The 57671-nt window shown below is 53.0% G+C and carries 56 protein-coding genes and 1 other annotated feature (1 of these 57 only partly in view); of the genes, 10 read left to right on the forward strand and 46 right to left on the reverse strand.

What is annotated here, in order from left to right; all coding sequences use genetic code 11:
* Positions 1–28 precede the first annotated feature (28 nt).
* The 9 genes from NST23_RS17380 to NST23_RS17420 all read right to left on the reverse strand — a co-directional run bounded on the left by NST23_RS17380 (position 29) and on the right by NST23_RS17420 (position 12390).
* Entirely contained in the window at positions 29–2404 is a 2376-nt protein-coding gene (locus NST23_RS17380; protein ID WP_340964159.1) for a sugar phosphate nucleotidyltransferase, read from the reverse strand.
* A gap of 49 nt (positions 2405–2453) precedes the next feature.
* A complete protein-coding gene (locus NST23_RS17385) occupies positions 2454–5306 on the reverse strand; it encodes a 1,4-alpha-glucan branching protein domain-containing protein (RefSeq protein WP_340964161.1) in 2853 nt (950 codons plus the stop codon).
* A gap of 14 nt (positions 5307–5320) precedes the next feature.
* A complete protein-coding gene (locus tag NST23_RS17390) occupies positions 5321–5965 on the reverse strand; it encodes a DUF4912 domain-containing protein (protein ID WP_122965037.1) in 645 nt (214 codons plus the stop codon).
* 426 nt (positions 5966–6391) lie between these two features.
* A complete protein-coding gene (locus NST23_RS17395) occupies positions 6392–7168 on the reverse strand; it encodes a DUF4247 domain-containing protein (RefSeq protein ID WP_122965035.1) in 777 nt (258 codons plus the stop codon).
* 12 nt (positions 7169–7180) lie between these two features.
* Complete coding sequence (locus tag NST23_RS17400) at positions 7181–7687, reverse strand: DUF4178 domain-containing protein (protein WP_217021508.1); 507 nt, start codon at positions 7685–7687, stop codon at positions 7181–7183.
* A gap of 26 nt (positions 7688–7713) precedes the next feature.
* The gene (locus NST23_RS17405) at positions 7714–8118 is read right to left on the reverse strand and encodes a DUF350 domain-containing protein (RefSeq protein ID WP_063230428.1); all 405 of its coding nucleotides are present in this window, start codon (positions 8116–8118) and stop codon (positions 7714–7716) included.
* A 119-nt stretch (positions 8119–8237) separates the two neighbouring features.
* Positions 8238–8903, reverse strand: coding sequence for a PspA/IM30 family protein (locus NST23_RS17410; RefSeq protein WP_122965034.1), 666 nt, complete (start codon positions 8901–8903; stop codon positions 8238–8240).
* A gap of 112 nt (positions 8904–9015) precedes the next feature.
* Positions 9016–11196 (reverse strand): DNA topoisomerase III, encoded by a 2181-nt coding sequence (locus NST23_RS17415; protein ID WP_122965033.1) that lies wholly within the window; start codon positions 11194–11196, stop codon positions 9016–9018.
* A gap of 39 nt (positions 11197–11235) precedes the next feature.
* Positions 11236–12390 carry a DUF2515 domain-containing protein gene (locus NST23_RS17420; protein WP_340964163.1) on the reverse strand — a complete coding sequence of 385 codons (1155 nt, stop codon included), beginning with the start codon at positions 12388–12390 and terminating at the stop codon, positions 11236–11238.
* A gap of 47 nt (positions 12391–12437) precedes the next feature.
* Here NST23_RS17420 and shc point away from each other — a divergent pair, with 47 nt between their 5' ends.
* Entirely contained in the window at positions 12438–14339 is a 1902-nt protein-coding gene (gene shc / locus NST23_RS17425) for a squalene--hopene cyclase (protein ID WP_340964165.1), read from the forward strand.
* A gap of 9 nt (positions 14340–14348) precedes the next feature.
* On the opposite strand, the gene NST23_RS17430 is transcribed toward shc, so the two are convergent.
* The gene (locus NST23_RS17430; RefSeq protein ID WP_122965031.1) at positions 14349–14555 is read right to left on the reverse strand and encodes a hypothetical protein; all 207 of its coding nucleotides are present in this window, start codon (positions 14553–14555) and stop codon (positions 14349–14351) included.
* Between the two features lie 167 nt (positions 14556–14722).
* Here NST23_RS17430 and NST23_RS17435 point away from each other — a divergent pair, with 167 nt between their 5' ends.
* Genes NST23_RS17435 through NST23_RS17460 form a run of 6 tightly spaced genes read left to right on the forward strand, consistent with a single transcriptional unit; the run spans position 14723 to position 16657 of the window.
* Positions 14723–14974 (forward strand): spore germination protein, encoded by a 252-nt coding sequence (locus NST23_RS17435; protein ID WP_063230422.1) that lies wholly within the window; start codon positions 14723–14725, stop codon positions 14972–14974.
* A complete protein-coding gene (locus NST23_RS17440) occupies positions 14971–15195 on the forward strand; it encodes a spore germination protein GerPB (protein ID WP_063230421.1) in 225 nt (74 codons plus the stop codon). Before NST23_RS17435 ends, NST23_RS17440 begins: the two co-directional genes overlap by 4 nt.
* A gap of 34 nt (positions 15196–15229) precedes the next feature.
* Positions 15230–15844 (forward strand): spore germination protein GerPC, encoded by a 615-nt coding sequence (locus NST23_RS17445; protein WP_122965030.1) that lies wholly within the window; start codon positions 15230–15232, stop codon positions 15842–15844.
* 1 nt (position 15845) lies between these two features.
* Entirely contained in the window at positions 15846–16031 is a 186-nt protein-coding gene (locus NST23_RS17450) for a spore gernimation protein (RefSeq protein ID WP_122965029.1), read from the forward strand.
* Positions 16032–16045: 14 nt separating this feature from the next.
* Positions 16046–16438: a spore germination protein GerPE gene (locus NST23_RS17455; RefSeq protein WP_122965028.1), complete on the forward strand. Its 393-nt coding sequence runs from the start codon at positions 16046–16048 to the stop codon at positions 16436–16438.
* Positions 16439–16441: 3 nt separating this feature from the next.
* Positions 16442–16657 (forward strand): spore germination protein, encoded by a 216-nt coding sequence (locus NST23_RS17460; RefSeq protein WP_063230417.1) that lies wholly within the window; start codon positions 16442–16444, stop codon positions 16655–16657.
* Positions 16658–16765: 108 nt separating this feature from the next.
* Here NST23_RS17460 and NST23_RS17465 read toward each other — a convergent pair whose 3' ends face one another.
* Positions 16766–17371 (reverse strand): Hsp20/alpha crystallin family protein, encoded by a 606-nt coding sequence (locus NST23_RS17465; protein ID WP_122965027.1) that lies wholly within the window; start codon positions 17369–17371, stop codon positions 16766–16768.
* A gap of 85 nt (positions 17372–17456) precedes the next feature.
* Positions 17457–18800 (reverse strand): LCP family glycopolymer transferase, encoded by a 1344-nt coding sequence (locus tag NST23_RS17470; RefSeq protein WP_340964168.1) that lies wholly within the window; start codon positions 18798–18800, stop codon positions 17457–17459.
* Positions 18801–19029: 229 nt separating this feature from the next.
* Here NST23_RS17470 and NST23_RS17475 point away from each other — a divergent pair, with 229 nt between their 5' ends.
* Together NST23_RS17475 and NST23_RS17480 are read left to right on the forward strand one after the other, a co-directional pair.
* The gene (locus NST23_RS17475; protein ID WP_173597045.1) at positions 19030–19953 is read left to right on the forward strand and encodes an NAD(P)/FAD-dependent oxidoreductase; all 924 of its coding nucleotides are present in this window, start codon (positions 19030–19032) and stop codon (positions 19951–19953) included.
* A 21-nt stretch (positions 19954–19974) separates the two neighbouring features.
* A complete protein-coding gene (locus tag NST23_RS17480; RefSeq protein WP_173597044.1) occupies positions 19975–20457 on the forward strand; it encodes an NUDIX domain-containing protein in 483 nt (160 codons plus the stop codon).
* A 97-nt stretch (positions 20458–20554) separates the two neighbouring features.
* Here NST23_RS17480 and NST23_RS17485 read toward each other — a convergent pair whose 3' ends face one another.
* The 34 genes from NST23_RS17485 to NST23_RS17650 all read right to left on the reverse strand — a co-directional run bounded on the left by NST23_RS17485 (position 20555) and on the right by NST23_RS17650 (position 57195).
* Positions 20555–21943 (reverse strand): MFS transporter, encoded by a 1389-nt coding sequence (locus tag NST23_RS17485; RefSeq protein ID WP_173599283.1) that lies wholly within the window; start codon positions 21941–21943, stop codon positions 20555–20557.
* A 15-nt stretch (positions 21944–21958) separates the two neighbouring features.
* Positions 21959–23098 (reverse strand): mandelate racemase/muconate lactonizing enzyme family protein, encoded by a 1140-nt coding sequence (locus tag NST23_RS17490; protein WP_217021536.1) that lies wholly within the window; start codon positions 23096–23098, stop codon positions 21959–21961.
* Positions 23085–23846, reverse strand: a complete 762-nt coding sequence (locus tag NST23_RS17495; RefSeq protein ID WP_174769208.1) for a TraR/DksA C4-type zinc finger protein — start codon at positions 23844–23846, stop codon at positions 23085–23087. Before NST23_RS17495 ends, NST23_RS17490 begins: the two co-directional genes overlap by 14 nt.
* 121 nt (positions 23847–23967) lie before the next feature.
* Complete coding sequence (gene ileS / locus NST23_RS17500; protein ID WP_217021543.1) at positions 23968–26754, reverse strand: isoleucine--tRNA ligase; 2787 nt, start codon at positions 26752–26754, stop codon at positions 23968–23970.
* 48 nt (positions 26755–26802) lie between these two features.
* Positions 26803–27071, reverse strand: a binding site (T-box leader).
* 71 nt (positions 27072–27142) lie between these two features.
* Complete coding sequence (locus NST23_RS17505) at positions 27143–27628, reverse strand: DivIVA domain-containing protein (protein WP_122965019.1); 486 nt, start codon at positions 27626–27628, stop codon at positions 27143–27145.
* 99 nt (positions 27629–27727) lie between these two features.
* The gene (locus NST23_RS17510; RefSeq protein ID WP_173599286.1) at positions 27728–28501 is read right to left on the reverse strand and encodes a YlmH family RNA-binding protein; all 774 of its coding nucleotides are present in this window, start codon (positions 28499–28501) and stop codon (positions 27728–27730) included.
* A 16-nt stretch (positions 28502–28517) separates the two neighbouring features.
* Positions 28518–28781: a YggT family protein gene (locus tag NST23_RS17515; RefSeq protein ID WP_217021544.1), complete on the reverse strand. Its 264-nt coding sequence runs from the start codon at positions 28779–28781 to the stop codon at positions 28518–28520.
* A 31-nt stretch (positions 28782–28812) separates the two neighbouring features.
* A complete protein-coding gene (locus tag NST23_RS17520; RefSeq protein ID WP_063230405.1) occupies positions 28813–29238 on the reverse strand; it encodes a cell division protein SepF in 426 nt (141 codons plus the stop codon).
* Between the two features lie 47 nt (positions 29239–29285).
* Positions 29286–29951, reverse strand: coding sequence for a YggS family pyridoxal phosphate-dependent enzyme (locus tag NST23_RS17525; RefSeq protein ID WP_173597069.1), 666 nt, complete (start codon positions 29949–29951; stop codon positions 29286–29288).
* A gap of 42 nt (positions 29952–29993) precedes the next feature.
* Positions 29994–30833, reverse strand: coding sequence for a peptidoglycan editing factor PgeF (pgeF, locus tag NST23_RS17530; protein ID WP_122965015.1), 840 nt, complete (start codon positions 30831–30833; stop codon positions 29994–29996).
* A 75-nt stretch (positions 30834–30908) separates the two neighbouring features.
* Positions 30909–31193 carry a YlmC/YmxH family sporulation protein gene (locus NST23_RS17535; RefSeq protein WP_063230403.1) on the reverse strand — a complete coding sequence of 95 codons (285 nt, stop codon included), beginning with the start codon at positions 31191–31193 and terminating at the stop codon, positions 30909–30911.
* Between the two features lie 152 nt (positions 31194–31345).
* Positions 31346–32125 (reverse strand): RNA polymerase sporulation sigma factor SigG, encoded by a 780-nt coding sequence (sigG, locus tag NST23_RS17540; RefSeq protein WP_005832957.1) that lies wholly within the window; start codon positions 32123–32125, stop codon positions 31346–31348.
* A gap of 147 nt (positions 32126–32272) precedes the next feature.
* Positions 32273–32995 (reverse strand): RNA polymerase sporulation sigma factor SigE, encoded by a 723-nt coding sequence (gene sigE, locus NST23_RS17545; protein ID WP_063230402.1) that lies wholly within the window; start codon positions 32993–32995, stop codon positions 32273–32275.
* A 2-nt stretch (positions 32996–32997) separates the two neighbouring features.
* Positions 32998–33960, reverse strand: a complete 963-nt coding sequence (gene spoIIGA / locus NST23_RS17550; RefSeq protein ID WP_122965014.1) for a sigma-E processing peptidase SpoIIGA — start codon at positions 33958–33960, stop codon at positions 32998–33000.
* Between the two features lie 283 nt (positions 33961–34243).
* On the reverse strand, positions 34244–35392 hold the full coding sequence (ftsZ, locus tag NST23_RS17555; protein ID WP_122965013.1) for a cell division protein FtsZ: 1149 nt from the start codon (positions 35390–35392) through the stop codon (positions 34244–34246).
* A 147-nt stretch (positions 35393–35539) separates the two neighbouring features.
* Entirely contained in the window at positions 35540–36793 is a 1254-nt protein-coding gene (gene ftsA / locus NST23_RS17560) for a cell division protein FtsA (RefSeq protein ID WP_122965012.1), read from the reverse strand.
* A 140-nt stretch (positions 36794–36933) separates the two neighbouring features.
* Positions 36934–37281, reverse strand: a complete 348-nt coding sequence (locus tag NST23_RS17565) for a small basic family protein (protein WP_005832967.1) — start codon at positions 37279–37281, stop codon at positions 36934–36936.
* 2 nt (positions 37282–37283) lie between these two features.
* The gene (locus NST23_RS17570; RefSeq protein WP_122965011.1) at positions 37284–38030 is read right to left on the reverse strand and encodes a DUF881 domain-containing protein; all 747 of its coding nucleotides are present in this window, start codon (positions 38028–38030) and stop codon (positions 37284–37286) included.
* Positions 38031–38054: 24 nt separating this feature from the next.
* Positions 38055–38765: a DUF881 domain-containing protein gene (locus NST23_RS17575; protein WP_063230397.1), complete on the reverse strand. Its 711-nt coding sequence runs from the start codon at positions 38763–38765 to the stop codon at positions 38055–38057.
* A gap of 21 nt (positions 38766–38786) precedes the next feature.
* Entirely contained in the window at positions 38787–39581 is a 795-nt protein-coding gene (locus NST23_RS17580) for a cell division protein FtsQ/DivIB (protein ID WP_122965010.1), read from the reverse strand.
* Between the two features lie 143 nt (positions 39582–39724).
* Positions 39725–40981: a UDP-N-acetylglucosamine 1-carboxyvinyltransferase gene (murA, locus tag NST23_RS17585; RefSeq protein WP_122965009.1), complete on the reverse strand. Its 1257-nt coding sequence runs from the start codon at positions 40979–40981 to the stop codon at positions 39725–39727.
* A gap of 15 nt (positions 40982–40996) precedes the next feature.
* On the reverse strand, positions 40997–41902 hold the full coding sequence (murB, locus tag NST23_RS17590; protein ID WP_287102984.1) for a UDP-N-acetylmuramate dehydrogenase: 906 nt from the start codon (positions 41900–41902) through the stop codon (positions 40997–40999).
* A gap of 105 nt (positions 41903–42007) precedes the next feature.
* Entirely contained in the window at positions 42008–43111 is a 1104-nt protein-coding gene (gene murG / locus NST23_RS17595) for an undecaprenyldiphospho-muramoylpentapeptide beta-N-acetylglucosaminyltransferase (RefSeq protein WP_340964172.1), read from the reverse strand.
* 75 nt (positions 43112–43186) lie between these two features.
* A complete protein-coding gene (gene spoVE, locus NST23_RS17600) occupies positions 43187–44284 on the reverse strand; it encodes a stage V sporulation protein E (protein WP_122965006.1) in 1098 nt (365 codons plus the stop codon).
* A 66-nt stretch (positions 44285–44350) separates the two neighbouring features.
* Positions 44351–45715: a UDP-N-acetylmuramoyl-L-alanine--D-glutamate ligase gene (gene murD, locus NST23_RS17605; RefSeq protein WP_122965005.1), complete on the reverse strand. Its 1365-nt coding sequence runs from the start codon at positions 45713–45715 to the stop codon at positions 44351–44353.
* Positions 45712–46683 carry a phospho-N-acetylmuramoyl-pentapeptide-transferase gene (gene mraY / locus NST23_RS17610; protein ID WP_122965004.1) on the reverse strand — a complete coding sequence of 324 codons (972 nt, stop codon included), beginning with the start codon at positions 46681–46683 and terminating at the stop codon, positions 45712–45714. The genes murD and mraY overlap by 4 nt, the downstream gene beginning before the upstream one ends.
* A 44-nt stretch (positions 46684–46727) precedes the next feature.
* A complete protein-coding gene (locus NST23_RS17615) occupies positions 46728–48206 on the reverse strand; it encodes a UDP-N-acetylmuramoyl-L-alanyl-D-glutamate--2,6-diaminopimelate ligase (protein ID WP_173597037.1) in 1479 nt (492 codons plus the stop codon).
* Positions 48207–48353: 147 nt separating this feature from the next.
* On the reverse strand, positions 48354–50282 hold the full coding sequence (locus NST23_RS17620; RefSeq protein WP_122965002.1) for a stage V sporulation protein D: 1929 nt from the start codon (positions 50280–50282) through the stop codon (positions 48354–48356).
* 64 nt (positions 50283–50346) lie between these two features.
* Entirely contained in the window at positions 50347–52803 is a 2457-nt protein-coding gene (locus tag NST23_RS17625) for a penicillin-binding protein (RefSeq protein ID WP_173597036.1), read from the reverse strand.
* 76 nt (positions 52804–52879) lie between these two features.
* Complete coding sequence (gene ftsL, locus NST23_RS17630; RefSeq protein WP_122965000.1) at positions 52880–53290, reverse strand: cell division protein FtsL; 411 nt, start codon at positions 53288–53290, stop codon at positions 52880–52882.
* A 39-nt stretch (positions 53291–53329) separates the two neighbouring features.
* Positions 53330–54274 carry a 16S rRNA (cytosine(1402)-N(4))-methyltransferase RsmH gene (gene rsmH, locus NST23_RS17635; RefSeq protein WP_122964999.1) on the reverse strand — a complete coding sequence of 315 codons (945 nt, stop codon included), beginning with the start codon at positions 54272–54274 and terminating at the stop codon, positions 53330–53332.
* A 17-nt stretch (positions 54275–54291) separates the two neighbouring features.
* On the reverse strand, positions 54292–54723 hold the full coding sequence (gene mraZ, locus NST23_RS17640; RefSeq protein WP_063230384.1) for a division/cell wall cluster transcriptional repressor MraZ: 432 nt from the start codon (positions 54721–54723) through the stop codon (positions 54292–54294).
* A 151-nt stretch (positions 54724–54874) separates the two neighbouring features.
* Complete coding sequence (locus NST23_RS17645) at positions 54875–56134, reverse strand: adenosylhomocysteinase (protein WP_122964998.1); 1260 nt, start codon at positions 56132–56134, stop codon at positions 54875–54877.
* Between the two features lie 134 nt (positions 56135–56268).
* Positions 56269–57195: a LysR family transcriptional regulator gene (locus NST23_RS17650; protein WP_173597035.1), complete on the reverse strand. Its 927-nt coding sequence runs from the start codon at positions 57193–57195 to the stop codon at positions 56269–56271.
* A gap of 126 nt (positions 57196–57321) precedes the next feature.
* Between NST23_RS17650 and NST23_RS17655 the strand changes: the two genes are divergently transcribed.
* Positions 57322–57671, forward strand: the beginning of a protein-coding gene (locus NST23_RS17655; RefSeq protein ID WP_122964996.1) for an APC family permease. Its footprint extends 919 nt past the window's final position; the window shows 350 of its 1269 coding nt (coding positions 1–350); its start codon is at positions 57322–57324; the stop codon falls past the right edge of the window.

Consider the following 57671-nt stretch of genomic DNA (forward strand, 5'->3'; position numbering starts at 1 on the left):
GTACTCAGGCTGTCGATTCCCTTTATCCTCACTGATACTCCGCAATTCGTCTCGCATAGGACGAGGCGAGTGTTGCCGCTGTCTCTGCTGTCGCTCCCTGCGAAATGACTTTGACATGCGAATCCTCGGAGTCGGGCAAAATCAGTACCCAGCCATTCGTGTCATACACTTTGATTCCGTCCACAAGCTCCAGCAGCTTGCCTTTGTTCTCTTCCAGCACTTTTCGCATCACTTTGCCTTTCGCACCCCACGGGCAAAACACCGTTTTCCGCTCCATGTGGCACGCAGGCAACAGCTCAAGCAGCAGGCTAAGCGGCTTTTCCTCCTGGGCGAGATAGGACAGGATGCTCATGAGACTATACACGGCATCGAACAAAGGATGGAAGTGATCCTCCGCCGCCACTTCCATCATGGAGCGCGGCGTCACCTTCGTTCGGATGACCTCGATCTGCAAAAGCTGCGCCAGATGTTCCAGCTCCATCGGGGCACTGACAGGAAGACCGATGCGTTGATGTCGGCCGCTGCATGCCAAAAGCTGCAACGCCAGAAGCTGTTCAGCGGAGAGCTTCGCGCCTTCCTCTGTGAACAGAGCCAGCGCTTCGCCGTTCTTATCCAGCCGAATCCCCAGATCGGCTTTCTTTTTGCTGATGCCATCCTGAATCGCGCCATACGTCACCGTCACTCCCAGCTCGTGGAACAGCGGGGCGAGGAACGTGGGGAAAAAGCGGGTTTCGCTGTCGATCAGCAAGTGAAAACGCTGGCGCTGGATCGCCGTCATATCCAGCTGCTGGGCCATAGTCAGCAAGTACGCCTCCTGGACTTGATGCTCGACATGCAGCTCGCCCAAATGATGCAAGTTGCGCACGTACGTCTCCTGCCAGTAGGCATTTTCAATTTTCCGCTCCATATCACGGGTGATCGGCAATCCTGTCTGGTCGATGAACTGGATGACGATCTCTTTTTCGTCTAAGGCTTCGTTCATGAACACGTGGATGCCGCCGACGCAACCGAGGGAGCGCACACCATAGCGAATGAGCGGGGAGTTGCCGACGCCAAAATCCACCGTATCAATGCCGGAGGAGCACAAGCTCGTCATGATGCTGTGCTTGAGCAGCTGCGCAAAAGGATGCGAGCACGCGGAAAGGGCAATTTTGCTGCCGGACTTTTGCAAATAGGCGTACGCCGCAGCCAGCCGGGTGACAAACTCCGGCGTGATGTCCACGTTGGCGAGCCCTTTGATCCCGTTGTTTCCGAACAAGTTTTTCGTCTGTTTCATGCCGTAAATGAGCGAGGTCGTGACCGTTGCGCTTTCCCCCACTTCTCTGTCCGGCCAAATTTTGACGCCTGCCTTCACGACTGATTTCGCTCCGATCTGGCAATTGTCTCCGATGACGGCTCCCTCGCCTGCTTGCACGCAATCGGCGAGTCTGACATTTTTGCAAAGCGTGGTTCCGGTAATTTCCGTCTTTTTCCCGATCACGCTATTTTCCCAGAAGATCGCGCGGGAAAGCTTGCTGCCGGAAGAAACGACCGTGTTGCTGCCCAGGACCGTATAAGGCCCCACAGCTACTCCCGCTTGCAAGTGTACATTTTCACTTATATAAACCGGCCCTTCCAGACGTACCGAAGAGTCGACGCGAACGTGATTTTCCAGGTAGATGCGCGGGGCGATTTCCTGGGCTTTGATTTCCAGATTCACACGGCCATCCAGCAGATCAAACTGTGCCTGGCGGTATACTTCAAGCGAGCCGATATCCGACCAGTAGCCGCTCGCCTCATAGCCGTACAGCGGTTTTTGTTCCTGGAGGAAAAAGGGGAAAATTTCTTTGCTGAAGTCGACTTCTTTGTCTTCTTCTATATAAGAAAGCACTTCCGGTTCGCAGACGTACATCCCTGTGTTGACGGTATCGCTGAACACTTCTGCCCAGCTTGGTTTTTCCAGAAAACGATTGATCCGGCCCTGTTCATCCGTCATGACCACGCCAAATTCCAGCGGCGTCTCCACCCGGGTCAAGATGAGCGTAGCCAACGCTTCTTTTTGCTCATGAAAACGGATCGCTGCTGACAGATCCATATCGGTCAACGTATCTCCGCTGATGACGATGAACCGTTCGTCGAGAAAATCGGCGCAGTTTTTCACACTGCCCGCTGTTCCGAGCGGCGTCGTTTCTTCAAAGTACACGAGAGAAACACCGTAGCGCGAACCATCACCAAACGTATCGCGGATGACATCAGGCAAGTATTGGAGCGTGACGGCAATCTCTGTAATTCCGTGCTTCTTCAACAGATCGATCGTGTACTCCATGCAAGGCCGGTTCAAGAGTGGCACCATTGGTTTTGGAATTTGGGACGTTAACGGACGTAGACGCGTACCTTTACCACCAGCCATAATTACTGCCTTCATCTTTTTTCCTTCCTCCTTCATCATCGTTGCGATCATGCGCTGTCAGTGTCTATTTCTCCGATAAGGCCAGGTAAGCAACGCCGAGCAATCGGTATTCCTCCATCGTCTGGATCGCCAAAGACGTCCAGTTGTAATGTTGCAAAACGTCATGTTGCGCCGTCTGCGCCATCTGCCGCCGCTTTTTCGGATCTTGCAGCAGCCAGCGCAGCTGATCGGTGAGCGATTCCGGATTTCCGGCGTACATCGTCGCTCCGTTCTCCCCATGTCTGACGATTTCACGCAGTCCGCCCGTGTCCGCTGCCAAAATCGGCACGCCCAAAGCCATCGCTTCCAGGGCCACAATGCCAAATGGCTCATACAAACTGGGAAAGACCGCGATATCAGCAAGCAAAAACAACTGATCTCGACGTGCATCATCGACAAAGCCCAGGAACTTCACGCGCTCAGCAATCCCCATCTCTTCCGCCCGCTGTTGCCACTGCCCCTGCATCGGCCCTTTGCCCGCGATGAGCAGCGTCACATGACCAAAGTCGTAGCGCAACCTGGCCATCGCTTCCAGCAAAAGGTGAACCCCTTTTTCCTGGACCAGACGCCCGACAAAAAACAGGATCGGCCCGTCGCCAATCGACAGCTCTTCGCGCAATCGATTTTGATCGAATGCTGGCGGCTGCGCCAAATCGACGCCGTTGTGAATCACCCGCAGTTTGGCTCGCGGAATGTCGAACAAACGCTGCACTTCATTCGCCATGTAGTGGCTGCAAACAATGACTCGATCCGAAGCGTGCGCAAGAGTGCGCTCGCTATTGTGAATCCGCTCTTGCAAAGGCGTATGAATCCCTTGATGCCGCCCGTGCTCCAAAGCATGGATCGTACTGACCAGCGGCAGCGAATAGCGTTCCTTGATTTCCATGGCGGCCCAGCCGACCAGCCAGTCATGAGCGTGAATCACGTCCGGTCTGACGCCGTTTTTCCACAGCTGTTCCGTCGCGTCTGACATCGCCAGATTGAGTTGGAACACCCATGACAGGAAATCTTCCTGCTCTGCCGGAATGTACGTAGGCAAACGGTGTACATGGACACCATCCATGACTTCCTCCGCCACGCTCCAATCCGATGCCCGGGTCAGGACGTGCACGGCAACACCTTGGCGAACCAGATGACGGGCGAGATCGTAGACGGCACGACCCAGTCCGCCTACCACGTTCGGCGGAAATTCCCAGGCGAGCATCAGGACAACTCCCGCAGGTTCCGCGCCTTTGCTGGCCGCTACCAGTTGATGCGATACGTTCACTCTATGCGCCTCTTTTGGCAAATAGTACGTCTCATCTATGTGGGGAAAGATCGGGAAGGCAGTCTCCAGCTGTGTCAATCTCTCTGTATCCATTCGGTCTTCGCGCACCATCGCAAGCAGCTCCCGCATGTTGACGAGGTGATCATGGGTGCGACGCACAGCGTATTCGACAACGGTTTGACCATCCATGATAAACGCCCAGTCGCTGCTTTGCGCAAGCATCAGCTCTCGGCCCGCCTGTTTCAAGGCGCGGCTCGCAAGCTGGTCACGCTCTTGCTCCTGGCCCTTATGCTCGTAAAAAGCCGTCACGACCTCGATCAAATCGCGCTCCGCCTGATGCAGATGCCGATACAGCCAGCCGTTTTTTTCATTCAGCCAGACTTCTCCGTAGCCGTTGCGTCCCCAGGTCGACATCGGCAAATGCCCCAGGTCTTGTTCCTGATATTCGTCCAAGTATTCGGACGGGGTGATCAGCTTCACAATCTGGGAATCGCATGCCGTCTTGCGCAGCAAGTAGTCGAGAAATTGCGGACCCTCGTACCACCAGTGTCCAAACAGTTCAGCATCATACGTTGCGACAACGAGCGGCTTGCGGTCCATCCAGGCAACTGCCTCTTCGATTTGCCGTTCGCGGTGATAGAGGAAATGCCCCGCGTGAGAGGCTGCCTTTTCCCGTGCCCAGTCAGGTTCGTACAGCTGCTTTTCCACGTCTCGTCCGGTAATCCGGTGGTATTTCAACCCGGTATGTATACGGATTCCGGCGGGATGAATGTACGGCTCGATATAGTCCATGTCCCGGTCAAACCCGATATCCCGATAATATTCCCGGTAATCATAATCGCCCGGATAGCCGTCAAAAGTGCTCCACACCTGCTGGGATGCGACATCGTCTCTGGCGAAAGCCACCACCCCGTGCATCGTGCCGAGCGGAGCAAGCAAGCCTCTGCGCGGCTGTGGTGTCGCGTGTTCGATCGTATGGGAATCGACAAAAAAGTATTGCAGCCCCACCTCTCGGAGCAACCGATCTACCCCTGGCGTATAGCCGCATTCCGGCAGCCAAATTCCTCGCGGTCGCCTGCCCAAAATGCGTTCGTGCGTATCCATGCCCGTACGCAGCTGTGCCAAAATCGCTTCCTCTGTCTCCACATATGGCAGAAAAGCGTGTGTCGCCGCGCATGTGATCAGCTCCAGGCAGCCGCTGTCTGCCAGACGTTTAAAGCCTTCGATCAGCCGATAATCGAGCTTGCTGCAAAATAAAGCGATAGTACGAAACTTTTCCAGGTACATCTTGGCGATACGCTGTTCAGCCGGGTTGTTTGCCGTATGTTTTACTTCTTTGCCTGCAAGCTCTACTATTTTGGCGAGATAGGCGCGAAACCGTGTCGCGATCAGCTCGTCATCCAGCATGGACAGCAAAGTCGGGGACAGCACCATTGTCATGCGAAAGTCGATTTTGTCCGAGAGGAGCTTGTCGAAGACCATGAGCAACGGGATGTAGCATTCCAGCATCGCTTCGTACATCCAGCGCTCTTCCAGGCGATCGTCCCGGTCCCCGTGTCGTACATAAGGCATATGAGCGTGCAACACAAGGGAGAGATAACCGTTGTGCACAGTTGACACCTCACTTATTTGGATGTTTTGGAGTAGAGTGAATACGAGGAAAAGTTTTCGAACCACGCAGGCGCAGAGCGATCAGACGCTGGCTCCACCAATGGTTCGCCCCAGGCAGCTTTTGTATTTCGAGGAGTCACGACCACATCCGAGCGCAGTATCGGACAAAAGCGGCCATGCTCAAATAGACCGAAGTCGATTAAGTACGTGCGCCCTGGCAGCACATCGTTCACATACCAGGAATGCGCGTCCTCGCAGACGTAAATATCCCGGACAGAATGGGCATTTTGACCATCAAACAGCCGCTCTGTCACGTCGTACAAGCGCAGCCCTTTTTGAATCTGCCGGAAGTCTGCCTGTAGATACGATGCCACCATCCTCATCCTCGGCCATGTAATTTCCCAGTACACAAACAGCACGGTCGGACTTTGCGCCATCACCTTGACGATATCGCGTCCGTAAAAAGCTGGCAGTTGCCAATTTTCTTCTCGTCGGGATGCCAGCGATGACATCTGTCGATTCTCTGCCGATACACTCTCCACCTTCGCTCTGTCTTTTTGCAAACGATATTTCACCTGGCCTATGGTTAAGCCGCATTCTTGGGCAATTTGTGCGATGGATTTGGATTGTGCACGCAATTCAAGAATTTTTTCCAGCATCGTGATGCGCTCCTTTCCGCCAAGTTTCCCTTCCGCTATCCACTTGTCTGTCGTCTTTGTATATGTACAATGTCATCATAGCGAATGCCGCTAACAAAGACTGTCGAATGATGCATGCACATCCCTTCTTCTTTTGTCGATAAACAATCATATTTTCGTCATTGCCAAACAAAAGTCGAGAAAGCCGCTTTGGTAATCGCTTTCATCAGTCGAATGTTGCTCCGCTTTTCTCCCGCTGTTTTTCGCGTACTTTACATCTTACAAATGACAAAGGGCTTCCATACTTTGCTTTATGAAAAATTCATTACAAAACGGAACCGGGCGTGACCGTTTTGTCGATCGCAAACAGCGCGTCTCCCGCAAACTTCGCTGTCCGCTGAGCCAAACATAAAAAAACCCGCCATCTCAGCGGGTTTTGGGTGACGATTATCTGCGTTTGGTAATGCGCCCCGAGCTTCCTGCTTTTGTTCGCGGCGGTGATTTGCTTTTCGGCTTGGAAAAAATCGAGGAGCTCTTCGAGGAAACAGACGAGCCGTCGGAGGAGCGGGTAATTTTGCCTTTGCTTCCGCTAGAGGATGAGTCCTGCTTTTTAAACAGGTTGCCATCCTGACCGACTGAACTGTCACTTTTCTTTTTGCTGTCGCTGCGCTTGAAGATGCTGCCCGTTCCTTCTTTGGTAATCGGCGGGGCAACCTTTTTCTCCGCCTCGCTCGGGACGTGATAGCTGCCGGAGGGCTTGTAAATCTCTTTGCTTGAGTAGCCCCGGTAGCTGCCTTTGTAGCTTTTCTTGTGTCCATCGAACAAATCGTCGAGAACACTCGCCAAAATGTATCCTTGCAAAAAGGATGAATCGTAGTTTTCCCGAACGTACTCCTTCGTATCGACCTCAATCAGCGTATCGGACGGCTTCGCCTGATCTTGCTGCACATGATACAGCTCATCCGGATAGACGAGAAACATGTGTTGGTCGTCTTCTTTGGAAATCTCGTCCGGCTGCTTTTGGTCAGCAAGCTCCTGCGCTACTTCGGGCACCGTCTTGTTTTCGGCGCGATAAATGCGCGATGTCTGCCCTTTGTCCTTCGTGGAGACGGATTCAAGCGGGTAGCTCTCGCCAATTCCGGGGCTTCCGCAGCCAGCCAGCAAAAGCAGGAGCACCGCCGGAATCAGCAGGAGCTTGATCGATTTCATCCAACGGTTCGGCATGCTCACTCCTCCTTACGTTCCGCGAAGTACCTGGACATCCGCAGGTAAAACCGACTCTCCCTCGTACAGCATGAATCTGCCGTCCTGCCATTCGATCCGCAAAAGCTCGCGGCCGTCGGATTGGAACTGCCAGATGTACTGATCACCGGAAGCATGGAACGGAGCTTTTCCGACGACGAGCACTCTGCCGTTGTACTGTTCTTCCAGATGATAGGTCACATCGTCCATTTCGATTGTCGTAGGCACCTCATCTACGGAATCCAGTCTGCCGTCGATGACCGTGTACAGCTGGTAAACCGTTTTTTCGCGCTCTTCGATGTATAAATAGCGGATGGTCGTTCCATCCTGCAAAGTCAGCATCGTCGCATTGCGGCTCGCATTGGTCGACTTTCCCGTTACCTGGTAGGTGACGAGCGAAACTTCCACCACGTCGCCAGGCCCTACCGTCAAAATGCTCTTTTCCGGGGCAGGCGGTTCATGCTTGGCAAATATATTTTGAATGCGCTTGAACAAACTCATCTGGTCCTACTCCTTCCTTGCCCGGTTTAGACCAGTGCGCCCAGAATCAAGGCGCCGACCAGGTGGAATGACCCCGCCACCATGGCGTGTGCGACTTTTCCTTGCTGGGTTCCACGCTCCAGATCAAGTCCGGCAAAGCTTTTCAACAAAATTTCCGCGATTTTCTGCAACAAGAGCAAAATAATAAATGAGACCACAGATGCCAACAGGGCGTTCCACAATTCATTCGAGTTCATGATCGATTGCGATAAAATATAACCTTGCGCAAACAGCTTCATGACAAACCGGGTCGTCACGGCCACGTTCCCGTTTTTGATTTCAGCCATATCCTTGTACTTCGTAAAAAGCGTGTCAATCCACATCAATACAAACAGCAAAATACCGCCTGCTCCGGTCCACACGAGCATTCCGAGCAATTGTGTCCACGACACGTCTATCCCCCCGCAGCAACTAAGATAGTAGAAAGTGCGGCTTCGCCAGCTTTTTTCGTGGCGAAGCCTGTGCTTTCTCATTCAACCTTTCAAGGAAAAAGGGGCCCCGCCGAAGCGGTTTACCCCTCGTATTTTTTCATGAGCGCTGCCAGTTCGTCTTCCACCTGCTGGTCTTTGGAGAGTTTCGCGATTTCGTCGTCGAGCGAGCTTTGTTTTTTGTACAGCTCGCCGCTTGCTTCCGCTTCCGCCTCCATCTGCAACGCTTTTTCTTCCATCCGTTTCAGCCCTGCCATCGCAGAGTTGCTGTCGAATCCAGCCATCGTCTGGTTGATCGTTTTTTGCGCTTTGGCAGCATTGACGCGAGCCACGAGTGTTTCGCGCTTGTTTTTCAGATCGGTAATCTGTTTCTTCATTTCAGCCAGCTTGTCGCGCAGCCCGTCCGCAGCCAGCTTGTTTTTCTCGTAAGCCTCTTTGTACTCAGCCATTTTTTGCTCGGCGGCTTTCTTTTCTTCGAGAGCGCGGCGGGCCAGATCGATGTTTTTCGCCTGAGCGGCCACGTGCGCTTGCTCTTCGCGCTTTTTCACCAGCGCTTCCTGCTCTTCGTACAGCACCTTGAACTTTTTCTCCAGAGCGATTTGGGCAGCAACCGCTTTTTCCGCTTCACTCAAATCCTCTTGCATATCGCGCAAATATTGATCGGTCATTTTAATTGGATCTTCCGCTTTTTCAATCAAGGCATAAAGATTGGACATAGTCAGATCGCGAAGTCTTTTAAAAATGGACATGTGATTTCCTCCCTCAATACGTGCTGGGTAATTCGGCCCACATTTGCCGAACCCTCTATACATGTATCTACGTTACTTACGCAAGCAAGTTTCAAAATGATGTCTTTTTCTTCTATGCATTTTTTTCCGCCAAGGCTGGCATGCTGACTTTCGCCTTTTTGTCCGCTTCATCCCACTGCAAGTATGCGTCGAAGCGCTCTTTCCCTTTGACAAAGCCTTTGATCAGATTGGTCTTGCCTGTTTCCATCAGCTTTTTGGCCGCAGCCGGGGTGATTTTTTTCCCCATGATCGTCTTGGAAATAGTGACGGTACACTGGGACTTTTTATAGTTGGCGCACCCGTAAAACTCTCCCTTGTCTACGAGATCGCCGCCACACGCCCGGCAAGCAGCCACTTTCGAGCCGATGGAAAACTTGGACGCCTGCTTGGATGTGGGCAATGCTTCGACGTCGTACGCTTCCAGCTTCCATTCGCGGGACTGCTCGACGGCATCCTCGACGATCTTGTGCGAGAGCTTGCGCACCTGTTCCATGAAAACTTGCGCGGAAGCATCGCCTTGCCCGATTTCCTGAAGGCGCTGCTCCCATCTGGCTGTCATTTCCGGGGAAGCGAGAATCTTGTCGCCGATGACGTCGATGAGCAGCGTCCCTTTTTGCGTTGCGAACACCTGGTTTTTGCGGACTTCAATATACTTGCGTTCCTTGAGCATGTTGATGATCCCAGCTCTGGTCGCCTCTGTCCCCAAGCCTTCTGTCTTCATCAGCACCTTTTCCAGCTCCTGATTGTCGAGGTGCTTTCCGGCTGTCTTCATCAGCGTGATCAGTTGGCCTTCCGTGTAGCGTTTGGGCGGCTGGGTCTTGCTTTCTTTGGCTTCTACTTTGTGCACTTTTCCTGTCTCGCCTTTGGCAAGCGGCGGCAGCACAGCTTCCTTGTCATCCTTTTCCTCATCAAACAACACTTCGCGCCAGCCAGCCCTGATTTGCACCTTGCCTTTGCTGATGAAAACGGCGCGGCCGTCGACCAGCGTGTTCACCGTCGTATAGTCAAACAAGGCGCTTTCCTGATGCGCGGCAATGAGGCGTCTTGCCACCAGGTCGTAAATTTTTCGCTCCTCGTCGCTCAGCCTGGACACAGTCGGCACTTGCTCGGTTGGGATGATCGCATAGTGATCGGTCACCTTTTTTTGGTTGACGTACCGTTTGTCCGAGGCGATGGATGCTTTCGCCAAAGGAAAGTGTGGCTGGTACTCCGGCTGCTTCGACAGTTTGTTCAAAATGTCGGGAAACGTCTTCGCCTCCTCCTGGGTGACAAAAGACGAGTCGGAGCGCGGATAGGATAAAAGCCCCTTCACGTACAGCTTTTGCGCAATCTCCAACGTTTTTTGCGGCGAATACTTGAACATTTTATTCGCCGTCGCCTGTAACGAGGACAGATTGAACAAATAAGGCGGCAAAAATTCTTTGCGCTCGGTTTCCACCTCGCTAACCTCGCTTGGCTTGTCCCGGCAAAAAGCGGCAATCCGCTCTGCCAACTGCGGATCGAGGATGCGCGACTCCCCGTCTTCTTTGTGCCAGACGCCTTCGTAGCGCTTCTTGCCGATGGCAAACGTCGCCTTGACTTCCCAGAAAGGCTCCGGCTTGAACGCCGCGATTTCTTTTTCCCGCTTGACCACCAGTGCGAGCGTTGGCGTCTGAACCCGTCCCGCCGAAAACACGTCCTTGATCCCTCTTTGCTGCAACAACAACGTATAGACGCGCGATGCATTCATGCCTACCAGCCAATCCGCACAAGAGCGGCTGTACGCCTCGTGGTACAGATTGCGCGTCTCTGTCTCCTCAAGCAAGGCCGCGAAGCCTGCGGTTACGGCTTTCTCCGTCAGGGAGGAAATCCACAGCCGCTTCATCGGTTTGCGCACTTTGCACATCTCGACAATCGTGCGGACAATCAGCTCCCCTTCGCGCCCGGCGTCGCCCGCATGGATGATTTCGGTCACGTCTGAACGCTTCAACAGCTGTTTGATGATGCCAAACTGCTTCGCTTTTGACTTCATCACCTGGTGCTGAAACGATTGCGGCACTAAAGGCAGTGTGGCAAGCGACCACTTTTTCCACGCCGGGTTGTAGGCTTCCGGCGGCACCAGTTCACAAATATGCCCGACCGCCCAAGTAAAAAAGGCTCCTTTCGGAAACATCCGATTCGGGTGCACTTCAACGAAGCCTTGTTGTTTTCTATGGGCAAAAGGACTGGCAAGCTTCATGGCCTGGTCCGGTTTTTCTGCTATGACGACTTTCATGCATGCTCTTCTCCCTGTGTTCAATCTGTCTCTATTCTACTACATCGGGCCAAAGATTTTCCCTTTTGCCAGCACAGCCAGCTCGATTTTTTCAATCGCCTGGCAATAGACGCCTTCTGCATCGGCCAAAACAGGCGGTGTATCTGCTGCGGCGAATGCCAGTTGCCGCATGACGCCTTTGCTGCCTTCGTACCAGTCTATGTCCTTTGGCGCTTCGTGCTGTACCCGTTGCCATGCTTGGCGCAGCGCAGGAGAGTAGAGTCGCTTGGCGCCAGGCAAAAGCGCGCACCCGCGCACCGTTTTTTGATACGGCTTCCCTGGCACCGTCTCGCGCAAATCGTGGAACAGGTGCGGCCAAAAATCTTTGCGGGAGCCGGAATGTGGCTTCTGCTCTGCCCACTTCTCTACTCCCTCCCTGGTTTTCGTGTCGCGATACAAAAGGCTGTACAGTCGTTTGCCCAACTCGATCCGTTCAACCAGCGAGGCAAACTGAAGCACTTGATCACCGAGCAGCCGCAACGGAGCGTTTGACCGTCCCTCCGCTTCGTACGGAAACAAGATCAAGTTGAGCCGAAGCACTTCCTGCAAGGCAAAAGGCCACGTTTTGACCACGCTATGGTGGTACGTCGCATCCCCCATCATCTGCGTCTCCAAATAGTTTTGCTCGTTCACAATCAGCCCAATGGTGAGCAGCTTGCTGTCGCCTTTCTCCCAAAAGTGGTTCCAGAGCGCTTGCATGAAGCGGGAGACGCCGAATTGGGGCAGGAGGTGAAAAAGATTGGTCTGGCGCTTGACGCTCTCCTCATACAGTAATAATTGAGGGTAGGCATCTTGAAAAATAAGCCAGTTGCCCCGCTCCAAAAAAGAAAAGTAATCGTGCTGTTCTTTTTTGGAAAGCAGCCTGGGCAGCAGTTCGCCGCGCAAATCTGTCATGCTCCATCCGGCATTGCGCGAAACGAGATGCGCCAAAAGTGCCCAATGAACTTCGGGATGCCGGCGAAAAAAAGCCAAATAGGCGCTCGTCCTGTCCAGATTGTCGCCGTTGCTTTCCTTTGTTTTGTTGCGAATGTCCGTGACCGTGTCCTGGTCTTTTTTTATGAGGGGATCGGCAGCCTGACTCGCTCGCTTTCCTTTTCCAAGCTCGCGTGCAAGCGGCCACAGAGTCGCGTACGTTTGCCATGCCCAGCCCATCATTCGTCCCTCCCCTCTGGCAAAAGCATGTGTGATGGAGGTGTTTGTCATTGCTGCAAGTACGGCAAGAAATCAACCGCATTCAGTCTCTGCTCCTCAGCCAGCAAAAACAGGATGGCTCCTGGCGCTTTTGTCTGGAAAGCTCCCCGACGACTGACGCTCACATGATCATCCTATTGCGCACGCTCGGAATTGATGATGAGCGATTGATCGATGGACTTGCGACCCGCATTGCCGCTCTCCAGCAGGAAAATGGCGCCTGGAAGCTGTATCCGGACGAAGCGGAAGGGAATTTGTCGACGACGCTGGACTGTTACTACGCCCTGCTGTTCTCGCGCCGCTACCAAAAAAATGATCCTCGCCTGGTTCCCGCTCGCGAGTTCATTCGCGCCAAAGGCGGACTGACGGAAGCCAATTTGCTGACCAAATTTGCCGCTGCCCTGACCGGACAGTACAAGTGGCCCGCTCATTTTCTCGTGCCTGTAGAAATTGCCTTGCTGCCCCCTTCCTCGCCTGTCAGCTTTTACGATTTTGTCGGATATGCCCGCGTGCATCTCGCCCCGATGATGATTGTTGCCGACCGCAAGTTTGCCAAAGGAACGGCGGACACGCCCGATTTGTCTGATTTGTACGTGACGTCTCCGATCTCTCCCGGCCTTTATCCGCACCGCTTGCTGGATCGTTTTGCCCGTGGCGGCCAGCCTTTCCTTGCTTCGATCCACGAGCATGTCATGCGCCTGCCTTTGCTGCCCGGCTTGCTGCACGAGCTATCGCTGCGCAGACTGGAGCAGTTTATGTTGGCTCGCGTGGAAGCCGACGGAACGCTGTACAACTACTCCACCTCCACCTTTTTCATGGTCTTTGCCCTGCTTGCCCGCGGCTATTCTCCCCGCGATCCGCACATCGCGAAAGCGGTCGTCGGGCTGCGCGACAGCGTATGCGAAACGCCGGAAGGCTCTCACCTGCAACTGGCGACTTCCGCCGTCTGGGATACTTCCCTCCTGGCACACGCTCTCCAGCAAAGCGGCCTGTCCGCCAATCACCCTGCTATCGCGTCAGCCAACCGCTACTTGCTTGCGAAACAGCAGCATACGTACGGCGACTGGAAAATTCGCAATCCGGCAGGACACCCGGGAGGCTGGGGTTTTTCCGACTTCAACACGCTGAACCCCGACATCGACGATACGACAGCCGCTTTGCGGGCATTACGCGCCCAATCGCGGCTGGACAAAACGACAGCCGCCGCCTGGAAGCGCGGACTCGACTGGATTTTGTCCATGCAAAACGACGATGGCGGCTGGCCTGCCTTTGAGAAAAATACAGACTCCGCCCTGATCCGCAACTTGCCGATTGAGGGTTCAGATACGGTCAGCACTGATCCTTCCTCTGCTGATTTGACCGGAAGAACATTGGAGTTTCTCGGTCGATACGCCGGGTACAAGGAAAGCGACGCCCCTGTGCAAAAAGCCGTTCGCTGGCTGCTCACCCACCAGGAAGCGGACGGGTCGTGGTACGGTCGCTGGGGGATTGCCTATGTGTACGGAACATGGGCGGCGATTACCGGACTTGCCGCAGTCGGTGTAACCTCCACTCACCCCGCGGTCCAAAAGGCTGTCGCCTGGCTGCTCGGCACGCAAAACGCCGACGGGGGCTGGGGCGAATCATGCCACAGCGACGAGAAAAAAACATACGTCGCTCTCGGCGCAAGCACGCCTTCCCAAACAGCCTGGGCGCTCGATGCTCTCATCGCCGTCTCCCCTGAGCCTACGCCCCCGATTTTGCGAGGGATCGACTTTTTATCCCGGCAAAGTCAGGCGACGGGCTGGTCTGTCTCGTATCCGACAGGAGGCGGACGGCCTGGCGGCACGTATTTTGCCTATCACAGCTATCGCTTCATCTGGCCGTTGCTCGCTCTTGGCCACTTCGAGCACAAATATGGTTCATCCCGTTAGGCGAGGCTGTCATTGGCCTCGTCTTGTTGGTGCTGGTGGTGTCGTCGGTCGAATCGGTACCTCTTTGCTGTAGATGAGCGAGTCTTTTGGCGTGTCAAAAACCGATGTGCAACTGATCACGTCCGCATCTCCGATCAAAACAAGCGATGACTGCTGCACGCCCCCTACTTTGATGTCTCCAAGCGCAATCTTTTTATTGTGGACTTTCATGTTCATTCTGCTCGTTCTCCTTTTCCTTCATCGCACTTTTGTTCTATGCGGGATTTTGTATTGTATGCCTGCACTGCCCAGCGCGGACCGCGAACCCAAAAACAGGTATGAACACCCAGTGCCCTCCCACATACAATACAGAAAGGCTCTTTCGTAAAAAGGATGTGTCGAAGATGCCAGCCATTGTTGGGGTCATCAATGTAAACAGCATAAGCGGCGTCTTCAATGTCGGAGACGTCCGGAGAATTTCTCCTGTCAGCTACTCCAAAACCTTTGCAGGAGGAGGCTCGTTCAACTCTGGCACCAATCTTTCGTTCAAGATTCCGCGCAGCGTAGTCTACGTGAACGAAACGACCAGCAACGAACTTCCCATCTTCGTGGAGGATACGAGCGATTCTGCGGCAGAGGGACGGGATTTTCCATGAATTTTTTTATTCATCAAAACATCGTCATCCACAATTTGAAGATTGATGGCATAACCAACTCATCGGTTTGTCAAATCGGCAGTGCCGGCATCATCAAGCCGCTATCCCAGCTTTACAACACAGGCGGATTCACGGAGCCGGCCCCCGCAGCCGGACCGATGCCCGAGACTTCTTCGGCAGAATTTATTCCGCTTGTCCCATTGGTTGAGCCTTCACGCTGACCAGCTTTATGTTTGATGAAGAAGGATGATCGTCATGTACATCGGTTCCGAAGTGATGCAGTATTTGCAACAGTTACATGACTATATACAAACACAGAACAAAAAAATCGAGAAAATGAAGCAAATGATAGAAGAATTGCAGCAAGATATCAAAGACTTGAAAGAGAAACAGGTTCCTTCTGTAATCAAAAACGAGTACAAGTTTGATCTGTTGAAGGTGGAACGGCTAGAAGGAACGCTCAATATCGGTCTCAACCCGAAAGGCAACGATTCGGGAATCGGCGAGCTTTCCATCAATCAGACGATGAATGTGCCGTCTGGCGAGCAAAAAAACTCGCCGCTGTTTGACCGCGTGCAAAAAGAAATATACCGCTACCTGGAGTCGGACGCCTATCACGTGCTGGAACGAATCGAAGAAGAGTGCGGATACCCGCTCAATGACGACTACCGGGCTTTTATATTGGACGATATCAAAAAGCAAATTGATCAGCGCATCCGCTATTACGTCAATCAGCTTCCCGCCGATGACCTGGAGCCGGAACAAATCGACGCCTTGGTGCCAAAAATAGTCCAGAAGGTCAAGCGGGATATCGAAAAAACGTGTGAGAGCTTCGTCAAAAATCTGCCTCGCGAGGTGAACGAACCCTGATATGATCTACCAGGTGATAAATGGTGCCGTCTGCGTCGGCAAGCTTTCGATTGATGCCTTGTCATCCTCTGCATCCTTGTTCATTGGAGATACAACAACGGTCAAACTGCTGTCCATTTATGAAACTCCGCCAGAATCGATGATCATTGGAGCGGTCCCGGTTGATACCGCGCTCACTCCGCCATAAGGAGGCGACAGCTGTTGTACCGAAGAACAAGCCACGTCAAAAAGTTGAGCAGCATCTCCATCGATTCTTCCTCTGTTTTGCAACTTGGCGATTCCAGGCAGGTGCATACCCAGGCCAATATTTTGGCGATTCAACGGGAAAAAGCGATTTTTTTCAAAAATGAACTGCCTTTTGCCGATTACGATGTGTTCAGCGTTCCGTTAGCAGCTCCTTGCCCCGAGGAGCCGATATGCATCGATACGTTTCACGACTGCACACATCTGCGCGTGCGAAAAGTCGACGTGCCGTTCGCTGCGGCATCTTCCGTGATCCATATCGGTTCCACCGAATGCCTGACCCTGGAAACACGCGTGAAAAATATCCGGCATTTGCTTCGCGACGAACCAAAGCCGAAGAGAGGGGATTAACCAGTGCCTTCCGTGGTGGGAGCTGTCAATATCAACAGCAACTCGGGAACTGTCAACTTCGGGGATACCTTGAACATCTCCCCGAAAAGCGCGACGAAAACTTTTTCCGGCTCTGGGGGCGGCAATACGGGCAATGTCGTCAATACGATCAACGGCGCCAATGCAACCAATACGCTTGATCCGAGCATTGTCGATCAGCCGCTGGTAGGGAATATATGAACGAACAGTGTTAATGGCTTTCATTAGCACTGTTTTTGCCCGCAGGCGGACATGCCTCCTTTTCGCCTCGGGAAACCGCAAAAAAGAGGAGGTACGTGAAGTCCTCCCCTACAGCTTCGCCTTGAATGTCGTTTTTCGCTCCCGATAGTCCGCATCACGGTGCAAAATGATTTCCAGCAAGCCATCCTGGTACTGTGCTTTCATTCCTTTTGCGACCACCGGAGCTGGCAGCTCGATATTCCGTTGAAAAGAGCCGTAGCTCCTCTCTGTTTTCACGCACGCGCCGTTGTAATTCGGCTCTTTGACTTCCCCTTTGATTTCGAGCAGCTTTTGCTCGACCAGTGCCAACTCCAGGCTGTCGCGCGCGAAGCCCGGCAATTCGCAGCAGACGATTACCGCTTGCTCCGACAAGAACACATCCGTGACAGGATAATCAGTCGTTTCTTCCTCCTGCACGACCCGCACTGGCTTGCCTTTGGGCTGTTTCGCGCTCTTTTGGCTGGTCTGCACGACCTTCGTCGTCTTCGTGGTAGAGGTCGTTGTCTGATTCGGCGTTTGTTTGCTGAGTGCCGCTACATTTTCCCAAAAACTCGCGTCCATGATTTGATTCATCTGGCGCAAAGCACCCCACGGATGCTCTTTGTCCAGATTTAATTTTCCCAGGCTTTGCGAAGCCTTTTGCAACTGCTTCAACGTCTCTTGCCAATTTTTCAAGGACGTGGCCTCCTTCCCGCAAGCTGACATACGCCCGTTTTTGGCAGTATATGTGGCTCGCTTTGGGAAGGGTGCACAAAAATCATTATGTCTGCCCATTGTCACTGACATCTGGCGCGGGTGCTGGCGGCGCGATAATGTCAGGAGGCGGCATGTCGCTCGGGTACGTCTCGCCGGACTGCCCGTTTCCTCCATCCGGTACGGGAGTTGGCTCTGGCGTCGTTTCCGGTTTTGCTGCCGGAGTTGTCGGTTTCTCCGATTTTGGCTTCGCTTCTTTGGTTGGGGATGAAGTGGACGGCTTTGTCGTCGTCGGCCTTGTCTCTGTTTTCATCTCGATCTTGGCAACTTCCGCAACCGACGCGTTGCTCAGTTGGTTCGTTGATTCGGCTACGCCCAGTTCCTTTTGCAGCGTACTGCGGACCGCCTGCATGTTCTCCCGCGGCCACAAGGAATACGGCGAGCTCCAGATCGCCCCGTTTTCCAGCGAGACGATATTATCCGAAGAAATCGTGCCGAAATCCATGGCCATGCCTTTGATTTGATCCTTCGACAAATCTGTTTTAATATGCTGTCCAACCGTTTCCATCACCGATGTCAGACGGGTAACTCCGTCCATCGAGATCATTTTGTCCGCTACTGCGCGAATCACTTGCTGTTGACGGCGGTTGCGGTCAAAGTCGCTCGAATTGTAAGCACTGCCGCGCCTGTCGATCCGGTGTCTGACAAAGCCCAAAGCCTGTTCGCCATTCAGCACCTGGGTTCCCTTTTTCAAATTTCGGTAGACGCCTTGCTTGGGAAGCTCATAGACGAGATCGCGATCCACATCTACCTTGACGCCGCCAAGCTTGTCAACCGCTGCCGTAAAGCCCTCGAAGTCGAGCTGGACGTAATGGCCGACAGAGATTCCAAACATATGCTCCAGCGTTTTCTTGAGCATCGTCATGCCGTTTTCCGTCACAGGTTTGCCTTTGCTTTCTGCCAGCTTTTTCTGACCTTCGCCAAGTGCAAAAACTTCATTGATCTTGTGATAACCTGGGTATCCGGGAATCTCGACCCGCGTGTCGCGCGGCAAGGATACCATCGTCACTTTTTTCGTCACAGGATTCGCGACCGCGACAACCAGCACGTCTGTGTTCAGCATCCCGATGTTTTTCCGCGTGTCCACCCCGACAATGACGAACGCAATCGATTTCTTATCCTCATACGGCTGCTCGACGACGGGCTGATCGGGAAGCTTGTACGGATCTTCCGTCACGACTTCCAGTGTCTGGTCGACCTTGTTGAGCGCGTATCCCGCCCCGACCGCCAGCAAGCAGAGAAACAGGCACGCAGCCAAGAGCAGATACATCCGCTTGCTTCGCTGTCCGCGTTTTTTGCGTGTACGCGGCTGTTTCACAGGGGCCCTTTGTTTTTCGTTCTTGGCCTGCACGCAGGTTCACTCCTTTTCACATGCATGGTGTCACAATTCTATTCATTTTTTTATTATTCTGGAAAAGCATGTCCTATTTTACCACATTCTGCTGTCAGATTGTAGCTGATGCCCGAGGGATCGCACCTGTTTTGTCGTTTTAGCGGCGAGTCCTTGCACTCCTTAAACGAAACAGGTAGTCTAAAACTATTGGGAAAACCGGAAAAAGAAAAGATCGGGGGACTGGAGAGTGGAACACGTACAGGTGCTGATCGCAGGCGGCGGCATCGCGGGGTTGTCTGCCGCTATTTGGTGCCAACGATTGGGGTTGTCTTGTTTGCTGGTAGAAAAAACAGATCGGCTCGGCGGCCAGTTGCATCAAATCCACAATGAAATTTGGGATTTTCCTCCGCGTGTGTATGCGCAAGGGGCTTCTTTGCTGGAAGATTTGTCCCGGCATCCTTCCGTGCAAAAACTGGCTGTCCGCTTTGAAGAAGAACTGGTAGCCATCGATCGGGTCGCCAAAACCGTGACGACTTCCAAAGCGCTCTATCGCGTAGACTATTTGCTCGTTGCCACTGGTGTTGCCCCTAACCAAATTCCGGCTCTGGACGGCTGCCCCCGCGTCTTGCCACCCTCCTTCTCCACGACGGCGGAGGCTACGTCGGTAGCTGGACTGGACTTGGCTGTGATTGGCGGCGGAGATCGCGCTGTCGAGAGTGCCGTGAACCTCACCAAGCATGCTCGCCACGTCACCTTGCTGATCCGCAGCAACCATCTGCGTGCCCGACCCGATTGGCTGCGCAAAATGGCCGCACTCCCCAATTTGACCGTTCTGTGGGAGACGGAAGTGAGCGGCTTTTTGCACCGCGAAGACCGGCTATGGTTGACATTGGCTTCGCGGCGGCCGGAAAATCCGCAACAATTGCTGGTCGACTTGATTTTGCCGCGCATTGGAGTCCATGGCAATTGCGCCGGGTTGGATGGATTGACCATGTTTGGAGACGGCTATTTGAAGACAGACGATTTTCAACGATCCGACGATGCGTGGATATACGGCTTGGGTGACGTCACCAACGGCGCTGCCTATGCCAGCCTGTCACTGGCTGTCGGGCAGGCTATGAAAGCCGTCAAGCATATTTCCATGCACGGCCGCTCGTCTACTCCGTTTTGAGCTTAGAAAGGAGCGCTGTTCTTGTACGTTTTTTCAGATGATTTCGGTTTGCCTGTGCAGCTTACCTTCGATCCGGACGAGTATCGCTCTCACCCGGCTGGACACGTGCTCATCGTTCCCTTTTATCAAGGCAAGCTGCTGTTTACCCGCCATCGCAGCCGCGGTGTGGAGCTGCCCGGCGGAAAAGTCGAGCCTGGCGAAAGCAGTCTGGCGGCCGCCGTACGGGAAGTGTATGAAGAGACAGGTGCTGTCCTCGAAGGCATTGAGCGTATCGGGCAGTACACGCTGAGCGGCGGGCAACGAAAAGATATTTACATCGCAAAAGTGCTTACATACGAAAAGAACCCTCCCGGTGCTGACGTCCAGGAGACGGTCATGTTCGCGGATATTCCCCGGGACATCAAGAACGACGAGCAGTTTAGCCGGATTTTGCGCGACGACGTGTATCCGTTGACATTGGAGCGCGCCCTGCGGCATCCGTTTGCGGCCCACTCCGGCCAGTGAGCAAGCTTTTCCTTCAAGCGTCAGGCGAGCAAAAAACAGGCGTTCCTTACCGCAAGCCCTCCCTTTCTGGTGAGAGACTGCGGCAGGACTGCCTGTTTTAATTTTTTTCTTTTTCCTTTTTCCCGGACAACAGGCGTGCAAACAGATCGTTCACATCAAGGCCGTACTTTTTGAGCGCATTCGCACGCCGCTTTTCCTGCTCGGTCTCCGGTTCGATTCCGAGCACCTCGGAGATTTGCCGCCATGCTTTCGTCTCTTGCTCTTTGGCAGCATCCTGCTCCGTGCTCTGCCCGGTCTGCTCAGCTTGCTTGGGCTTCAACAGGAAAATCGCCACTACCCCGAACACGAGCGACAGACCGGCGATGGAAAAGAACATGACGTTTCGCGAAATCCCGAGCAGCCACGTAAACACGGGCGGCCCGACCGCTACCCCCATAAACCGCACGCCGCTGTACAGAGATGTAATCATCCCCCGCTCGGCTTTCTGCACCGCTCCGACAATCATCGAATTGAGGCACGGCAAGATCATTCCCGTCCCGATGCTCCCAATGATGAGAATCCCGATCAGCACATAGGCGCCTTTGACAAAGCTGGCCAGTATATACGATGCCGACAGCAAAAACATCCCGATGATCACAAACAGGCGCATGAGGCCGAGCTTTTTGCGAATAATGACTCCCGTCAAGTAGGCAGCAATACTCATGACCAAAAGCGGGATCGCCAAAAATCCGCCTTTGATGACACCGTCGATCTTGTACTTTTCTTCCAGCAGATCGGACAGGTAGAACAGCACGCCGAACAGCGTGAACAAACAAATGCTGCCGATAAAAAACGCGGGGATCAGCCATTTTCCGTGCTGCTTGAACACTTCTCCGATCCTGTGCAAATATTGCTTGATGACAAGCGGCTTGCGTTCTTGCTTCTTTTCTTTTGTCAAAAACAGAAACAGTACAAGAACCGCCCCGCAAATAATCGGAAACGCGAGGAAGACCATGTACCAGGAAATCAAGGCGAGCAAGGAGCCAAAAATCGGACTCAACACTTTGCCCAATCCGTTCGAAGTCTCCATCAAGCCGAGCGCTTTGCTCTCCGAAGCTCCCTCAAACAGATCGCCCACCAGTGCCATGGCAATCGGCGCCGTCCCTGCTGCCCCAATCCCCTGCAAAACCCGTCCTCCCATGATCAGCATGTACGGCTGATCCAGCCACATCGCCGCGAGTCCTGCCAACAGCCCCCCTACCCCGTACAGAGCCAGCGAAAACAAAATGACGATCTTCCGGCCAAAACGGTCAGACAAGTATCCTGCCAGCGGAATCACAATCCCCGCGGCAATCGAAAAGGCTGTAATGAGCAGACTGGTTTGCAGGGAGGTCAGGTGCATTTTGTTTTTCATCGTGGGCAAGACGGGAATGAGCATCGAGTTGCCCAACACCATCACCAGCGGGATTCCCGTCAGCCCTATCAGGTTTTTCGCATTTTGTGCCATACGAAACTCCTCATCTCACGCATAGACGCTGCCATCCCAGCGCATCGCGTTGATAATTTCCCAGTTCGGTGCAAGTCCGATTCCCGGTCCATCCGGGATGGTCACTTCGCCGTTGACTGGATAAAGGGGAAAGAGAGCTGTGAACGGATTTTCCATCACATCCCACTCGATCGGCTCAATCGGCTCGCTGTCCATTTTGCTCCAGGCGGGAAGACAAGCTTGCGCAAACAGCGTATACAATCGCGCCAAGCCGCCGTCAAAAGTATGGGGCGATACCCGGTAGCCAAACTGCCGCGCTGCTTGCAGCATGATCCGGTAGCTCTCGATTCCTTCCGTATGCAATACGTCCGGCTGCGCGATGTCAATCGCTCCCTGCCTGAACAAAGCCAAATAGTGCGTGCAGCGAATCAAATTTTCGCCCCCCGCAAGCGGAATCGGCAGAGCGGCCCGCAGCTTGGCGTATTCGTCGACATGCTCCATCGGCATCGGCTCTTCCAGCCACATCCAGTTGGCATAGCGATTCAAAAGCCGCGTCCACTGTCTCGTCGTTGCCAAGTCGTAGCTTTGATTGGCGTCAAGCGCTACCTGAATCTCCTCTGGCAGCATATCCATCATCCGGGCAATGTGTCGCTGATCTTCCTGAACCGAGCGTCCGCCGATTTTTACTTTGACTTTGGAAAAGCCCGCTTCTGTCGCCGCTGCCACTTGGCTGAGCGAATGCTCGATCCAGTCTTCACGCTCGGAGTAAGACTGAAAAGAGGCGTAAACAGGGATGGTGCGATGAATCGCCCCGCCCCATAGCTGACAGACAGACATGTTCGCCGCTTTGGCGGCAATCTCGCTCAAAGCCATGCTGACGCCTGAAGCCGATCGCTGATGCCATTTGCTGATCACATCCGCGATCATCAGTCGGCCAGAAGCGTCCTTGCCTAGCAAAAACGGGATGATCCGTTCCCGAAACCCTCTGTCCAATGTCGGCAACCAATCGACGATTTCCCCCCACCCATCGATGCCAGCTCGTGTGATGATGCGGACGAGAAACGTGCTGCGATAGCGCTTGTACCCATTGGCGTCACCGTATGCTTGCGGCAAGCGATACAGGAGTGGATAAGTTTCGACGCGCTCGATCAGGAAACGCCGATCAAACGAGGTCATCGCGTCCCTCGCGCTGCTCGATTTGCTCTTCGTACTCGTCGTAGGAAAGGAAATTCCCTTTTCCTTCGCCTTTTCGCATGTAATCCTCGTATGTTTCGCTGCGCATGAAGTGAACACTGTCCGGCCCGTGGTAGCCGTCCATGTCGGTGTAGCCGATTTCTTCTACCGCTTCGACATACCCGTCCGGCTCGTCGCTTTCGATGTACATCTCGCCATAATCGGCTTTGTCGCCTTCCTGGAAGGAGAACGGGGTGCTGGACGTGCCCCACGACTCGACGATTTGCCAGGCGTCTTCTCCATCAAAGCCGTTCTGCCCCTCTTTTTCATCGAGCGATGTGCGACCAAAAGGCGGCTGCAAAAACTCTTCCTCGATCGGTCGGGACTCGTTCACATGCGGGGCAGGAGCGTGTTCCTTGCACGTTTGCGCCTGGGGCAATGCTTCCAGCCTCTCGTGCGGAATGGGCTCGCCACAGACCGTGCAGAGGCCGTATGTCCCTTCTTCCATCCGGGTCAGCGCCTGGTCGATTTCTTTCAGCGTCTCCCGGTCAAGGCTGTCGAGAGCCAAATCTTTTTCGCGTTCAAACATTTCACTGCCTATATCTGCCGGATGGTTATCGTACATGGAAAATTCCTGCAAGGAGGTAGTCATCGGTTCTCGCATGCCGTAGTGATCTTGCACGCGATCTTCGAGTTCTTTTTTCTGCTCCAGCAGTTTTTCCCTGAAGCTGGCCAGCATTCTGTGATCCAAATCGGGCACCACCTTTGTTTGGTTTCCTCAACAGGTAGTATGGCTCAGCAGTTGGGAAATAACCATCGCATGCAAGCACAAAAAACCTGCCACCCCGATTGGAATGGCAGGTTTGAAATCATTACGATTCGCTTACATGTGCGTAGTGTTGTTCCACGATGTCTGCGCAGCGCACGCAGAGCGATGGATGCGCTTCGCGTGTACCCACGTCTTGCTTCACGACGCGGCAACGCTCGCATTTTTCACCGTCAGCCGCCGAGACGACAACTGCGATGCCTTCGAGTTGTGCTGCCTCTGCCGGAACTGCTTCGCCCTGGGCGTGCAGATCGACGTGAGCGACGATGAACAGGTCAGCCAGATCGTCCATGGCAGCCAATGCTTTCGCTGCTTCTTCCGTTTGCGGATACAGCGCCAGCTTGGCATCCACGGAATTTCCGAATACTTTGTTGCGGCGCGCTTCTTCCATGGCTTTGAGCACTTCATCGCGTACAGCGAGGAAAGCGTCCCACTTGCTTTCTGCCTCTGCGGAGAAGCTCAGGTGCTGCTCGTCGCCTTCCGGCATGTCTGTCAGCTGCACGCTTTGTTCGGACACTCCCGGAATGAACGCCCACACTTCGTCAGCGGTATGCGGCAAGAGCGGCGCTACCAGCTTCACCAGGCTGAGCAGGCAATCGTACATGACGGTTTGTGCTGCGCGGCGTTTTACACTGTCAGGTGCTTCTACATACAGACGGTCTTTGCAGATGTCCAGGTAGAAAGCAGACAAGTCGATGACGCAGAAGTTGTGCACCGCATGGAAAACGGTGTGGAACTGGTATTCGTCGTATGCCTTGCGGGAACGCTTCACGACTTTCGCCGCTTTTGCCAGCACATAACGGTCCAGCTCGCCTAGCTGCTCATAAGCTACGCGGTCTTTTGCCGGGTCGAATCCGTCCAGGTTGCCGAGCAGGAAGCGGAACGTGTTGCGGATTTTGCGGTACACTTCGGCAATCTGATTCAGGATCGCGTCAGAAATGCGCACGTCTGCCTGATAATCAACAGAGGCTACCCACAGGCGCAAAATATCGGCGCCCAGCTTGTCGATTACTTGTTGCGGCACTACTGTGTTGCCAAGCGACTTGGACATTTTGCGGCCTTCCCCGTCGAGAGCAAAACCGTGGCTCAGGACAGCCTTGTACGGAGCCGTGCCATAAACCGCAACTCCCGTAGACAGAGAGGAGTTGAACCAGCCGCGGTACTGGTCGGAACCTTCCAGGTACATGTCAGCCGGCCAAGCGATGCCGCGCTCGCGCAGAACAGCCTGGTGGGAAGAGCCGGAGTCGAACCATACGTCCATGATGTCTGTCTCTTTGCGGAAATCTTTGCAGTCGCATTTGCTGCAAGCAAGACCTTCCGGAACCAGCTCGTTTGCTTCGCGGGCAAACCAGGCAGAAGAACCTTCTTTGCGGAACAACTCGGCGATATGGTTGATCGTCGCGTCGTTGATGATTGGCTCATTGCAAGATTTGCAGTAGAAAATCGGGATCGGAACACCCCATACGCGTTGACGGGAAATGCACCAGTCGCCACGATCTGCAATCATGTTCGCCAGGCGGGTTTCTCCCCAATGCGGAATCCACTTCACGTTTTTGATCGCTTCCAGCATTTGTGCGCGGAAGCCGTCGATGGAAGCAAACCATTGTTCTGTCGCACGGTAGATAACCGGCTTTTTCGTGCGCCAGTCATGCGGGTAGGAGTGCGTGAAGAAGCTCAGCTTTAAGAGCGCTCCATTTTCTTTCAGCTTTTCGGTGATGACCTTGTTCGCATCCTCGTAGAAAAGACCTTCGAAACCCGGTGCTTCACTGGTCATTTTTCCTTCGTGGTCGACCGGGCAGAGTACACCCAGATTATATTTTTGTCCGACGGCAAAGTCGTCTTCCCCGTGTCCAGGAGCGGTATGCACGCAACCCGTACCTGCATCGAGCGTCACGTGTTCTCCGAGGATCAATGGGGATGTGCGGTCGTAGATCGGGTGCTTGGTCAATACGCCTTCCAGCTCTTGACCTTTGAAGCTGGCGACAATTTCCACGCCTTCCCAGCCGATTTCCTTGCTTGCCGCCTCGATCAGTCCGTTGGCAACGAGGAATTTGCGGCCGTCTGCTTTTACGACGTTGTACTCCAGTTCAGGATGGAGCGAGATCGCCAGGTTGGCCGGGATCGTCCAAGGTGTCGTCGTCCAGATGACAACGCCTGTCTCTGTATCCAGCTTGCCTTTGCCATCTGCTACCTGGAAGCTGACGTAAATGGACGGAGAACGCTTGTCCTTGTACTCGATTTCAGCATCCGCCAGTGCGGTCTCAGAAGACGGGGACCAGTATACACAACGCAGCCCTTTGTAGATGTAGCCTTTTTTCGCCATCTCGCCAAAAACGCGAATTTGGTTGGCTTCATACTCAGGGAGAAGCGTCACATACGGATTTTCCCAATCGCCGCGAACACCCAGACGCTTGAACTGGTCGCGCTGCTTGTCAATGTAAGACCAGGCATACTCTTCGCAACGCTTGCGGAAGTCGTTTACCTCGATGCTGCGGCGATCCAGACCTTGTGCGTTGACAATCGCCTGCTCGATCGGCAATCCATGCGTATCCCAGCCCGGAATATACGGCGCGTAGAAGCCGGCCATGGACTTGTAGCGAACGATGAAGTCTTTGAGAATTTTGTTCAGTGCGTGCCCGATATGAATATCTCCGTTGGCATACGGAGGTCCGTCATGCAGAACGAACGAAGGACGGCCTTCGGTACGCGCAAGCACTTGTTGGTAAATGTTTTGCTCTTCCCATTTCTCCTGCATTTGCGGCTCACGGCTTGGCAAGTTTCCGCGCATCGGGAAATCGGTTTTTGGTAGCGATAAGGTTTTGCTGTAGTCCATAGCCTGATTCACTCCTAGAAAATAAATAAAAGCCTTCTCCCATCCCCAAAAAGGGACGAGAGAAAGCTCCCGTGTTACCACCCTGATTGAACCAAATCGCTGCTCATACAAAGCAGGCGTGATTGATTCCACTCGTTCATTCGTAACGGGAATGACTCGCTCACTTACTCGCCGATGCCGTCGCAAACTCGCGGCATAAGCTTTCGGATATTGAACTCCCGGGTGATTTTCGGCGGGGCAACTGGTCGGGTTTTCACCTGGTCCCGACTCTCTTTGGCAGTGCTGTTCCGCGTACTCTTCCCGTTCATCGTCTCATGTTTATATGGGCTGATTTTTTTGACAAAGTTGTTTTACATTATAGTACCAATATCGGCACATCGTCAATGTTTTATTCAACAGCGACCGCAGAATCAGCCTGCTCGATATCATCCCAGGCGCCCTGCTCCAGCATTTCCAGCTGTGCTTCCAAAAGAGTGCGGAAGCGCATGCGGTACACGGACGCGCGTTTTTTCAATTCTTCGATTTCGATGGCAATCTTCCGGGATTTGGCCAACGCTTCGTTGACAATCCGATCCGCGTTTTTCTCTGCTTCCTTCAAAATCAGCTGTGCTTCCTTGCGGGCATTGGACTTGACGTCCTCCGCTGTCTCCTGGGCGACCAGAATCGATTTGCTCAAGTTTTCTTCCAAGCTCTTATAATGGTCCACACGCTCATTGAGAATAGCGATTCGTTCTTCCAGTTCCTTTTTCTCTTTAATGAGAAGTTCGAAGTCCTTGATCACCTGATCGAGAAATTCGTTTACTTCGTCGACGTTGTACCCGCGAAAGCCTGTGCTAAATTCTTTATTGTGTATATCCAATGGCGTTAATGGCACATGAACCCCCCACTTTTCCCGATAATTCGTACTTATGGTTTCGACAGAATCGGCTTTGTTTCCTGCCTTATTTTACATTTTTTTGCGGCCTGCTTCATTTTATGTAACCAGTCCGACAATCATGCGAAGTCTTCCACTGCGGGTTGTTCCTGTTACCTCGATGATTTTGAACCGTCCGAAGCCGGCAAGTGACACCATGTCGCCTTCTGCAAGCTGAGTCGACGGATCTTCGGTCACTTTCCAGTTGACCTTGACTTTGCCTGCGCGAATCGGGACCAGTGCTTTTGCCCGGGACATGTTGTGCACTTCTCCGATCACCGCATCCATTCGCGGCGAAGGAACGGTAATTGTCTTTTCGACCAGGCGGGCAGCAGGCGGCGTGAACGACTCCCACGCCACGCGTTCAACCTGCACGGAAGTACGGTGAATCTGCGTGACTTGCAGGCAAACGAAGTCAACCACTTCCTCCGCCGCAATGACATAGCAAGTCCCGGCGTCCGTCAGCATGTCGCCGAATTTTTCCCGCTTCATCCCGGCACTCAGGACAGCTCCCATCACATCGCGATGCTCCAGCGTGTGAAAGCGTTGATCTGCCTGAATCGCCAAAAGGGCGAGGCGGTAGTCGTCCTGCTCGACCTCCATGTACTCCGGGTGGATGATCACACGCACGCGTTCCGCGCCTTCATAGCCTCCGCTGGCGGATATTTTCACATCGCGAACTTGCGAGCACAAGCTTTTTAAAATCAGCAATTGTCTGGGGTCCACAAAATCAGTAAGGCGCATGGCCTGCTTCCGCTCTACCAGCGTCAGCATTTCCAGCGCCCGTTCCGCAAAGGGACGTTCTTCTTTTGCAAAATGATCAAACACGCTCATCCGTTATCCACACACCTTACGCCAGCTTTGCCAAGATGCTAACCAGCCCGAAATAGGCAAAACGCAAAGCGATCAAAGCGACGATCGGAGAAATATCGATAAAACCGAGCGTCGGGATAAAACGGCGAAACGGAGCAAGATAAGGCTCTACCAGCCTCTCCAGTAATTGCCCGATGCCTGTCGCTCTCATCTGCGGCACCCATGACATCAAGATGTAGGCGATAATCATGTATTGGTACACAACGAAAGCATAATCTAGAATGGTCAACAAGTAATTCATTCGCTCACCCTTTTTAATCGTGGTAGGTCCGTTACTCTTCCAGTACGCTGGAGATCGTTCCTTGAATGTCTACATGGTCAGGCGTGCATACAAAAATCGTATCGCCAACCTTTTGAATGTCGCCATTCAGCGCGTAGACGGTTCCGCTCAAAAAGTCGATAATTCGCTTCGCCTGATCTTTTTCCACACGATGCAGATTGACTACAACGGGTCTGCGATGACGGAGATTATCGGCAATGTCTTGCGCATCGCTATAATGACGGGGTTCGCAGAGAATCAAACGGATTCCCTCCTTTTCCCGCGCCTGGAACGGCACCACGTTATTCGCCCTGCTGACAGGCTGATGCTTTTTATTGCTGGAATCGTATTCATCCCGTTCCTCTTCGACTGTGGTTTCTTCGATGTATTCCTCGTTTTCCAAACCCAGAAACCCCATCAGCTTGTTCATTACACCCATATACTGCCTCCTCTCCTGCTCGTTGTCGTGTCTGACGGTTCTTTTCCCTATTCCGGCTTGACCAAAACAGAGCCCAGACGAATATATGTAGCTCCCTCTTCAATCGCCACTTCAAAATCACTGGACATGCCCATCGACAATTCTTCGATATGAGCATGGGGGAATGCGCACTCATTAATTCGTGCCTTCCACTCGTAGAGGCCGCGAAATACTTGTCTCGCTTCCTCCTGGTCATCGACAACAGGCGCCATCGTCATCAATCCGACGATCTTTATATGTTTCATATTACTGGTTTCACGCAAAAAAGCCAATACATCGTTGGGACTAAGCCCAAATTTTGTCTCTTCACCGGATATATTGACTTGCAAAAAGCAATTTACGACCTGATCAATCGCCTCGGCGCGTCGATTCAGCTCTTGTGCGAGCGAAAGGCGATCCAGCGAGTGGATGTACGGGAAACGCCCGACGACCTCTTTGGCCTTATTGGTTTGCAAATGTCCGATAAAATGCCACGTGCCGCGCTCCTTGTGCAACTCGTATTTGGGCAGGGCGTCCTGCACGCGATTTTCCCCGATATGCTCGATTCCGACATCCAGCAAATCACCGATTGCCTGCTCATCGACGTATTTCGTTACGGCAATGATTTTGACGTCCTCGCGCTTGCGGTTTGCTCTGTCGCACGCCGCCTGAATCCGCGCTTCGATCGCTTCCATTCTTGCTTTCAACAATTCCTGTTCCTTGATTCCCACGACTTTTTATCTCCCTTCTGTCTCTTTCCATCCGATGTAAGAAGCCATTCGCCCTGTCGTCCCGGCCGTTCCGGCTTCTTTTCGATGCGAGAAGAACAAGTCTGTACGGCAGCTTGTACACCAGTCTGTTACGAGCAAATGCTGCTTGGCAATCCCCGCTTCCAGCAAAATCTCCGTGTTCAGCTGGCGAAGATCCAGCATGTACTTCTCTGCTGCGGCAGAAGCCGTTACCGCGGTCTCCCAGTTTTGCGCGCTCGTCCGCACTTGCGTCATGATCCGTTCATCCACTTCGTAGCAGCAGCCCCCGATGGACGGCCCGATGGCTACGCGAATGTCCGCTGGCTGCGCCCCGCAATGCGTTTGCAGCGACTTGACCATTTCCTCGGCAATACGTCCCACTGTGCCCTTCCAGCCTGCGTGAGCCAGACCAATCGCCCCTGTTGCCGGGTCCAGAAAAAAGAGCGGTACGCAATCAGCGTAAAACGAGGTGAGCAAAACGCCCTTTTCCCGGGTAAACAAGCCGTCTGTGGCGGCAATGACATCGTCCAGACTCTCCTTGCCCGCTCCGCCAGCACTCACCTGGCAAACGCGGTTGCCGTGAACCTGATCCGCGCACGTCCAAGCATCAAAAGGCATCCCGACCTGCTCGGCCAGCTTTTTCCGATTTGCGACAACGCGGCTTGCCTCGTCTCCCACATGCAAGCCCATATTAAACGAGCCGTACGGTTGTTCACTTTCCCCGCCAAGGCGAACGGTAAACCCCGCCACCAGGCCCGGAAAATGCTTTTCCCAATCCGTCAGCGTCAACACAGATTTATCCTCTTCCAAGCCAAACGGTTCTCTCATCCTGTCACCTTCCTCATATGGCTTATCATACCATAGCCGAAAAGAAAAGAAAGGCTAACTGACGCCTTTCCCCCTCTACTCCCTGTATTCATCTGCGCCAGAAGTTCTGGCTTCTACCTTCAGTGCTTCCTCCATCCGGACCAGCACCACATCTTTTCCGATCTTCACAATATTGCGCCACGGGATAACATAATCATTCCCGGAGGAAAAAAATCCGAGGAATTTGCCCGGCCCCGGCACGACAATGGCTTCCACACGTCCGTGACGCAGATCGATCTCCAAATCGGATATCGTTCCCAGCCGCTTCCCATCCAGGATATTGACCACTTCTTTTGTCTGGAAGTCAGAGATTTTCACCATTCTCCTCACCCACTTTTCTCCGTTACTCTCAGTATATGAACCCGCCGGAGAATATGTCCTTCTTCGCCGGAAAAAACAAAAGGCAGCCACGAATCGCCAGCCATAAAAAAACCCAACGGCACGAAGACCGTCGGGACCTATGTAGCTTCTCATTACGATTGCACGTGCTTTTGCATATGAGCGATCGCCGCTTTTTCCAACCGGGAGACCTGTGCCTGCGAAATTCCGATTTCTTCTGCTACTTCCATCTGGGTTTTTCCCTCGTAAAAGCGCATGGATAAAATCATTTTTTCCCGATCACCCAGACGTTGCATTCCTTCGCGGAGCGCGATTTCTTCTACCCATGTGACATCCTTGTTCTTCTCGTCGCTGATTTGATCCATGACGTAGATCGGATCTCCGCCATCCTGATAGATCGGCTCGAAAAGCGATACCGGGTCCTGAATGGCATCCAGCGCGAACACGACGTCTTCCTTGGCAACGTTCAATTCTTGAGAAATCTCGGTAATGGTGGGCTCTCGCGAATGCTTGTTGGTCAGATTGTCTCGCACCTGAAGGGCTTTGTAGGCGATGTCCCGCAACGAGCGGGAAACGCGAATCGGGTTGTTGTCGCGCAAATAGCGCCTGATCTCCCCGATGATCATCGGTACCGCGTACGTGGAAAATTTAACGTTTTGCCCGAGATCAAAGTTGTCGATCGCTTTCATCAATCCGATGCAGCCTACCTGAAACAGGTCGTCGACGAACTCTCCGCGGTTGTTGAATCTTTGGATGACACTCAGCACCAGACGCAGGTTGCCGTTGACCAGTTTCTCGCGGGCAGCCAGCTCTCCGCTTTGCAGGCGCTCAAACAAATCCCGCATTTCCTTGTTTGTCAGCACCGGCAGTTTGGAGGTATCTACCCCGCATATCTCTACCTTATTGCGCGTCACGTCTTTCCCTCCTCGAAGCAAGAAAAAAGTCCCTAACCCGGTTGTCTTGAAAGGCCGCGTACTGACGCGTAGCCGCCAAGAAGGTGGCAAAAACCACCATCTGTTACGGTTTAGGAACAGTATCCCCTGAGGCTGGGAAAATATGCGTTAGACCATTTTGTTGAACTCTTTTCGCAACCGTTTTATAATTCGCTTTTCCAAACGGGAAATATACGACTGGGAGATCCCGAGCAAGTCCGCGACGTCTTTTTGCGTCTTCTCCTCTTCCCCAGCGAGGCCGAAGCGCAGCTCCATGATGATTCGCTCCCGCTCGGACAGCTTATCCAGCGCTTTTTTCAGCAGCTTGCGGTCTACCTGGTCTTCGATATTTTTATAGATCGTGTCATTTTCTGTACCGAGCACATCGGACAAAAGCAGTTCGTTGCCATCCCAGTCGATATTGAGCGGTTCGTCAAAAGACACCTCGGAGCGAATCTTGTTGTTGCGGCGCAAATACATCAAAATCTCGTTTTCGATACAGCGGGAGGCGTATGTCGCCAGTTTGATGTTTTTCTCCGGGTCAAACGTGTTGACCGCTTTAATCAAACCGATCGTCCCGATGCTGACCAAATCCTCGATGTTGATCCCGGTATTTTCGAATTTGCGGGCGATGTAGACGACCAGCCGCAAGTTGCGCTCGATCAGCATGCCGCGCACGGCTGGATCGCCCGAAGGCAGGCGGCCCAGAAGCAGTTCCTCTTCTTCTCTCGTCAACGGTGGAGGCAATGCTTCACTCCCGCCAATGTAATAGACTTCTTCAGCGCGTGCACCAATCCACAGCAGGAAACGGTACCAGGTCAACTGGAGTTGTAGGCGAAGTTTTACATACATGATTAGCCCTCCTGTTTGAGAATAAAGGTAGGTTCTTGCGTATATGCTTCCATCATGGCAGGATGTACGATCGCCTGGTACTTGCCGTCTGCCGAAAGCGGAATCGGGTTAAGCCCGATCAGCACTTTTTCCGTTTCATAGCGAAGTCCTTCCTGTACAACCATCACATGATCCGGCTTGATCGCAAGCAAAAAATCCATTCCCCGCGACACGCTCCGGTACGGGATGAGCCGTACCCGAGCTTGCCATTCCAGCGGCAGGTCATCCCAGGATCCGTCCAGCTTCTCCCACACTCCACCGTTTTCATCGGTTTGTCGGAGAAGCGACGGCGGAAGCAGATGAGCCAGCATGCGGCTTTCGATAATCATCACCGGCAGACGCGTGATCGGCTCGTGCAGCTGATTGCCTGTATCCACGAGACCGCGGCAAATGACTTTTTCTTTTGCGACAGTCACCACGACATCGACGAGGAACGTCTCCATTCTTCGCGGCTCCTGAATCGCTTTGTAGCTCTTTTTCCCGAGGAAAAAGACGAGCAGAAACCCGATGACCACAATCGCGAGGGTAGGCTTGAAGCCCACTCCAAAACCGTCGTTGTGCGTCACAATCAATCCGTTGACAATTTCGTTTCGCGGCGCCAAAAAGTATTGAAGCCCGAATACTCCTCCGCCAAAAACAAAAGCGACAAAATAAAAAATGATCAAGTTTTGCGCAAAGGACAACAACCTCCTGTTCCCGAATGCGATCCACAGCATGAGAATGGAAAACAACAGCTTGACTGACCATTGATACATAGGCGAAAACGCAGGGAAAAAGAAAAAGACCAAATACGAACAACCGAACAATGAGGCCGCGATCATTCTCCACCACACCACGCGCTCTTTGCGAAAATACGCGGTAAACCAGAGCAACAAGGTATCAATAGCCAGGTTGAGGAGTAGAATGATATCAAGATACACAACCACTTGCCCTCACCTCCGATCTGTTTTCGCCTGGGCGAAAATCCGAGAGCTGCAAGAGTTGCCGTATGTGTAGCGCCAGGACGCCGCTTTTATAGCGCTGGCTCTATCAGTAAAAGCAGTATATATCAATGTGTATGTAAAGTCTGTCAATTCTTGACGGTGTTTTTTTGGATTTTTTGTCTAACGTTTTTGGTTCTATTTCAAGCAAATGCACAGCGTCGAGACGTTTTTCACAGAAAAAAGCCTTGTCTCCGAAAAGAGAACAAGGCTTTTCCACTTTTGTGGCCTATTTTTTGTTGCGACGACGATTTCGCAGGAATGCTGGAATATCGAGGTTGTCGAGATTGCTCATGGAGAAGAAGGACTTGTCATCCTCTTCTTCTTTGGCACGGCCCGTATTCGTGTTGGAAATCGGTGTCGGACGGTTGCCAGCAGTATTGATCGGTTGTTGCTGGCGGCGCGGTGCTTCCGGTACGCGCTGGGAATGCTCGAATCCCGTTGCAATGACCGTAACTACCAGTTCATTTTTCAAATCTTCGTTGATGACCGCACCGAAGATCATGTTTACATCTGGGTCTGCTGCCGAAGAAACGATATCTGCTGCTTCGTTTACTTCGTACAAGCTCAAGTTGGTGCCGCCTGTGATGTTCATCAGAACGCCGCGAGCACCGTCAATCGATGTTTCCAAGAGCGGGCTGGAAATGGCACGGCGAGCTGCTTCAGCCGCACGGTTTTCCCCGCTGCCTACGCCGATCCCCATCAAAGCGGAGCCGCGCTCGGTCATGATCGTCTTCACGTCTGCAAAGTCCAAGTTGATCAGACCCGGTACAGCGATCAGGTCGGAAATCCCTTGAACCCCTTGGCGCAAAATGTTGTCCGCTTCACGGAACGCTTCGAGCATAGGTGTGTTTTTATCTACGATTTCCAGCAAACGATCGTTAGGAATGACGATCAGCGTATCCACTTTTTCCTTGAGTGCCGCGATACCAGCCTCACCGTGCTGGGAACGCTTGCGCCCCTCGAAAGAGAAAGGACGAGTCACGACACCCACCGTAAGAGCGCCCATCTCCTTGGCGATCTCAGCGACAACAGGGGCTGCACCAGTACCGGTTCCTCCGCCCATTCCCGCCGTAACGAATACCATATCTGCACCGCGCAGAGCATTTTCAATCAAATCGCGGCTCTCTTCCGCCGCCTTTTTGCCGATTTCCGGATTCGCACCTGCTCCGAGACCGCGTGTCAGCTTTTCCCCGATTTGCAGTTTAATCTCGGCACTGGACAATTGGAGCGCCTGTGCATCGGTGTTCAGGGTGATAAATTCTACCCCTTTCACGCCGCCTGCAATCATGCGGTTTACGGCATTGCTGCCGCCGCCGCCGCACCCAATTACTTTAATTCGTGCAAAGGATTCCATGTCCATATCAAATTCCAGCATATTGCTAGTCCTCCCCAATTCAACATAAAAACTTGTGGCCCAAGAAGCCGATTGACAAACGAATGGGACATCCCGTTATTCTCTTCCATGATTTCAAAAGAACGAAACGTTCCAATTTTCGCCATTGTGCTAACTACGGCAAAGCGACTAAATAAATTCGCTAAACCAGTTTTTCACTTTTTCCATCAAACCGCCGCCTTCTTTTGGCTGCTTGGCAACGGTTTGCTTCTGAGTGCCCTTGAATGAGGGGGTGACGCGTACGCTGCGGCGCTCCATCAACTGCAAGGCATATTGAATCAAACCTACCCCTGTGGTGTAGGCAGGATCCCGCACTCCGATGTAATCAGGAATTGCGATGCGAACAGGTGCGTCCAATTCTTCTTTTGCCAATTCCAGCATGCCAGGCATTGCTACTGTACCGCCAGTCAGGACGTAGCCGCCTGCAATCTCGTCGCGGAAGCCCATCTTGTAGACAGCATCCTCGACTAATTGGAATATTTCTGCAGCGCGCGGCTCAATGATATTGGCCAAGTCTACTTGGGTAAACTGCTTTTCTACTTCACTGCCAATCCGGTTCACCTTGAATTTCACATCTTCAGAAGCTTCATCGATCAACGCACAACCGTTTTTTATTTTCACGCGGTCTGCCACATCCGTATGGGTACGCAATCCTAGTGAAATGTCGCTTGTGATATGGTCGCCACCGATGCCGATCACGGTGGTAGCGGCCAGCTTACCTTGCTCGAATACACCGATCGTGGTAGAACCCGCACCGATGTCGACAAGAACGACACCCATATTTTTGTCATCTTTGGATAGGGCAACCGTGCTAGCCGCAAGCGGTTGCAAGAAAATTCCAGCTACACGCAGATTGGTTCGTTGAGCACAGCGAACGATGTTATGTACAACCGTTTTCAATCCGGTTACAATGGTCCCTTCCATTTCCAGTCGGACACCAATCATCCCGCGAGGGTCTTTGATACTACCCTGCCCATCTACGATATACTCCTTTGGAACTACCTCGATGATTTCACGGTCCGGCGGAATCGCTACAACCTTCGCTGCCTGAATGACGCGTTGGATATCTTCTTCTCGTATCTCACGGTCTTCGCTGGATACAGCGACAACCCCTTGGGTTTCATGCAACTCGATATGGTTTCCAGTGATCCCCACATACACTTCTTCGATAGAAACGCCAACCATGCGTTCAGCATGATCGACTGCTTCCCGGATGGCATGCACGGTTTGGTCGATGTCAACAATCACGCCCTTCTTGATGCCTTCTGAGTGTGATTGTCCGACGCCGATGATGTTGATGGAACCGTTGTTGATCTCGCCGATCATGACGCGTACTTTGGATGTTCCAATGTCTAGGCTGACGATGAGTTCATTACTTACCAAACCTGTGACACCTCCCCTGCTACGTCTTTTGTCTTGCTAAAATGAGAACACCTGCATAAATTATTCCACACAGGACAACCATTCCCTTTTTTTCATCTAGAATTTTTGTAAAAAAATGACCATCTTCCCATTTGTTCGGGCTATTCTTGCTGATTGATCCAACGGGATAGAACTATTCTCCTAATCACAGCCAGGTTATTGAAGAGACGCACCCCGAAAGCCACGATGGCTGCCAGGTACAGATCAATCCCGAGGAAACCTCCGATGAAGGCCAGCCCAGCTGCAAAGAGCGTATTGAAAAAGAATCCGGACATGAAGATCCGAACGTTGAAGGTGCGTTCCAAGAAGGAGCGAATCCCCCCAAAGATCGTATCCAATCCAGCCAACAGAGCTATGGAAAGATAGCTGCTATACTCCTGGGGCACGCGCCAATCCAGAAGGAAGCCGACAGCGAGACCGACAATCAGTCCGATAAGCGGGAGCCACATGGTTACGAATCTCCTTTTTCTTTAACAGGTTTCATAAATTGGATGACACGTGTTTCTTTGTTTGCGGAAATCAACAGCTTGTCCCGTTTTTCGGCCAACACTTTTTTGTTCGCCAGCTGAAAGTTCTCTTCGACACCCTCCAGCTTCATCGCGGACAAAAGCACGTCAGGCTCTCCCAATGCTTTTATTTCATATGGAGGCTGTATCGTCCTCGTATCAATCTGGATGACAGCCCCTACATTGCGGATCGCGGAAGTGGCAATCAACCGATGATCGTTAATGGACACCGCTTGCGCTCCGTTCGCAAACAGGATATTGACCAGCCAACGCAAATCTTCATCGTCAATCGTGTATTCACCTACAACAGGCACCTGCATGTGTTCGTCCAGAATCGGCTCTGTAGGCGTGTGGGCATCGACAACTTCCAGCACGATGCCTTCCCCCTCGACCTCTACCATTCCAGCCATTCGACGGTTTCGCTCCAGCTCTTCCTTCATGACCGAAATGCTCTCGTCTTCACTTAATGCGGTTTCGTATTGGTAGTACAGCTGATTGTACTTGGAAATATCTGCAAGCAGGTTTTTGTGTTTCTCCAGCTCTTTTTGCAGCGTGGTCCGGAGTTCCGCAATGCTGCGAGACTCCTTATGTACCGGATGGAGGCTGCTGCGCAATTGCACAGCCAACATCACACCTATGATAGCACTAATAATGGCAAGAATAAACGTGATTTTACGGCTTTTTTGTAACATAGGGCAAACGCATCCTTTTACCTTTTAGGAGTGTTTCGTTTTGGCGTCACCAACGAAGGCCGGGAGCTGCACCTTCTCTTTTTTCGCCAAGTCGATTTGAACAAAGTCTTGCAGAGATTGCAATACTCCTCCTGGCAAATGGAGGGCACTCTCCATCGTCTCCGGATTGCCGATTGCCGAGATGACAAAAGGAGCGGCAGACTTGATTCCGTTGACGATGATCGTCGGACCGACACAGCGGATGGAAGAGTTGCTTACCAGTCTCTGGCCGTTGATGCTGATCGCCTCGGCTCCCGCTGCGCGCAGTTCATTGACGACCAGACGCACATCTTGCTCATGCACGATGTAATTGGCGATGTCCGAGCTGCTTGCTGCCGATTGGCTGTCCTGCATCGTGATGACAAGACCAGGGCCTTCTACAGCGACCACGCCGGAGAGCATACGCGCAGCCTCCAGCTGGGCGAGTGTGTCGGCTGCCTCAGATTTTTGCTGAGCCATCGCTTCCTCGACTTTGCCTACCTGGCGCTGCAAATCAATCAGCTGGTTTTCCAAATGCCTGTTTTGTTCTTTTTCGGATAAAATCCGGTCATTCAATTGCGTTTCCTGCTGGAACAGCTGATCATTCAACCGCTCTTTGCGCGTGAGCTTGGTAGTCTCAAACGAGGTTGCTACCAGAAAGCCTGTACAAAGCGTCACGACGGTTAAATAAAGATGAAATTTGCGGCGACGACTCATTGTCTGCTACCCCTTTTTTCTTTACTGCGGCTTTTCTGTCTGCTCCTGGCTGCCTGCTATCGGAATGGCATCACTTCCCGCACCGTACGGAACAAACCACGGCTGCTCGAACATGGAGAGCACCCCTTTTGTTCCTGCCGGCAGCTCTGCCACGATCGCCGGATACCAGTTCAGCATTTTATCCAGCTTGTAGACCACGCTGCGCACTTCGTTTCCGTCGCGCATGTACAAGGTTACCCGCTGCTTATCGTACACCGTTGGCGTCAGAGTTATGTCCGAAATTTCGGCGAGCACATTCGGTGTGAGGCGAGACAACGCTTTGGCGAGATTGGGGAGCAGCTCAGGCGCTGCCCAGGAGCTGATCAAGGGCCTGTCCACCACGCGATCGGCAAAATTCACCTGCTTCAGCACCTTGCCGTTTTCGAGCAGCGGATAGCGGCTGCCGTCTTGTCCATTCCAGAAGGCGACGCGCTTTTGCTCCGTTACGTGCAGCCGGATCACTCCCGGAAAAGAACGGCTGACCGTCACGTTCTTGACGCCCTCAAGCGGCGCCAGATTGCTTTGCACGCTGCTCTCCCACACATTGAGAAATTGCATGTCGCGTTGCAGACCCGATTGCTGGACGATTTGCTCTGTGGTGTAAATGTCGTTTCCGATAACCTGGATTTCCTGCACCTTGCTGTACGGTGAGCGAATAAAAACAATGATAAGTACAGTAAGAAAAAACAGCACGAGCCAAAATACCAGTTTACGGTTTCCTTTTCGTCTGGGACGTTGCTGCTTGACTTGCGGAATGCGTTCCTCAATTACCGCCATGGCCGAATCCTTCCTCATGCATTCTAGGCTCATCGCCCGCAAGATAATTCATTCAAAAGGGAATAAATGGATTTCTTCCAAATAAATGTAACTATACAAAACAGGGAAAGCGGCATAGCACTATGCCGCTTGACTTCCCTCGATCATATCGAAACCCTCGTGATGTCGGCTCCCAGCCTGCGCAATTGCTCTTCCAGGCGATCGTATCCACGATCGATATGATGAATCTGATTCACCGTCGTAATGCCTTCTGCCGCAAGCCCTGCCAATACGAGAGCAGCGCCTGCTCGCAGATCTGTCGCTTCCACATTCGTGGCGGTCAGCTTCCCGACGCCGCGAATGATAGCAGAGCCGAGATCTACGTATATAGAGGCGCCCATTCGCGCCAATTCATTCACATGTTTGAATCTTCCTTCAAAAATCGTTTCCTTGATGACGCTGGTTCCCCTCGCCTGTGACAGAAACACCATCAGCTGCGCCTGCAGGTCAGTCGGAAACCCTGGATACGGCGAGGTGATGATCCGGTCGTAAGCACGAGGACGGGAGTTGCTTTTGATTTCCATTATATCATGGCGGGTCTTGATTTCAACACCACAGCTACGGGCAACCTCAATCAATGCCGTGAGTTGCTCAGGCAATGTATTGGTCAGCTCCACATGCCCTTGGGCAATGCCGACCGCCAGCACATACGTCCCCGTCACAATTCTGTCGGGAATGATCCGGTAGCTGACGGAGCGAAGCCGCGGTACGCCGCTGATTTCAATCGTATCGGTTCCTGCCCCTCTTATTCGCGCACCCATGGCGTTCAGGAAGTTTTGCAGGTCGATAATCTCCGGCTCCCGAGCCGCATTACAGATGCGTGTCGTCCCTTTTGCCAAGACTGCCGCCATCATGATATTTTCCGTCGCGCCCACGCTGGGGAAGGAAAGAAAGATGTTGGTCCCGCGCAATTGCTTTGCCCGAAAAGTAATGTAGCCTTCGGATTCTTCTATTTTAGCCCCGAGTGCCGTAAGACCAGACAAATGCAGGTCAATTCGGCGTTCACCAATGTCGCAGCCACCGGGACGCGATATGGTGACTTCACCCAACCTGGCCAGAAGCGGCCCGGCGAGAAAAATAGAAGATCGCATCTGGCTCATTAAATCATCTGGCACATGCGGGACGGAGACAGACGTTGTATCCAGATCGACGCAACCGTCCACGTGCTTCGTGTTGGCCCCCAGTGCCGTCATTATCTCCAGCATGACTTTGATATCTTTCAAATGGGGGACATCGTAGATATAGAATTGCCCTTCCGCAAGAACAGCAGCGGCAAGGATGGGAAGAGCAGCGTTCTTAGCTCCTTGGATCCGAAGCGAACCGGACAGAGGTCTTCCGCCTTCGATCGCAAAAGTCTCCAAACTTTCACCTCCGTGTTACCCCTCGCCCACCACCAGAACTTCCGGATGCAGATCAATTCCGTATTTCGCAAGAATTGTGCTCCGAACATGCTCAATCAAGGTGAGGACGTCGGTAGCCGTGGCTCCCCCGCAATTCACGATGAAATTCGAGTGTTTTTCTGAAACCTGAGCTCCACCGATTTGATAGCCTTTCAGCCCCGCTGCTTCTATCAGACGCCCTGCGTGATCGTTCGGCGGGTTGCGGAACACACTGCCCGCACACGGCATTTGCAACGGCTGTGTCTGGCGTCGCCGATCCTTGTTGGTCGCAAGTGTCGCGGCAATCTGCTTGCGATCGCCTGTACGCAGTTGAAAACGGGCTTCCAGCACAATCCCTTTTTCTTTTTGCAAAAGAGAAGTCCGATAGCTAAAGCTCAGTTCGTCGTTACTCAACACCTTACATTCGCCGTTTGCGAAAAGAATCTCGGCTTCAATAAGAATACGTGAAAGATCAGATCCGTGTGCCCCTGCATTCATATAGACGGCTCCGCCTACCGTACCAGGAATCCCTCCTGCGAATTCCATCCCTGTTAATCCCATCTTGCCTGTCTCCACCGCCAGGCGGATCATGGAATATCCGGCACCCACACACACCTCTTCACCCCTGAACTCGCAGTGGCTCAAGCCCTCAGCCACTTTGAACACGGCTCCGCGAATCCCTCCGTCCCTCACCAGAAGGTTGGAGCCGCGCCCGATAACACTCCAAGGAATTTCATGACGATGGATGATCTGCAAGGCTTTTAGCAAGGATTCTTTGTCCTTGGGCTGGATTAACAAATCAGCAGGACCGCCAACCCGCCATGTCGTATGATTGGCGAGAGGCTCATTGGTCCACACTTTTCCGATCCCTGCTTGCTTCAGCTCATCTGCAATATTTATCATTTGTGAACCTCCTGATACGTTTGCTAGGTCGGACCTGTAAGTCTTCTCACGTGTTTGCTCCATACTATGCGATCGCCCAGATCGGCGTGACAATCGCCCATCTGATCATTTTTTTGCGGAGACTTCCTGCAAGGTGCGCACGATTTCCGTGGCTGCTTTCGGCATTCCCAGCGACAGGGCGTTCTCTTTCATTTGCTTCCACAACTCATCGCTGTGCAGCAAGCTTTCCACTTCCTGAAGCAGGCGCTCTCCTGTCAGCTCCTTCTCCACAATGACTCGCGCTGCACCTGCACGTTCAAGGCCGCGCGCATTTTTCTCCTGATGGTTGTTTGTCACATACGGAGACGGAATCAAAATCGACGGAACGCCGAGAGCCGTCACTTCGGCCAAGGTAGATGCACCTGCACGTCCGACCAGTATATGTGTCGCCGCCAAAACGTCCGGCATGTTATGGACGAATGGAAGCACGGAAATGTTCTCGGGAAGCTTCCCTTTTGCGGCAAGCTCGCTGGAGATTTTATCAAAGTGAACATCTCCGGTTACGTATACAAAATGAGTATCGGCATATTTGCCCAACTCGGTAACAACAGAAAGCACCGCTTCATTGATCGCCCTCGCTCCCCGGCTGCCGCCAAAGATCAGGACGATTTTTTTGCCTGCGTCTACCCCCAGAAAGCCACGGCCCGCCTCCGCGTTGCCATGCATCACTTCTGTCGCCCGCGGATTGCCGGTAAACACGGTTTTCCCCTCTGGAAAGTACGCGAGAGACTCTGCAAAAGATACGGCCACCCGAGTAGCCGAGCGCGACAAAAATTTGTTGGTCAGACCAGGAACGACGTTTTGTTCGTGGATCAAGGTCGGGATGCCCAAGCGCGAGGCTGCGTAGACGACTGGCCCGCAGACGTATCCCCCCGTGCCCACGACGACATCCGGTTGAAAATCGCGCAGCATTTTTTTCGCATCCGACACGGCCCGGACGAATTTCCACAAGGTCTTCAGGTTGTCCAGCGACAGCTTCCGCTTCAACCCGCTGATCTCGACGGACTGAAAAGGAATTTCTGTTCGCGGTACGAGCTGGGCTTCCAACCCTTTTTTACTGCCGATATACAAAAAGGCAGCCTGCGGAGTTTGGCGAGAAACTTCCCTCGCCACCGCAAGCGCCGGATAAATATGTCCACCTGTGCCACCGCCTGTAAGGACGACGCGCATACTCTCACACCCTTTTTATGCAGAGAAAACAGATTGCCCACGTGCGAAGCATCGCACCTTTTTCCTGCTGTTCATTCATGATCGAGAAAACCGAGATATGTTCAGGAGAACGCCGACACCTGTGAGCATCAGTGTCAGGGATGATCCTCCATAGCTTAAAAACGGCAGCGTGATCCCCGTCACCGGAAACATGCCTGTCACGACCCCGATGTTGATGACGACCTGAATCGCAATCATTCCGATGATCCCGAGCGCCAAAAGGCTGCCGAACAGATCGGGGGCCGTGATCGCTGTGCGCATCCCTCTCCACAAAAGCAGCAGGAACAACAGCAAGATGAGCGTACCGCCGATGAAGCCGAGTTCTTCCGCCACAATGGAGAAAATGAAGTCATTGTATGGTTCCGGCAAGTACAGATGCTTTTGCCTGCTTTGTCCCAAACCGAGGCCGAGCAAACCGCCCGGACCGATCGCATACAGCGATTGAATGATTTGGTAGCCTGTATTGAGCGGGTCAGACCAAGGATCGAGAAAAGAAGTAATCCGCTTGATGCGGTAAGGAGCTGACAGTACCAGTCCGATGAAGCCAACCACCCCGATCATGCCCAAGCCGACAAAGTGGCTGATTCGCGCTCCTGCCGCGAAAATCATCACAATCGCCGTGCCTGTCAATACCGTGCCTGTACCCAGGTCGGGCTGAAGCATGATCAGGCCGAAACAAACCATCGGAATCGCCAGAGCGGGCATCAATCCTTTGCGGAACTGCACAATTTGCTTCTGGTTGTCGGACAGCCACCGCGCCAAAAACGCGACGACGCCGAGCTTGGCAAACTCGCCAGGCTGGATTCCGAAAGCCCCGAAGCCAAGCCAGCTTTTCGAGCCGTTCACTTCAATCCCGACGATAAGCACCAGAATCAACAGCCCGATACTGGCGTAAAAGCCCGGCTTGGCCCATTGTTTCCATACCCAATAGTCGATGTTCATCGTGATGTACATCGATGTGATGCCGAGCAAGGCAAAAATCAGCTGCCGCTTGGCAAAAAAGTACGGATCGGAAAAGGGTGGCTTCTGGGCGACGATCGCACTGGCGCTGTACACCATCACGATGCCAATTCCCAATAAAAAAAGTGTTGCAAAAATAATTACGAAGTCGGGGGCAGAGCGTACCTTGCTCATAGTGCCAGGTCATCCTTTCTCATGCCGTCCCGTTTCACGCTGTATTCATGAAGCTTTTGTGGGACGTTATGCTAGGCTTGTTTTAAGTCTATGCACGCCGTCCTTAAACATGCTCCCCCGTGCTTCAAACGAAGGGAACATATCCCAACTCGCACACGCCGGGCTGAGCAGCACCACGTCACCTGATTGCGCCAACCGGGAAGCAGCAAGAACGGCTTTCTCCACAGTATCGACATGGATTCGCTCGTTAATCCCTGCTTCTTCCGCCCGCGCAAGCAAAATCGGTGCGGTCTGGCCCAATGCGATGACCGCTTTTACCCTGCCCTTGATGACAGGCAAAAGCTCCTTGAAATCAACACCGCGATCCAACCCGCCGCAAATCCAGACGACAGGCTCCTGGCACGCCTGCAAGGCACGGGAAGCCGCCTCCGGATTGGTCGCTTTGGAATCGTTGAAATACTTCACTCCGGCGATGGAATCCACGTATTCCATGCGATGTTCTACCCCGGCAAAAGTCGAAAGCACCTGCACGATCGCACGCGTATCAGCGCCAGTCAGCTTCGCTACCAGAATCGCGGCGAGCGCATTGTCCAAATGCGGGACCGTGATCTCGTCGACAGCGATAATCGCCTCTGTCCCGCCCTGTCCATCGGCGAACAAAATGACGCCATCCTGGACGAATGCCCCGCGCGGAACTTGCTGCGTTTTGCTGAAATAGTACGTCTGTGCGGGAAGCTCGCCGCATTTCGCGAGAATGTCCGGCTGGTCAAACGGCAAAATCGCCATATCGTCTGCGGTCTGATTGGCGAACATTTTCAGCTTGGCGTCGAGATACTCTTCCAGCGTATGGTGGTAGTCGAGATGAGCAGGGTACAGATTGAGCAAAACACCGATGTGCGGACGAAATTCTCGCGTTCCCATGAGCTGAAAGCTGCTCAGCTCTGCGACCAGCCACTGGTCTGGCCCAGCTTCCTCCGCAAGACCGCAAAGGACGGTTCCGATGTTGCCGCCAACGAGCACATCAAGACCCGCTTCCTTGAGAATTTGTCCAACGAGCGTCGTCGTGGTTGTCTTTCCGTTGGAGCCCGTGATGCCGATGATCGGTGCCTTGGCAATCTGGGAGGCAAGCTCTACCTCCGTCACGACAGGAATACCGAGAGCAAGCGCCTGCTTCACTGGCGGCGCTTCATAAGGGATTCCCGGATTTTTCACAACGAGAGACACCCCCGGATGAATCAAATCTTCCGGATGGTGCCCGCAAATGACGGTAATTCCGAGCGCTTCCAGCTCCTCGATCCCGCTCGCTTCTTCCCGCGGCTTTTTATCGTTAACCACGACATGAGCGCCAAAGCGGTGCAGCAGTTTTGCCACTGCTACACCGCTTTTCGCCATTCCTAAAACGACTACGTGCTGATTATGATAACGCATCATCTGATTGTCACCACCTCAAGGTATACACCCAATCCGGCAAAGAACATGCCGACCAGCCAGAAGGTGACGACGACACGCCACTCGGACCAGCCTGTCAATTCAAAATGATGGTGAAGCGGGCTCATGCGAAAAATTCGTTTGCCCCGTGTCTTGAAAGAAACGACCTGCAAGATGACAGACAGTGTCTCCACGACAAACACCCCACCGACAATCGCCAAAAGCAGCTCTGTTTTCGTCATGATCGCAATTCCGGCGAGTGCTCCCCCCAAACCGAGCGAGCCTGTGTCCCCCATGAACACGCGGGCCGGATGGGCATTGAACACGAGGAAGCCGAGAACCGCACCGACGACGGCTGCACTGAAAATCGCCGTGTCGTAATCTTGCCCGAACCAGGCAATGATGGCGTACGCCCCGAAAGCGATCGCTCCCGTACCAGCCAAAAGGCCGTCCAGACCGTCCGTAATGTTTACGGCGTTGGTCGTGCCGACGAGCAAGAACAAGAGGAACGGGAAGTAGAAATAGCCCAGCTCCAGCTTCCATGGCGTGCCTGGCAAATGCAGCGACGTGTCATGCCCCATCATCAGCAGCAAAATATACGCGCCGATAGCCAGCACAATCTGACCGGCAAACTTTTGTCTGGCGGTCAAGCCGAGGTTGCGCTTCTTCCTGATCTTGATAAAGTCATCCAAAAATCCGATCAAACCGTAGCCGAGTGTCACCAGTAACAGGAAGTAAATTTCCATTGTAGCATTGGCAAACTTCAACACGGTAAATATAAGTGCCAGCAGAATGATGGTGCCCCCCATCGTAGGGGTACCAGCCTTCTTGAAGTGGGATTGCGGTCCTTCCTCCCGAATTGCCTGCCCAAATTTCAGGCGGCGAAGGAAGGGAATAAACAGTGGGCCAATCAGTACGGCAATGAGAAACGCGGCGACGATCGTGACGATTAGGACGTTGTCAGCGAACATGCCCGAGCCTCCTTTCTTTCGATGCCAATGTGTCGCATCTGTCTCTATTCTTGGTTGTACCGGGCAATCGCTTCCCGCGCAACTTCACGGTCGTCGAAGGGCAGTACTTGATCTTTGATGATTTGATACGTCTCATGGCCTTTTCCGGCGATCAAAATGACATCGTCCGGCTTCGCCAAGGAAACGGCATAATGAATCGCTTCACGGCGGTCCGTCACTGCCGTGTAACGCGCAGCAGACACATCGCGCACGCCTGCGAGCATGTCGGCAAGGATCGCCTGCGGCTCCTCGGAGCGAGGATTATCTGATGTTAAGACGGTCATATCCGCATATTTCGTTGCGATTTGCGCCATAATCGGGCGCTTCGTGCGGTCGCGGTCTCCCCCGCAGCCCACGATGCAGAACACGTTGCCTTTGGCAAATTCCTTGACGGTCATCAAGGCGTTTTCCAGACTGTCCGGCGTATGCGAGTAATCGACGAGAACAGCGAACGGCTGACCCGCATCTACGGCTTCAAAACGTCCGTTGACACCAGCTACTGCTTCCAAGCTCGCCTTGATGTCTTCGAGGCTCACGCCTTCTGCAAGTGTAACCGCCATGGCTGCCAATGCGTTATACACATTGAATTTCCCCATCAGCTTCAGGTTGAGGTCAATCGTACCCGCAAAGGTTTCCGCCGTAAACGAGGTTCCTTTGCTCGTAATCTCGATGTTTTTAGCCTGGACGTCTGCCGGCTGGTCGATGCCGTACGTCACGACGCGCGCAGGTGTCACGGTTGCATACAGCTTCGATGCCTCGTCATCTGCGTTCAGCACGGCTGTCTTCAGGCAATTCGGATCGTAGTGGTTCCCGAGCTGGGAAAACAGCAAAGACTTGGCGTAGCGATAGTTTTCCATCGTTTTATGATAGTCGAGATGATCTTGCGTCAAATTGGTAAAGACCGCGGTATGGATGTCGCAGCCGCGCACCCGTCCCAACTCAAGCGCATGAGAGGACACCTCGATGATCGCATAGTCTGTGTTCACATCGCACATGCGACGGAAGCTTCTTTGCAGATCCACGGCATCGGGAGTCGTATTTTTCACTTCTTCGATAACATCCCCGATTCGCATGTGGATCGTGCCAATCAAGCCTGTTTGCTTGCGCCGATCGCGCAGGATCTTGTCGATCAGATGAGTGGTGGTCGTCTTCCCGTTTGTCCCCGTAACCCCAATCACCTTTAACTCTCTTGTGGGAGATCCGAAAATACGATCAGCCAGCATAGCCATTGCCCGCCGGGTATCCGGCACCCTGACAATAGTCGCTGGCACGTCCAGATCTTGTTCGGATAACACGGCAACGGCGCCATTTTTCACCGCCTGGGCCGCGAACGTATGACCATCCACGGTATACCCTGTCAGACATACAAACAAGTAGCCCGGTTTAACCTGGCGCGAGTCTGCTGTCAAACCCGTAATCTCCATACTGTCATCCCCCGAAACCTTCACTGGCAACAAAGGCATGAGCAGATCCCGTAGAAACATGAAACAGGCACCCCATTCTCCAACTTAGTATAGACAGAAATTTGCCCTTTTTTACCGAAATGACACGAATCCGTTTTGGTGACGAACAAAGGCAGAGCGATTGTAGACAAGCCTACTTCCCTCCGCCTTCGAAATCTCATTTTATAGCTAATTGCTCAATTTGTCACCAAGATGTATGCGAATTTTTCCGCCCTCTTCAATTTTTACTCCCGGTGCTGGCGACTGCGCAATCACATAGGTGCCTTTGCCCGAAACGACCAGCGGAAGCGTCTCGTACGTCTGGACGACATCTTTCATCGTCTGCCCGACCATATTCGGTACTTCGATCGGTTCCCGCTCGCCCAAAGCTTTGTTGATTTCCTTGGCAATCCCGTCTTTGCGCTTGGGCACATTCAGGTGCTGCAAGGAAGATTCAATGATGCTCTTGACGCTGGGCGCGGCAATCAGTCCGCCAAAAGCCAGTGCTTTCGGATTGTCGACTGCAAAATAAACGACAATTTGCGGATCGTCTGCCGGAGCAAAGCCGATGAAGGATACGATGTACTCCCCGTCCATGTATCGTCCGTTCTTGACCTTTTGCGCGGTTCCTGTCTTCCCGCCGACACGGTAGCCTTCGATGTACGCCTTGTTCCCTGTCCCTTGGGCGACGACACTCTCCAGGGCGTACCGGACTTTTGCGGAAGTCTCTGCCGAGATGACCTGCCGCACTTCCGTCGGCAGCGTCCGCGCTACGATATCGTGTGTGACACTATCGCGCCATTCCTTGGCGACGAACGGCTTCATCAGCTTCCCGCCGTTGATCGCTGCCGAAACAGCCGCCATTTGCTGGATGGGCGTAACGGAAACGCCTTGCCCGAACGAGGTCGTGCCCAGCTCAACCGGACCGACGCGGTTCAGATTGAACAACAGTCCGTTCTCTTCTCCGATCAAATCGATTCCTGTTTTTTGTCCGAAGCCAAATTTTTTGATGTATTCAAACAGGCGTTCTTTTTGCAGCCGCTGGCCCATCGTCACGAAACCCGGGTTGCACGAGTTCTCCACGACTTCCAGCATCGTCTCCTGGCCGTGTCCTTGCCGTTTCCAGCAGCGCAGCCGCTTTCCCGCGACCGTAATGAAGCCGGGGTCGTAGAAGCCTTCATCGAGCGATACGACGCCCTCGTTCAACGCCGCAGCGAGCGTGACAATCTTGAATGTCGAACCTGGCTCATACGTTTTCCAGATGGGCAAATTCCGGTTGTACACTTCCGTCGGGTAGTTCTGATATTCGTCCGGCTGGAACGTCGGACGGCTGCCCATCCCCAAAATTTCCCCCGTCTTTGGATTCATCGCGATCGCCAGAACATCATCGGGCTGATAGGCGACCACAGCCTGATCCAGCTCCCGTTCGATGAACGACTGGATCGCACTGTCGATGGTCAGATACATGTCCATTCCGCTTACCGGAGCTACGTAATCTTCGGAGCCGCCGGGCATCACGCGTCCTTTGGCGTCAGAGGGAAACGAAATGTGTCCGTCCGTTCCTTTTAAAAATGGATCGTAAATCTTTTCCAGTCCGGTCAACCCTTGATTGTCGATCCCGGTAAAGCCCAAAATATGCGCGGCCATGGAGCCATTCGGATAAAAGCGCTTGGAATCCCCGGCCAAGTAAATCCCCGGCAGGTTCAGCTCCTGGATTTTTCGCGCTTTTTCGATCGGCAGCTTTTTCCCGCCCGGAATCTTGTCATTGCTCATTTGTTTCTTCGTGATCGCCTGGTACACATCTTCTTCTTTTTGCTCCAAAATGATCGCGAGTTGCCGGGCTGTCTCCTTCGCATCCTTGATTTGTGCAGGAACGGCGACAACGGTTGGCACTGTCATGTTGGAGACCAGCTCATTGCCGTTCCGATCGAGAATCCGGCCGCGATTCGGCTTGAAGTCGATTTCCCGATTCAACAGCTGGTCAGCCATTTGCGCCAGCTTCGGCCCTTCTACCAGTTGCACATACCCGAGTCGGGTGATGAGCGCCGTATACAGGACAATGCCGATGACAAGCGATATAAAAATGCGACGGCGTACAGTAGCATTGGATACCCGCAAAGCGAGTCCCCCCTCGAATAGGTTGTCTCTTCCTTACCTTATTCGTCGGGGGGACGTGATAGAACTATGGAGTTGGACTTGTCTGACCTGCTTGTGTGCCAGCTGGAGGAGCTTGCTGGTTGGACCCGGTGCTTCCCTGCTGTCCGCCCTGCTGACCCGCAGGCTGCTCTCCTGTCGGATTCGTCGGCGCAGTCGTTCCAGTTCCAGACGCTGGCGGCGGCGTAGCGCCATCAGGTGACGCTGTGCCTGCTGGCGCTGTGCCTTCCTGCGGTTGTGGCGCGGGCGGCGGCTGCGACTCTGATTGCAGCGTAATCAGCAGCTTCTCTTTGCCTGTGAGCGCCGTGCCCGGAGCGATGCTCTGCTGTACGACAAAGCCTGTTCCTGCGGCTTGCACGTCGATATTCAAAAGCGAAGTAAATTCCATGACTTCGCGCAGCGACTTCCCTTTGAAATCAGGCATCTTCGCCCCATCCAGACGATCCGTCACCAAAATGATTTGCTTGCCAGGCACCGTTTGCTCGTAAGCGGCAGGATATTGCTCCACGATTTTCGTGCCTGTTCCGAGCACCGTCACCGTCAGATTGTCCTGCTTCGCGCGCAGTTGCGCCGCCGTCGTCGACATCCCTTCAAACTTGGGCAAAGTCTGACTCGCTACAGGCTGAGCCGCCAATACTTGTGCTTGTGATTTCTTGTCGTTTTTCCCGTTTCCTTTATCCGATTCCACCCGCGAGAAATCCGGCTGCTGTTGCAAATATTGCAAACTGCGCTCCATGATCGTCTTGAACGTGGGCGCAATCATCGTTTTTCCCCAGTATATATACGAATCACTCGTTTCCGGGTCATCAATGACAACGTACACGAGCAGACGCGGGTTGTCTTTTGGCGCAAAACCGATAAAGGAAGCGATGTAGTGGCCATCCATGATTTTGCCTGTGTTCGGGTCGTACTTTTGCGCCGTTCCCGTCTTCCCTGCGACGTGGTAGCCGTCGATCGCGTACAGCTTCCCTGTTCCGTGCTCGCCTGTCACGACCGTTTCCAAAATATCGCGGGTTTTCTTCGCGGTCGCTTCTGAAACGACCCGTCTCTGCACTTCGCGTTCACTGCGCTTCACAACCGCTCCGGTGTGCGGGTCGCGCAATTCTTTGACGATATGCGGCTTCAACAGCTCGCCGCCATTGGCAATCGCCCCGACTGCGGCGATCTGCTGAATAGCTGTAACTGTCACCCCTTGTCCGAAAGTCGACGCTGCCCAGTCACGCGGAGAGCGCGGCTTCTCCAGGTTGATCAGGTTTCCTTCTTTCTCGTAAGGCAGTTCGATTTCGGTCAAAGAACCTATCCCGAACTTTTTAAAGTACGCCCTGAGCTTTTCCAGCTTGAGGCGTTCGTAGCCGAGCTTCGCGAACATTACGTTACTGGAACGCTGAACCCCTTCCAGAAACGTGATTCTTCCCCATCCCACCCCGTTGTTGTGGTCGCGGATCGGAACTTGTCCCTTGATCGTGTACTTACCAGAGTCGTACGTCTCATTTGGATTGAACAGCCCTTCTTCAATTGCGGCTGCAAGCGTAATGATCTTGAACGTGGAACCAGGCTCGAACATGGAAGTGATCGCATGGTTTGTATAGTTGGTAATCCCGTTATAGTATGTATTGGGATTAAATTGCGAGCGATTGCCCATCGCGAGAATCTCGCCCGTCTGCGGATCGGAGACGATGACCGTCATGCCTTTTGGCTTGTACTGGCGATCGACGACATCCAGCGCCTGCTCGACGTAATCCTGGATTTGCCTGTCGAGGGTGAGGTAGACGTCGTAGCCGTCTTTTGCCGGGACGTATTGGCCCTGGCTGTCCGGAAGCTGATAGCCTGCCCCGTCTCTTTTATACTCCATCTGCCCTTGTTCTCCGGCCAGTTCCTTGTTGAGCTGAAGCTCGATTCCCATTTTCGGCTGGTCGTACAGGTCCAAGTACCCGATTACGTGTGAAGCAAAGCTGTTGTTCGGGTACACACGTCTGGTCGTTTCATTTAAAAAGATCCCCGGAAGCTGGTTTTCTTCCACTTGCTGCCCACTGGGAAGCTTGGGAAATTGCAGCGCCAAAATCCGGTTTTTTTGTTCCTCGCTAATTTTTCTGCCATAGCGGCCCAGCTCGACTACCGTGTTCGGCTTGGTCAGCATTTTCACAAGCTCAGGAACCGGAGCGTTGAGGATCGGGGCAAGAGCATTCGCTGTATAGTAAGGGTCCTTGACGAAATCCTTGTCCTTGTCATCGCGCCCCTTCAACCTGGCGTTCACCGTGTACGCCTTGCCATCGAAAGCGAGAATTTCGCCGTTTCGATCCTTGATCGCTCCGCGCATCGGTTGCAGCGTCCGGGCCCGATCCCATTGTTCCGTAGCCTTATCCATAATTTTGCTTGCTTCCACCGTCTGAATCCAGTAAATCCTCAGACTCAAGGTGGAAAAAATCAAGATCAGGCACAACGCACAAATAAGGATGCGCCAGTTCACCAGTCGTTTCGTATCCATTTCCACTCACTCCATCACGTCATTGATCGGGGGTAAGAAAAAAATGTTACCGCACAATAGACGCAGTAACATTGATTTAAGGCTGGTTTGGCTTTTGTTGAAGCGAACTCGCCTTTCCGTTCTCCTGACCAATCGTATGTACGGCATTCGCATTGTACACCATGCCTTGTCGCTCGGCTTCTCTCTGGATGCGATCGCGGTTGCTGAGTTGCTCGATTTGCAGTTTCAGAGTGGCGTTGTTTTCGGCTATCAGGCGATTCTCTTTTTTGGTGCTCTGGATTTCATAGTTCATTTGGGAAATTTGCGAGTATCTTACCCCGACCATTCCCAGACCGGTCACTGTCAGCGAGATAAACAAGAGATAGAGCAACTTTTCGCCTGTCGGAATGGTAGGCTTGATTCGGACTGTTCGTTTTGTTGTTTTGGTGACGGAGCGGGATTCCTTTTCCAGTTCCATTGCCAGATTGCCTTGGTAGTAATAGCTCAACGTTTTCTCACCCCTTCTTCCTCGTCGCTTTTGCTCACTCTAGACCTTTTCCGCTACCCGCAGCTTCGCGGAGCGTGCGCGCGGATTGACTTGCAGTTCTTCTTCTGACGGCAAGATCGGCTTGCGCGTGATGATTTTGACGATCGCTTCGTTTCCGCATGTGCAAATCGGGAACGCTGGCGGGCATGTGCAGCCTTTGGCATAATCCTGGTACACTTGCTTGCAAATGCGATCTTCCAGCGAGTGGAACGTGATGACACTCACGCGGCCAGCCGGATTCAAAAGCTCGATCGCATCGATGACGGCTTCTTTGAACGAGTCCAGCTCGTCGTTGACGGCAATGCGGATCGCCTGAAACGTTCGCTTCGCAGGATGTCCGCCTGTGCGTCGCGCCGCTGCCGGAATCCCTTCCTTGATCAGCTCGACCAGTTCGCCTGTTGTTTGAATCGGCTGCTTTTTGCGCTGTTGCACGATTTGCCGGGCAATTCGCCGGGAAAATTTCTCTTCTCCGTACAGCCAGATGATCTTGGCAATCTCTTCTTCGTCCCATTCGTTGATGATGTCATAAGCGGACAAGGGCGCTTGCTGATCCATTCGCATGTCGAGCGGCGCATCGGCGTTGTAGCTGAAACCGCGCTCCCCCTCGTCAAGCTGTGGCGAAGACACTCCCAAATCGAACAGGATGCCGTCTACACCTGTAAGCCCCAAATCTTTGACAATCTCCTTCAGATGGCGAAAATTGCTTTTGACCAATGTTACCTTATCCATATAGGGAGCCAGGCGTTCCCGGGCATTTTCATGCGCCCAGTCGTCCTGATCAATGGCAATCAAACGACCGCCATCGGTCAAACGGGAAGCAATCAGGCTGCTGTGACCAGCTCCGCCAAGTGTGCAATCCACATAGATGCCTCCAGGCCGAATGTTCAGGCCGTCTACAGCCTCATCCCTCAATACTGTTACATGATGAAACGACAATGTCGTCACTCCTGTTCTTCTCGCTGCTACAAATTAAAATCAACCAGTTTCTCAGCAATTTCTCCAAAAGAGCCTTCCGACTGGGCGAAATAATCTTCCCAACGTTCTTTGCTCCACACCTCTACGCGGTTGGACACACCGATGATCACACATTCTTTTTGCATGCCCGCATGCTCGCGGAGATTGGGCGGTATGTTTACCCTTCCCTGCTTGTCCCACTCGCATTCGGTTGCACCGGAAAAGAAAAACCGTGTAAAAGCGCGTGCATCTGCTTTGGTGAAAGGAAGCGTCTTGAGCTTTTCCTCCAGCTGCTTCCACTCTTCCAGCGGATAAGCGAACAAGCATTGGTCAAGTCCGCGGGTAATGACAAAGGAAGCTCCGAGTCCTTCACGGAATTTCGCAGGGATGGTCAGGCGGCCTTTTTCGTCGATGCTATGCTGGTATTCCCCCATGAACACGCCCTGGTCCCCCACTTTCTTGTCCTGTGGCTCCACTTTCCCCCACTTTTCCCCACCTTGTCGCCTACTTGCTATTATAAAAAAAAATCCTGCGTTTGTAAGCAGGATTTTTTCGCTGATTTTTTTGCCGGGAAAGGACGGGTTTCGCGTCTTATTCGACCCAGCTATCGAGATACGATTTTTGCTCATCGGTCAATTTGTCGATACCGATGTTCAATGCTTCCAATTTGTACTGAGCAACCATGGCATCCAGCTCGTAAGGCACGTTCAGTACCTTCTTGCCGATTTGCTCGTACTGTTCATTGACGTGCGCCAAGGAAACAGCTTGCAGCGCGAATGTCATGTCCATGATTTCAGCTGGGTGACCGTCGCCTGCTGCCAGGTTTACGAGGCGGCCTTCTGCCAGAAGGTACAGTTTTCGACCGTCTGCCATGACAAATTCTTCGATGTCTTTGCGCACGATTCGTTTCGATGTCGACAAAGCGCCAAGCTCGACTTTGTTCACTTCGACATCGAAGTGGCCAGCGTTGGACAAGATAGCGCCATCTTTCATCACTTCAAAATGCTCTTTGCGGATCACATCGCGGTTTCCGGTTACGGTCACGAAGTAGTCGCCGTGTTTTGCAGCTTCGCTCATCGGCATCACTTCGAAGCCATCCATGTACGCTTCTACCGCTTTGATCGCGTCGATCTCGGTTACGATTACTTTCGCGCCAAGACCTTTCGCGCGCATAGCTACCCCTTTGCCGCACCAGCCGTAGCCAGCAACAACGACCGTTTTGCCTGCTACTACGAGGTTTGTCGTGCGGTTGATACCATCCCATACGGATTGGCCTGTACCGTAGCGGTTGTCAAACAAATATTTGCAGAAAGCGTCGTTCACCGCTACCATCGGGAACTCCAACTTTCCTTCTTTTTCCAGTGCTTTCAGGCGCAGGATACCTGTTGTCGTTTCTTCTGCCCCACCGCGCACTTGAGCCAGCAGATCGCGGCGCTCGCTGTGCAGGATGGTCACCAGGTCGCCACCGTCGTCAATGATCAGGTCAGGGCGAGTTTCCAGCGTTTTGATCAGATGCTCTTTGTATTCAGCAGGGTCTGGATTGTACTTCGCAAAAACGCGAATGCCGTCTTCAACCAGAGCCGCGCAAATGTCGTCTTGGGTAGACAATGGGTTGGAGCCAGTGATGGTCACTTCTGCGCCACCAGCTTGCACCACTTTTGCCAGGTAAGCTGTTTTTGCTTCCAGGTGCAAGGAGATTGCCACTTTCAGTCCCGCAAACGGCTGCTCTTTTTCGAAGCGCTCGCGAATGCGGTTAAGAACTGGCATATGCTCTTTTACCCAGTCAATTTTCAAATGGCCGCTATGGGCAAGCGACATGTCTTTTACAATGCTTTCTGAAACCGTGTTCATGTATGGGTAACCTCCTTTATCTCATAACACAACCTTGTCTATCATATCATACGCAAGTACAACCATCATCTGTTTTTCCTATTCCCGCCAATTTTGTCGCACATCGCTTGTAAGCGCATCGTCTCGCCGCTTCCCTAGCGCGCAGCGGGCAAGTCGCTTTTTCCTGGCAGCGGCTGCGGCGGAGCACTCGCCGTCAACAGTTCGAGGAAGCGCAGCAAAGCTTGCGGCATCCATTTTTTCTTATGGTAAACCAACTGTCGGTAAACGCGGACATCCGGGTGGGAAAAAGGCAGGATGACAAGCGTTCCGTTTTTCACCTCTTCGCCAACCGCGATAGCAGGGATGAGCGCAATCCCTAAATCATATGCGACGCATTGCTTGATCGCCTCCAGACTCCCGAACTCGGAGGAAGACTCGATCGCAGCCCCGGCATCGCGCAAAACCGATTCCATGATCGAGCGATAGCTGCAACCTGCTTCGGTAAAAATCCAGTTGGCTCCGATAAAATCGCGCGCTTCGATCTTTTCTACCTGTGCCAGCGGATGGTTGGGCGCGGCGATGACGACCAGCTTTTCTTCCCCCAGATTCACGTTGACCAGCTCGGGATGGTCTTGCAGCCAATCCAGCACAAAGGCAAAGTCGTGATGCCCTTCCTTGACGCCTTGCCGCAAGTCGTGACAAATTCCCGGCTTCAGCAAAATCCGCATGCGCGGGTGTTCTTGGCGAAATTTTTGCAAGAAAGGAGGCAGAAAAAACGCCGCAAGCGATTCAACCGTTCCGATGCGCAGCGTGCCAGCCAACTGAGCCTGCTCGGACAAGTTGGCCCTCGCTTCATCGAGAACGGCCAACAGCTGTTCACTGTACGCAAGCAGCGCTTCTCCGGCGTGGGTCAGCCTGATTTTCCGCCCCCACCGCTCAAACAGCGTCACTCCAAAATCCCCCTCCAGGTTCTGAATCTGCGTCGTGACGCTTGATTGCGCGTAGCCCAGCACCTCTGCGGCACGGGTAAAACTTTGGCATTTTGCCACCTCGCGGAACGTCAGCAAGTAGCGCGTATCCATGAACGGCTCCCTCCTTTTTCATCGAAAAATCCGATTTCAATTATCTAATATTATAGATAACTCCGATGATAATGTCTATGCTACACTACCTCTACAAACAACCGAACATAAAGAGAGGGAACATTCATGGAAAAAGCAACTGTGCAAACTGCGGGCTTGGCCAAAACGTTGCGGCTGCCGCAAATCGTCGCCCTGTACATCGGCGCTGTCATCGGGTCCGGGGTCTTGCTGATTCCCGGATTGGCAGCGGAAAAAGCGGGTCCAGCCTCGATTCTCGCCTGGCTGGTCATGTCGATTCTCGTTTTGCCGATGGCGATTACGATGGGACTGCTATCCGCCCGCTATCCAAGCTCCGGCGGCGTCTCCACTTTTGTCCGCACGGCTTACGGCGATCGTTTCGGCAATATCGTCGGCTGGTTCTTTCTATTATCTGTGCCCATCGGCGCCCCGATCCTCGGCGTGACCGGAGCGAACTA

The organism is Brevibacillus sp. FSL K6-0770, from assembly GCF_038000275.1.
Lineage (GTDB): Bacteria > Bacillota > Bacilli > Brevibacillales > Brevibacillaceae > Brevibacillus > Brevibacillus parabrevis.

Bases quoted from the DNA above. Each gene is read 5' to 3' on its own strand.
- NST23_RS17450 (WP_122965029.1), top strand. From the start codon at position 15,846: ATGATCTACCAGGTGATAAATGGTGCCGTCTGCGTCGGCAAGCTTTCG.
- NST23_RS17415 (WP_122965033.1), bottom strand. From the start codon at position 11,196: ATGAAAGTCGTCATAGCAGAAAAACCGGACCAGGCCATGAAGCTTGCC.
- NST23_RS17380 (WP_340964159.1), bottom strand. From the start codon at position 2,404: ATGAAGGCAGTAATTATGGCTGGTGGTAAAGGTACGCGTCTACGTCCG.
- spoVE (WP_122965006.1), bottom strand. From the start codon at position 44,284: ATGAGCAAGGTACGCTCTGCCCCCGACTTCGTAATTATTTTTGCAACA.
- ftsZ (WP_122965013.1), bottom strand. From the start codon at position 35,392: ATGCTGGAATTTGATATGGACATGGAATCCTTTGCACGAATTAAAGTA.
- NST23_RS17525 (WP_173597069.1), bottom strand. From the start codon at position 29,951: ATGGAAGCGATCGAAGCGCGGATTCAGGCGGCGTGCGACAGAGCAAAC.
- NST23_RS17520 (WP_063230405.1), bottom strand. From the start codon at position 29,238: ATGGGTGTAATGAACAAGCTGATGGGGTTTCTGGGTTTGGAAAACGAG.
- NST23_RS17435 (WP_063230422.1), top strand. From the start codon at position 14,723: ATGCCAGCCATTGTTGGGGTCATCAATGTAAACAGCATAAGCGGCGTC.
- NST23_RS17485 (WP_173599283.1), bottom strand. From the start codon at position 21,943: ATGGCACAAAATGCGAAAAACCTGATAGGGCTGACGGGAATCCCGCTG.
- NST23_RS17515 (WP_217021544.1), bottom strand. From the start codon at position 28,781: ATGAATTACTTGTTGACCATTCTAGATTATGCTTTCGTTGTGTACCAA.
- NST23_RS17570 (WP_122965011.1), bottom strand. From the start codon at position 38,030: ATGTTACAAAAAAGCCGTAAAATCACGTTTATTCTTGCCATTATTAGT.
- mraY (WP_122965004.1), bottom strand. From the start codon at position 46,683: ATGTTCGCTGACAACGTCCTAATCGTCACGATCGTCGCCGCGTTTCTC.
- NST23_RS17410 (WP_122965034.1), bottom strand. From the start codon at position 8,903: ATGTCCATTTTTAAAAGACTTCGCGATCTGACTATGTCCAATCTTTAT.
- murG (WP_340964172.1), bottom strand. From the start codon at position 43,111: ATGCGCGTCGTCCTTACAGGCGGTGGCACAGGTGGACATATTTATCCG.
- NST23_RS17430 (WP_122965031.1), bottom strand. From the start codon at position 14,555: ATGAACATGAAAGTCCACAATAAAAAGATTGCGCTTGGAGACATCAAA.
- NST23_RS17490 (WP_217021536.1), bottom strand. From the start codon at position 23,098: ATGACCTCGTTTGATCGGCGTTTCCTGATCGAGCGCGTCGAAACTTAT.
- NST23_RS17510 (WP_173599286.1), bottom strand. From the start codon at position 28,501: ATGAGCGTGTTTGATCATTTTGCAAAAGAAGAACGTCCCTTTGCGGAA.
- NST23_RS17650 (WP_173597035.1), bottom strand. From the start codon at position 57,195: ATGGATACGCGCTACTTGCTGACGTTCCGCGAGGTGGCAAAATGCCAA.
- NST23_RS17445 (WP_122965030.1), top strand. From the start codon at position 15,230: ATGTACATCGGTTCCGAAGTGATGCAGTATTTGCAACAGTTACATGAC.
- NST23_RS17645 (WP_122964998.1), bottom strand. From the start codon at position 56,134: ATGAACACGGTTTCAGAAAGCATTGTAAAAGACATGTCGCTTGCCCAT.
- NST23_RS17400 (WP_217021508.1), bottom strand. From the start codon at position 7,687: ATGAGTTTGTTCAAGCGCATTCAAAATATATTTGCCAAGCATGAACCG.
- murD (WP_122965005.1), bottom strand. From the start codon at position 45,715: ATGATGCGTTATCATAATCAGCACGTAGTCGTTTTAGGAATGGCGAAA.
- NST23_RS17565 (WP_005832967.1), bottom strand. From the start codon at position 37,281: ATGTGGCTCCCGCTTATCGGACTGATTGTCGGTCTCGCTGTCGGCTTC.
- NST23_RS17420 (WP_340964163.1), bottom strand. From the start codon at position 12,390: ATGATGGGCTGGGCATGGCAAACGTACGCGACTCTGTGGCCGCTTGCA.
- NST23_RS17395 (WP_122965035.1), bottom strand. From the start codon at position 7,168: ATGCCGAACCGTTGGATGAAATCGATCAAGCTCCTGCTGATTCCGGCG.
- NST23_RS17615 (WP_173597037.1), bottom strand. From the start codon at position 48,206: ATGTTTCTACGGGATCTGCTCATGCCTTTGTTGCCAGTGAAGGTTTCG.
- NST23_RS17440 (WP_063230421.1), top strand. From the start codon at position 14,971: ATGAATTTTTTTATTCATCAAAACATCGTCATCCACAATTTGAAGATT.
- NST23_RS17580 (WP_122965010.1), bottom strand. From the start codon at position 39,581: ATGGCGGTAATTGAGGAACGCATTCCGCAAGTCAAGCAGCAACGTCCC.
- sigE (WP_063230402.1), bottom strand. From the start codon at position 32,995: ATGTATGTAAAACTTCGCCTACAACTCCAGTTGACCTGGTACCGTTTC.
- NST23_RS17535 (WP_063230403.1), bottom strand. From the start codon at position 31,193: ATGGTGAAAATCTCTGACTTCCAGACAAAAGAAGTGGTCAATATCCTG.
- NST23_RS17575 (WP_063230397.1), bottom strand. From the start codon at position 38,765: ATGAGTCGTCGCCGCAAATTTCATCTTTATTTAACCGTCGTGACGCTT.
- murB (WP_287102984.1), bottom strand. From the start codon at position 41,902: ATGATAAATATTGCAGATGAGCTGAAGCAAGCAGGGATCGGAAAAGTG.
- pgeF (WP_122965015.1), bottom strand. From the start codon at position 30,833: ATGAGAGAACCGTTTGGCTTGGAAGAGGATAAATCTGTGTTGACGCTG.
- ileS (WP_217021543.1), bottom strand. From the start codon at position 26,754: ATGGACTACAGCAAAACCTTATCGCTACCAAAAACCGATTTCCCGATG.
- NST23_RS17625 (WP_173597036.1), bottom strand. From the start codon at position 52,803: ATGGATACGAAACGACTGGTGAACTGGCGCATCCTTATTTGTGCGTTG.
- NST23_RS17390 (WP_122965037.1), bottom strand. From the start codon at position 5,965: ATGCTGGAAAAAATTCTTGAATTGCGTGCACAATCCAAATCCATCGCA.